Source organism: Clostridium sp. MF28, assembly GCF_002969175.1.
In the GTDB taxonomy this organism is placed as follows: Bacteria; Bacillota; Clostridia; order Clostridiales; family Clostridiaceae; genus Clostridium; species Clostridium beijerinckii.
This window is the reverse complement of record NZ_CP014331.1, coordinates 5,436,484-5,494,154: the sequence shown is the minus strand read 5'-3', so window position 1 is coordinate 5,494,154 and position 57,671 is coordinate 5,436,484. Positions and strand designations below refer to the sequence as shown.

General features: G+C 29.7%; 44 protein-coding genes and 1 pseudogene (2 of these 45 only partly in view). 4 read left to right on the top strand and 41 right to left on the bottom strand.

Translation table 11 applies throughout. The annotated features are described in order from the left end of the window. Nucleotides 1-558, bottom strand: partial view of a DUF6483 family protein gene (locus AXY43_RS24300; RefSeq protein WP_023975068.1) — the 5' portion only. It extends 102 nt beyond the left edge of the window; 558 of the gene's 660 nt are visible here — the first part of the coding sequence; its start codon is at nt 556-558; its stop codon lies beyond the left edge, outside the window. Between the two features lie 225 nt (nt 559-783). Here AXY43_RS24300 and AXY43_RS24295 point away from each other — a divergent pair, with 225 nt between their 5' ends. Then, nucleotides 784-1,326 (top strand): DUF4489 domain-containing protein, encoded by a 543-nt coding sequence (locus AXY43_RS24295; protein ID WP_017209639.1) that lies wholly within the window; start codon nt 784-786, stop codon nt 1,324-1,326. Between the two features lie 56 nt (nt 1,327-1,382). On the opposite strand, the gene gshAB is transcribed toward AXY43_RS24295, so the two are convergent. The 15 genes from gshAB to sufC all read right to left on the bottom strand — a co-directional run bounded on the left by gshAB (nt 1,383) and on the right by sufC (nt 22,660). After that, nucleotides 1,383-3,731, bottom strand: a complete 2,349-nt coding sequence (gene gshAB / locus AXY43_RS24290; protein WP_105412303.1) for a bifunctional glutamate--cysteine ligase GshA/glutathione synthetase GshB — start codon at nt 3,729-3,731, stop codon at nt 1,383-1,385. A gap of 45 nt (nt 3,732-3,776) precedes the next feature. Then, entirely contained in the window at nt 3,777-5,090 is a 1,314-nt protein-coding gene (locus AXY43_RS24285) for an MATE family efflux transporter (RefSeq protein ID WP_023975070.1), read from the bottom strand. Nucleotides 5,091-5,186: 96 nt separating this feature from the next. Continuing rightward, entirely contained in the window at nt 5,187-5,510 is a 324-nt protein-coding gene (locus tag AXY43_RS24280) for an ArsR/SmtB family transcription factor (protein ID WP_011969183.1), read from the bottom strand. A gap of 476 nt (nt 5,511-5,986) precedes the next feature. Beyond that, on the bottom strand, nt 5,987-6,853 hold the full coding sequence (locus AXY43_RS24275) for an SDR family oxidoreductase (protein WP_011969182.1): 867 nt from the start codon (nt 6,851-6,853) through the stop codon (nt 5,987-5,989). 144 nt (nt 6,854-6,997) lie between these two features. Next, the gene (locus AXY43_RS24270) at nt 6,998-7,849 is read right to left on the bottom strand and encodes a DegV family protein (RefSeq protein WP_023975071.1); all 852 of its coding nucleotides are present in this window, start codon (nt 7,847-7,849) and stop codon (nt 6,998-7,000) included. A 171-nt stretch (nt 7,850-8,020) separates the two neighbouring features. Then, nucleotides 8,021-8,665, bottom strand: a complete 645-nt coding sequence (locus AXY43_RS24265) for a pentapeptide repeat-containing protein (RefSeq protein ID WP_011969180.1) — start codon at nt 8,663-8,665, stop codon at nt 8,021-8,023. 168 nt (nt 8,666-8,833) lie between these two features. Further along, nucleotides 8,834-9,454: a superoxide dismutase gene (locus AXY43_RS24260; RefSeq protein WP_017209643.1), complete on the bottom strand. Its 621-nt coding sequence runs from the start codon at nt 9,452-9,454 to the stop codon at nt 8,834-8,836. A 133-nt stretch (nt 9,455-9,587) separates the two neighbouring features. Beyond that, nucleotides 9,588-11,594: a DUF342 domain-containing protein gene (locus AXY43_RS24255; protein WP_105412302.1), complete on the bottom strand. Its 2,007-nt coding sequence runs from the start codon at nt 11,592-11,594 to the stop codon at nt 9,588-9,590. Nucleotides 11,595-11,813: 219 nt separating this feature from the next. After that, complete coding sequence (locus AXY43_RS24250) at nt 11,814-13,550, bottom strand: S8 family peptidase (protein WP_023975074.1); 1,737 nt, start codon at nt 13,548-13,550, stop codon at nt 11,814-11,816. 266 nt (nt 13,551-13,816) lie between these two features. Next, nucleotides 13,817-17,332, bottom strand: coding sequence for a pyruvate:ferredoxin (flavodoxin) oxidoreductase (nifJ, locus tag AXY43_RS24245; protein WP_039772425.1), 3,516 nt, complete (start codon nt 17,330-17,332; stop codon nt 13,817-13,819). 390 nt (nt 17,333-17,722) lie between these two features. Then, on the bottom strand, nt 17,723-18,148 hold the full coding sequence (gene sufU, locus AXY43_RS24240; RefSeq protein WP_039772424.1) for a Fe-S cluster assembly sulfur transfer protein SufU: 426 nt from the start codon (nt 18,146-18,148) through the stop codon (nt 17,723-17,725). Nucleotides 18,149-18,153: 5 nt separating this feature from the next. Beyond that, nucleotides 18,154-19,383: a cysteine desulfurase gene (locus tag AXY43_RS24235; protein ID WP_105412301.1), complete on the bottom strand. Its 1,230-nt coding sequence runs from the start codon at nt 19,381-19,383 to the stop codon at nt 18,154-18,156. Beyond that, a complete protein-coding gene (gene sufD, locus AXY43_RS24230) occupies nt 19,376-20,473 on the bottom strand; it encodes a Fe-S cluster assembly protein SufD (RefSeq protein WP_039772429.1) in 1,098 nt (365 codons plus the stop codon). The genes AXY43_RS24235 and sufD overlap by 8 nt, the downstream gene beginning before the upstream one ends. A gap of 9 nt (nt 20,474-20,482) precedes the next feature. Next, entirely contained in the window at nt 20,483-21,892 is a 1,410-nt protein-coding gene (gene sufB, locus AXY43_RS24225; protein WP_039772420.1) for a Fe-S cluster assembly protein SufB, read from the bottom strand. 15 nt (nt 21,893-21,907) lie between these two features. Continuing rightward, nucleotides 21,908-22,660: a Fe-S cluster assembly ATPase SufC gene (sufC, locus tag AXY43_RS24220; protein WP_011969171.1), complete on the bottom strand. Its 753-nt coding sequence runs from the start codon at nt 22,658-22,660 to the stop codon at nt 21,908-21,910. Between the two features lie 245 nt (nt 22,661-22,905). On the opposite strand from sufC, the gene AXY43_RS24215 reads away from it, so the two are divergent. Next, nucleotides 22,906-23,298, top strand: a complete 393-nt coding sequence (locus tag AXY43_RS24215) for an RrF2 family transcriptional regulator (RefSeq protein ID WP_017209651.1) — start codon at nt 22,906-22,908, stop codon at nt 23,296-23,298. Nucleotides 23,299-23,539: 241 nt separating this feature from the next. Here AXY43_RS24215 and AXY43_RS24210 read toward each other — a convergent pair whose 3' ends face one another. From AXY43_RS24210 to AXY43_RS24090, 25 genes are all read right to left on the bottom strand, one after another. Continuing rightward, a complete protein-coding gene (locus tag AXY43_RS24210) occupies nt 23,540-24,091 on the bottom strand; it encodes a hemerythrin domain-containing protein (protein ID WP_017209652.1) in 552 nt (183 codons plus the stop codon). Between the two features lie 117 nt (nt 24,092-24,208). Continuing rightward, entirely contained in the window at nt 24,209-24,847 is a 639-nt protein-coding gene (locus AXY43_RS24205) for a hypothetical protein (protein WP_105412300.1), read from the bottom strand. Between the two features lie 340 nt (nt 24,848-25,187). Continuing rightward, entirely contained in the window at nt 25,188-27,110 is a 1,923-nt protein-coding gene (locus AXY43_RS24200; RefSeq protein WP_105412299.1) for a PTS fructose transporter subunit IIABC, read from the bottom strand. A 124-nt stretch (nt 27,111-27,234) separates the two neighbouring features. Further along, complete coding sequence (pfkB, locus tag AXY43_RS24195) at nt 27,235-28,137, bottom strand: 1-phosphofructokinase (RefSeq protein ID WP_017209655.1); 903 nt, start codon at nt 28,135-28,137, stop codon at nt 27,235-27,237. Next, complete coding sequence (locus AXY43_RS24190; RefSeq protein WP_017209656.1) at nt 28,130-28,882, bottom strand: DeoR/GlpR family DNA-binding transcription regulator; 753 nt, start codon at nt 28,880-28,882, stop codon at nt 28,130-28,132. Before AXY43_RS24190 ends, pfkB begins: the two co-directional genes overlap by 8 nt. 118 nt (nt 28,883-29,000) lie before the next feature. After that, entirely contained in the window at nt 29,001-29,867 is an 867-nt protein-coding gene (locus tag AXY43_RS24185) for a pyridoxamine kinase (protein WP_105412298.1), read from the bottom strand. A 251-nt stretch (nt 29,868-30,118) separates the two neighbouring features. Continuing rightward, nucleotides 30,119-30,610, bottom strand: a complete 492-nt coding sequence (locus AXY43_RS24180) for a mannose/fructose/sorbose PTS transporter subunit IIB (RefSeq protein ID WP_023975085.1) — start codon at nt 30,608-30,610, stop codon at nt 30,119-30,121. A gap of 485 nt (nt 30,611-31,095) precedes the next feature. Further along, nucleotides 31,096-32,583, bottom strand: coding sequence for a UxaA family hydrolase (locus AXY43_RS24175; protein ID WP_105412297.1), 1,488 nt, complete (start codon nt 32,581-32,583; stop codon nt 31,096-31,098). Nucleotides 32,584-32,675: 92 nt separating this feature from the next. Continuing rightward, nucleotides 32,676-34,124 carry a tagaturonate reductase gene (locus AXY43_RS24170; protein ID WP_039772415.1) on the bottom strand — a complete coding sequence of 483 codons (1,449 nt, stop codon included), beginning with the start codon at nt 34,122-34,124 and terminating at the stop codon, nt 32,676-32,678. A 332-nt stretch (nt 34,125-34,456) separates the two neighbouring features. Next, on the bottom strand, nt 34,457-35,407 hold the full coding sequence (locus AXY43_RS24165; protein WP_023975088.1) for a sugar kinase: 951 nt from the start codon (nt 35,405-35,407) through the stop codon (nt 34,457-34,459). 1 nt (nt 35,408) lies between these two features. Then, complete coding sequence (locus AXY43_RS24160; protein ID WP_011969159.1) at nt 35,409-36,056, bottom strand: bifunctional 4-hydroxy-2-oxoglutarate aldolase/2-dehydro-3-deoxy-phosphogluconate aldolase; 648 nt, start codon at nt 36,054-36,056, stop codon at nt 35,409-35,411. Nucleotides 36,057-36,724: 668 nt separating this feature from the next. Continuing rightward, nucleotides 36,725-38,131 (bottom strand): glycoside-pentoside-hexuronide (GPH):cation symporter, encoded by a 1,407-nt coding sequence (locus tag AXY43_RS24155; RefSeq protein WP_023975089.1) that lies wholly within the window; start codon nt 38,129-38,131, stop codon nt 36,725-36,727. Between the two features lie 52 nt (nt 38,132-38,183). Beyond that, complete coding sequence (locus tag AXY43_RS24150) at nt 38,184-38,606, bottom strand: HIT family protein (protein WP_039772411.1); 423 nt, start codon at nt 38,604-38,606, stop codon at nt 38,184-38,186. Between the two features lie 79 nt (nt 38,607-38,685). Next, complete coding sequence (locus tag AXY43_RS24145) at nt 38,686-40,134, bottom strand: tagaturonate reductase (RefSeq protein WP_105412296.1); 1,449 nt, start codon at nt 40,132-40,134, stop codon at nt 38,686-38,688. Between the two features lie 87 nt (nt 40,135-40,221). Beyond that, nucleotides 40,222-41,622, bottom strand: coding sequence for a glucuronate isomerase (uxaC, locus tag AXY43_RS24140; protein ID WP_039772408.1), 1,401 nt, complete (start codon nt 41,620-41,622; stop codon nt 40,222-40,224). A 195-nt stretch (nt 41,623-41,817) separates the two neighbouring features. Beyond that, nucleotides 41,818-42,816, bottom strand: coding sequence for a LacI family DNA-binding transcriptional regulator (locus tag AXY43_RS24135; RefSeq protein WP_023975093.1), 999 nt, complete (start codon nt 42,814-42,816; stop codon nt 41,818-41,820). 176 nt (nt 42,817-42,992) lie between these two features. Further along, complete coding sequence (locus tag AXY43_RS24130) at nt 42,993-44,234, bottom strand: NAD(P)-dependent oxidoreductase (protein ID WP_011969153.1); 1,242 nt, start codon at nt 44,232-44,234, stop codon at nt 42,993-42,995. Nucleotides 44,235-44,424: 190 nt separating this feature from the next. After that, nucleotides 44,425-44,970 carry a histidine phosphatase family protein gene (locus AXY43_RS24125; protein ID WP_105412295.1) on the bottom strand — a complete coding sequence of 182 codons (546 nt, stop codon included), beginning with the start codon at nt 44,968-44,970 and terminating at the stop codon, nt 44,425-44,427. Between the two features lie 45 nt (nt 44,971-45,015). Next, complete coding sequence (locus AXY43_RS24120) at nt 45,016-46,797, bottom strand: bifunctional homocysteine S-methyltransferase/methylenetetrahydrofolate reductase (protein ID WP_077868401.1); 1,782 nt, start codon at nt 46,795-46,797, stop codon at nt 45,016-45,018. 190 nt (nt 46,798-46,987) lie between these two features. Further along, nucleotides 46,988-48,124, bottom strand: coding sequence for an anti-sigma-I factor RsgI family protein (locus tag AXY43_RS24115; protein ID WP_039772400.1), 1,137 nt, complete (start codon nt 48,122-48,124; stop codon nt 46,988-46,990). 9 nt (nt 48,125-48,133) lie between these two features. Continuing rightward, nucleotides 48,134-48,799 carry an RNA polymerase sigma factor SigI gene (gene sigI / locus AXY43_RS24110; protein ID WP_011969149.1) on the bottom strand — a complete coding sequence of 222 codons (666 nt, stop codon included), beginning with the start codon at nt 48,797-48,799 and terminating at the stop codon, nt 48,134-48,136. A gap of 590 nt (nt 48,800-49,389) precedes the next feature. Then, nucleotides 49,390-49,893, bottom strand: a complete 504-nt coding sequence (locus AXY43_RS24105; RefSeq protein ID WP_039772398.1) for a J domain-containing protein — start codon at nt 49,891-49,893, stop codon at nt 49,390-49,392. A 121-nt stretch (nt 49,894-50,014) separates the two neighbouring features. Then, nucleotides 50,015-52,465: a DNA helicase RecQ gene (recQ, locus tag AXY43_RS24100; RefSeq protein ID WP_105412294.1), complete on the bottom strand. Its 2,451-nt coding sequence runs from the start codon at nt 52,463-52,465 to the stop codon at nt 50,015-50,017. 83 nt (nt 52,466-52,548) lie between these two features. Then, complete coding sequence (locus AXY43_RS24095) at nt 52,549-53,418, bottom strand: methionyl aminopeptidase (protein WP_017210048.1); 870 nt, start codon at nt 53,416-53,418, stop codon at nt 52,549-52,551. A gap of 311 nt (nt 53,419-53,729) precedes the next feature. After that, on the bottom strand, nt 53,730-55,172 hold the full coding sequence (locus tag AXY43_RS24090; RefSeq protein WP_039772395.1) for a DEAD/DEAH box helicase: 1,443 nt from the start codon (nt 55,170-55,172) through the stop codon (nt 53,730-53,732). Nucleotides 55,173-55,488: 316 nt separating this feature from the next. Here AXY43_RS24090 and AXY43_RS24085 point away from each other — a divergent pair. Beyond that, nucleotides 55,489-56,696, top strand: a pseudogene (locus AXY43_RS24085) (DEAD/DEAH box helicase). Between the two features lie 464 nt (nt 56,697-57,160). Then, nucleotides 57,161-57,671, top strand: the 5' portion of a protein-coding gene (locus AXY43_RS24080; protein WP_023976833.1) for a hypothetical protein. 68 nt of this gene lie beyond the right edge of the window; 511 of the gene's 579 nt are visible here — the first part of the coding sequence; its start codon is at nt 57,161-57,163; its stop codon lies off the right edge, out of view.

The following is a 57,671-nucleotide window of genomic DNA, read 5'->3' as shown; positions in this document are numbered from 1 at the left end:
GTTGTAAAATTTAATTCCTTCTAAAATAATGCTACCATCATTATCAGTCTTTCTAAGAATATAAAATAAGGTATCCTCTGCTCTATCAAACTTATTAGTCAGTTCATATATTCTAAATATTTTCTTGTCTAAATCTAAGGAAAGTTCATAATTAATTAATTCATCTGCTACTTCTGTTGCTTCATAAAGATATTTCTCATTTATCTCATCATCTTCAATATAAGCCTTATAAAAACCTTCTAGTGACTTTTCATAATATTGAATTTTAGCGCTTTCATTATTTTCCTTATCGCTAATAAGTCCTTGAAGTTTCATAAGACTTCCAAATGCTATAAATTTTTCTGCATTATAATGCGTTTCTTTACCTATAAAACTTTCTATGCTGCTGAAAGAAAATATGTCTATAGTTCCTATATCGATTCCTACGAGAGCCTTAAGTTTTTTGTTTATTTTTTCTTTAGCTTCTCCTATATCACCCTTTACTATATCCTTTCTTACTTCTTCATTTGTTAATGTTAAAGTATTCTCTATCTCTTTCATATAATCATTCTTTATCATTGAGTCGCACCTCATCTTTTAAATTATTAGTTAAATTTGTATATTCCTAAAATATAAATACCTTTGCATTTAATTATTATACTCATAAAAATTTATAAAATATTAGATTTTCTAATACATCACATTTTTATACATTTCTCATACAATATAATATAAAAAGAATCTCTTACAACTAAATTATACGGAGAAAAACTTGATAAACTTATGATAGTATGGAGGTAATTTATGAATATTATTTGTGAAAATGAACATGATTATGATTGCTACGATACTCGTCCTAGCTGCACTTATTCTGACAATCGTCCTAGTTGCAGATGTTACAATCGTGCCCCAGAGCCTGGTAGAGCTTTACTAAATGTTGGTTCTGGTGGAGTTGGACCATTGCCTATAATTTCAACACCATTATCTAGACCTATACCTGTAGCTAGTGTTTCTCTAGATACTACTAACATGTGTAATCCTAAAGTGCTTTTAACATTTACTAGCATAATTTCTTTACCTGTAGATATTTTAGTAAATCTAAATTTCACATTAATAAAAACAGTTGGTGATGGAGCTCCTCAACCAATAGGTGGAACATTTACTTTCGCCGAAACAGTTAGTGTCTTAGAATCTGAATCATTTAGTTTTCAATTTTGTGATTGCAATCCAGCTTATGCTAATACGACTTATACAGTTCAACTTGAGCCAACTAGCTTAATTTCTGTAACAGCTGGATTAACTATAACTAATGCAGTATTATCAGCTTTAGCTGTTGAATCTCTATAATTATAGCTAATTATATTAAAGGGAGCTCTTTTGAGAGCTTCCTTTATTTTTATATTTTAAACGAAATTTAATACCCTTAATATTTCTACACCAATTTCTCTTTCCGTACCTTTATAAGGATAGCAATGAATATGAATTGCAGGATTAAAATTTAGTTCGATTATTGAGTAATTAGAATTTTCGTCGTTAAAATTTTCAAGCATCATGTCAACTCCACAAATTCTTGCGTTTACAGCATCCGCTGCATTTACAGCTATTATTTTAAACTTTTCAGGAATACTATCAGTATAATCTATACTATCTCCTCCAGTGCTTATGTTTGAATTCTCTCTTAGATAAACAATTTCGTCTTCCTCAGGGATATAATTAAAATCTTTATTTTGTTGCTTTAAAAATAATTCTGCACTTTCATCTAAAATTATCTTTTCAAGTGGTGTTACATAGTGATGACCTCTTAACGGATCCTGATTCTTTATTTCCACTAGTTCCTTAATAGAACTGACTCCATCCCCTTTAACATTAGCTGGAACTCTATGAAGTATTCCTGCAACTTTACCGTCTATAACTAAAAAACGATATTCTTTTCCCTTAACAAATTCTTCTATGAGAACTGTATTATCATATTTAAATGCGAGTTCCAAAGCCTTTTTAATACTCTCTTCATCAGCGCCTTCTTTAAATATACTTATACCTATCCCAAAATTTGTTGATTTTGGTTTAATAACAACTGGCTTTTTAGTAAATTCTTTTATTATATTAAAAGACTCATTTATTGAATTTACCTCAATTCCTTTTGGAACCTTAATACCACTATCAGAAAGAACTCTTTTAGTCACGCTCTTATTTTCCATAATTAAAGCAGTTATATAGCTATCTTTTGATGTTTTAGTTGCCTGCTTAATATATTCTACTTTATTATTCTTTCTAAGTGATATGAAATTTTCGAATTTATCCAAAACTTCAACTTCTACTCCTCTTTTAATGGCTTCTTTCATTAATATTTGAGTAGATAGCTCTAATTCTTCATATCCTTCCAATTTAAATCTGTTTTTATAAGAATTTTCTTTATATTTTTGTGCTATATCTAAATGGGCATTGATATATCCTTCTTCTTTTACTTTTTTTTCAATTTTATAAGCATATGTTAGTTGATTATTCTTAATTTTTTCGATCATCAAGTCAATAATTCTTTCTTTTCCAAGATTCAATTTATCATTAATATCTCTTATATTATTTAATATTTCTACTCCCCAATGCTCTTTGGAAATAAGCTCTCCATCTTTCTTTAATAAAACATCTTTTTGTCCTAGTTTTGAAATTATATTTTGGTTTTCTGTTCCCTCTTCCTGCCATCTATCATAGTCAGTTTCTTCATTAATTAGCAAAAACAAATTAAATACTTGAAGAAAATACAGATCATCTAAGCTTATTCCTCCTTTTTCAAAAGGATTAATATCAATACTTCTATATTCTAGATATTGGATTCCATCTTTACTAAGTGAATTAAAGAAATCACTTGGATCTTTTGGTTTAAGCCTTACACAGCTATATAATTCTTTATGGCTTCCTATAAGCTTATCGCTTACAAATCTCCTTAAACTTTCAATATGCTCATCAACAGAATTATAATTAGGATATAGATCTATTTTATTCTTATACCCACATTCACTATTTCTATAAGACAAAGCCCCTTCATTTGAAAAACTATCATGTGCAATTTCCTTAGATGAATTCATACAAGGTCCCATATAGCTTTTGTCAACAACTCCACTTGCTCCTAAAAGATAGATAATAATCCACCTATACCTCAAGTAATTTCTTGTAACCTTTAAGTATAAGTTATTTTTAAACTCCTTGTATCTCAATTTCTGATTTTCATTAAATATTCCACTAAAAAGCTTATGAGTGTTCTGTCTTTCATATAAACAGTATAACTTTCTCAAGAAATCATCATCAAAGGAAAAATTATAATGGATACCACATATAAGCTGTTTTTTACCTCCATATTTTTTTATTAAATTTTCTCTGTAACGTCTAGCTTCTCTACCTTTTTCATTGTCACCATATTCTGCAATTCTAATTTTATCATCGGTAGGTACTATTCCCGGCATAGACTGTGGCCATAAATATTCATCCTCAATTTCCATTGCAACAATATCATATAGCACTCTAGAAAAATTATATGTTTCCTCTATATTTTTAAATGGTGGTGTTATAACTTCTATTTGACTTTCAGCAAAATCCGTAGTTATATATTTGTTTTCCACTTTCTCACCAAACACTGCTGGATGTCTTTTAACTGATAACTCACCTTTATTATTTACTCTTAAACTTTCTCTTTCTATACCATAATTACCTTTTAATAACTCAAAAGGCGTAAATAATTCTTTAAGTTCATTTAACATTGACTGCCTCCCCATATAAATTTTATCTATATATTTTATTGATTTCTATTTATATTTTCTTTTCACCTCAATTATATATAATATATAAGCTACACTTCCTTTTAGAATACTCGATATAGAAATACTTATCCAAATACCATTTAAACCAAATGGTTTTATTAAAGCTAATGCCATTGGTATTCGTAGTGCTGTAAATATAATGCTTATAATTGAAGATATTTTAGGTTTTCCTATGCCTGTAAATAATCCATTAGATACAGTTTCTGTAGTACTAAATAATTGAGAAAATGCTACTACTTGTAAGTACATATTAGCTATTGCAATTGTTTGCTGATCTTTAACAAATAATTTAACAAATGGTGTACTAAAAAACATGAATATAAATGCCATAAGAAGAGAGTATATAATTCCTATCCTAAGTGCAGTGTTATACCCTTCTTTGATTCTTTTATATTTTTTAGCCCCAAAATTTTGACCTGTAAATGCAGCTATCGCACCATGAAGGCCACCAATAACCATATATGTAATAGATTCAATTTGAAGTCCTATTTTTTGAGCAGCTATTGCATCTGATCCAAATATAGCTATTATTTTTGCAAGGAATATGTTTATTACAGTAAATAGAATTCTTTGTATAGCCATAGGAAATCCTAAAATTATTATTTCCTTTATCTTATTATAATCAATTTTTACACTAAAATTATACTTAAGTGTTCCCGATGATCTAAATAAATATAACAAAAACATTATAATATTAGCAATCATTGTTGCAATTGCTGCTCCTTCAACGCCTAGTTTTACAGCATAAATAAAAATCGGGTCTAATATTATATTTGCAACTACTCCTACAACATTTATATTAAATGCTAATTTATTATTTCCAAAGCTCCCCAGTATCCTTGCATATAAAAGATTAAAAAATGCAAAAATTATTGTAGGTCCACTGAAAATTAAAAATTCATATGCATCTTTTTCAACTGCAATATTATTTATATTTAAAAAATTCACAAGTGCTCTTCCTAATATAATAAGTATAGACCCAAAAATAAACGACATTACTGCATTAATTAAAAGGCCCGCATTAATATACTCTTTTACCTCATTCTCTTCTTTTTTACCTATAGAATGTGCGACTTTTATTCCTGTTCCTATAACTACTAATGAGTTTATAGAATATCCAAGGCCTACGAAAAAACTCGCTGATCCAACACTCGCTACAGCATTACTTCCAAGTCCGCCAACCCACAGCATATCAACCAGATTATATGTAAATTGTAGCAATGAACTTCCCATTATTGGTACTGATAATGTTGTTAGAACATTCAATGTTTTTCCTTTAGTTAAATCAATCTGTCTCATTTCATCTCCGTTTTTATAAATTTTTATTATTTTTAATAAGTACATTATATTTAGTATATTATAAAGATTAACAAAATCGTACTTTCATATTAACTTTTAATTAGAATCTTCATTTTTCTTATCAATTTGTACGCAATCCTCATTTTCTGTAATTAGATTAAGTAAAAACAGCACTAATCTGTTACAATTACTTGTGTTTAACTTGTACAAGTTCCAAATTCCATCTTTTCTTGCTTTAACCAACCCACAATCTATTAATACCTTCATATGATGCGATAAAGTAGGTTGTGTAAATTCAAAGCTCTCTAATATCTCACACGCACATTTTTCTCCACAAGATAATAAGTCTATTATTTTTAGCCTATTAGGATCTGAAAGTGCCTTTAAAATTCTTCCATTCTTATCATATTTCTTACACACATTTAACTCCTTTTTCAATATTAGCCATTTTACTAATCTATGTATATAGTATAGATATTCATCTATGTGTAGTCAAGATTTTTTATTTTAATTTGCCTTTTAAACCGCCATCACATATATACCTATCTATTTGATGCCATAACTCTAGCTACTGTCTTATGTTGATAAATAGTATATTTTAATCTAAGGTTTCCGCAAACATAAATGCTAGTATTATTCTTTTAGCATTTCTCATTAATATATTTTACTTTCTATAGAAATATCGCTTAAATCAAAAGAGCCAAGATTTTATTCCTGACTCTAGATTTTCTAATCAACATTTTATGATGTTACAAAGTATAATTTTAATCTATGTAAATCATATAATAAATTTTACTACTAGTTTCGCAGCTTTAAAAGTAAGCTTCCCATATAAATTTCTTAATATAATTTATGTAAAATTGTTCTTCAAAAACATTATACAAATATTTGTTTATCTACGCATTTACTATTTCTCCACCATTAACATGGATTACTTGCCCTGTGATATATGAAGCACATTGTGAAGCTAAAAATACGTATGCTCCAGCACACTCTACTGGCTGTCCTGCTCTTCCCAATGGTGTATCCGATCCAAATTTCTCAACCTTTTTTTCATCAAAGCTTGCTGGAATTAATGGTGTCCAGATTGGCCCAGGTGCAACAGCATTTACTCTTATATTAGTTTTTCCTTTTGCTAATGCAGTAGATAAAGATCTTGTTAATGTAACTATAGCACCTTTAGTCATTGAATAATCAATTAATGTTTCATTTCCCTTATATGCAGTTATTGAAGCAGTATTTATTATGCATCCACCTGCTTTCAAATGATTTAATGCTGCCCTTGTCATATAAAATGTTCCATATACGTTTGTCTTAAATGTCTTATCAAATTGCTCGTCACTTATTTGCTTGAAATCTGCACTTTCATATTGAACTGCTGCATTATTAACTAATATATCTATTTTTCCATATTCTTTAATAGTTTTTTCTAAAACATTATTACAAAAATTAGGATCACTTATATCACCTTTAATTAAGGTACATCTTCTGCCTATATTATCTATTATTTTTTTTGTTTCTTCTGCATCTTTATTTTCATTATAATAAGCAATCACTATGTCAGCGCCTTGATTTGCATATGCTATAGCAACAGCCTTTCCGATTCCACTATCGCCTCCAGTAATTACTGCAATCTTGTCCTTTAATATATCTCCTTTTTTATTATAACTTGGATCATCATATATTGGAGCTGGATTCATTTCATACTCCAGTCCTGGTTGTTCTTTTTGTTCTTGTTTTGGAAAAGATGTTGGAAAATTCATTTTAATTCCTCCTGTTTTTCTTTATTTTTATAAAAATTAGTTTTTCCTATATACTAAAAAATATTTATGTGCAAAAAATTAAACTTCTAGTAAGTTAGAAATTTAATTTCACTTAACTTACTAGAAGTTTATTTATAATACCTCTTATTCATCTATTCTCTCAATTGCGAGTCCTACAAGTCCTGGTCCTGTATTTACCCCAAGCGCTGGACCAATTGTTCCAGCTATTGTACACTCAACTACATTGGGTAAATCTTTTATCAAGCAGTATAGGTTTTGTACCTTATCAAAACCATTTCCATCTAAAATCCAGGCTTTATATTTACCTTTTTCTAAATACATTTTAAATATACTGGTTAATTTAGATACAGCTTGCTTTGAACCTCTAACTTTAGCTGCAGTTCTATATGTTCCATCTTCTGCTACAGTTATTATTGGCTTAAGATTCAAAAACTCTCCTATTGTTCCTGCCACTTTGCCAATCCTTCCTCCTTTTTGAAGATATTCTAAAGTATCTATTGTAAAAAATAAATCTATCTTCTCTCTGTATGTAGGTAGAATTTCAATTATTTCATTAAATGTTTTACCTTCTCTAATTAACCTTGAAGTTTCCAAAACAATTGCACCTTCTGCCATTGTTAATGTTCTAGAATCAAAAACAAAAGTTTTCAGCTCCTTGAACTCCTCACAAATTAGTCTTACTGCATTATATGTTCCTGAAAATGCAGATGAAATAGTTATTATTATTGCATGCGTAAATCCCTCACTAACAACATCTTTCAGAACGCTTGTTATTTTTTCAATACTCGGTAACGATGTTTTAGGAATTTCTGTTTTTAATCTTTCATACATAAATTGGGGAGTTATATCAATTCTATCCTCGTATTCCTTATCCGAATATATAATTTTAAATGGCAAAAGCCTTATTTGGTTTGCTTCTAATAACTCTATGCTTATATCCGATGCACTATCAGTAATTAATGCTATCTTTTCCACTTATTGTTCCTCCTAAATTAATTTTACATTACAATCATTATATCACTCTCTATACGTTTATCAATATTTCCAAAACATTTCGAAACTAATACCCTAACTTTTAAAAAATCTAATCTTTAAAATCGAAAAATAAATCACCTATAGACAATTTTACTTTAACGGGAATAATGCTTATTTAACTATTACACCAAGAAATCTTGCTAGCTCAACTGCCTGCATAGGAGATACAATAGCATCTTTTAGCTCTTTTCCAGTTAACGATATGTCCGAAATGTTATTTTCTCTAAAATCTACTTTTTTAAGAGGAGTATTAGTAAACTCAGAGTTAGCTAAATCACATCCATTAAATGCAACATACGTAAAGCTACATTCCAAAAACATACTACTTTGCATATCACATTCCTGAAATTTTACATTCTTGACCTTTGAATATCCAAAGTTTGAGTATCTGCTAACTGTATCTTTAAAAAGAACCTCTTGTATACTACTATCACTAAAATCAGATCCTAAAAGCTTGCAATTATTAAATTCTACTCTATGTATACTTCCATTTGAAAAATCAATATTTGATAAATCACAATTTTCAAATATTATATCTACTAAGTCTACATTTCTTAAACAACACTCCCTAAACACAACATTTTCAAACTTGCATGCACTAATCTCCACCCTTTCTTCATTCATATATTCTAGACAACTATTCCTAACTAAAGTATTTGTTAAATATTTTTCATTTATGAGTTTCTCTTTAATGTTTATATTTTCTTCTAATATACTCTTTAATCTTGGTCCTGATATTTTTTTTAATTCCGCCATATGCATTCTCCTTACCCCAAAATTAATTTTAAATTTTCCTTTATTATAATTCTTATTTTATGAATTGTGTATAATAATTTACTATACGCAATCTTGATTTTATTTTAGTACATATATAAAAGAGAACTTTAACTAAAGTAAAGCTCTCTTTATTGACGGAAATTAAAATCAAACCAAATTATCATTCTTATACAATTCCTCAACTCGCGCCCAGTCAATTAAATTCCATATGTTTTTAACGTAATCTCCACGTAAATTTTTATATTTCAGATAATACGAGTGCTCCCAAACATCTATTGTTAGTATTGGAGTAAATCCAAAACTTAGAGGTGTATCCTGATTTGAACTATTTGCAACTTTCAGCTTACCACGTTTATCTTTAACTAGCCAGCCATAGCCTGATCCAAATTTATTTATTGCAGTTTCGCTAACAAGCTTCTTTAACATTTCTAGTGAACCAAAAGTACTAACTATTTCGTTAAGTAGTTTCCCTTCAGGTTCCTTTTTAGGATAAGGGAAAAGAATTGAAAAATATAAATTGTGATTTAATACACCTCCACCTTGATTTATAACATCGCGATAAATTTTTTTAGGTATTTTATTTGGATTTGAAAGTATTTGCTCTAAGGTTTTTCCCTCTGTAAATTTCTCATATCCCTTAAGCACATTATTTAGTTTATCAACATATCCTTGAAGATGTTTAGTATAGTGTATTTTTACAGTTTCTTCATCAATGTATGGTTCTAGTGAATTATACGAATACGTTAATTCAATTTTTTCATATCTCATATTTTTCCTCCAAACTTTAGAGAACAAAATTCATTTTATATTATAGTATGTTTTAATTGAATAAATGTTCACCTAAATAATCAAAGTAAAAATTTGAAATCCTATCAACACACATGAGAAAATCTATAATTCTTTACAGTACAAACTTCTCAATTATTATTTCTCCTTCTTTATTGACATATGCCTTAATATCTTTACTTGAGACATCTAATGTTTTTAATCTTTCTCCAAAGCAAAAAACTGTATTGCTATATGCAATTTTTGCAGTTATAATTCCTCCTTGCAACACTTCCAATTTGGTTGTTACCCCCGAAGGACTCCCAACTATTCCAAGTTTAATATTTCCTCTTGCTGATATAACGCCCCCTCTGGCTACTGAATCATCACGTAAAAAAATAATATCATTTAGTGCTGTTAAATTAGAAACATATTGTCCTTTATCTTTTATAATAATATTTCCTGTAGATTTTATTAAAGAATCCTGACAATAGCCTATATATATGTCTGCTGGAATTATCATATTATCTTCTAACAGTTCTATTTCATTGGTTATTAACTCTTCAAGATTTCTTAAATCCTCTATTGATTCTATTTTTGATAAGTTTAATCCCATCATTTTACTTCTTATAAAACTTACTAAATCATTATTATCACTATCTTCACAAATACTATGAGTTATTATATTTAAAGACAATTTAGGTATAGATTTATACCTGTTTTCTATAAGAATTTTAACCAATTCAGAAATTTTTTTAGAGTTATTGCTAGACTCATTTAACTTTTCAACCGCACTTATAAGTTTTGATATGATATCTTTATATTCATTTAACTTTTCCAAATACATTTTCTTTTCCATATCTACTTGTCCAGTAAGAACAGTTGATTTAATCACGCTTCCTTTAATATTAATTTCTCCTCCTGCCACTATGGTAGATATGTCAACATTTTTTTCGATAGTTAAAGAATTTCCCGATTTAACTTTCATTCCCTCTTTAACATTACCTTTAATATAAACGTCTCCAACAAAAAATATATTCCCGGATTTTATATCTACATCTTGAATATTATATAAACTATTTACACTCAAAATTCCATTTTTAGATGATGGCCTGCCAGTTTTAGTGGCAATTATACTATTTCCTTCAACTTTACATCCATCGCCTATTTTTATAGGTCTACTTTTCACAGTCTTTTTCTTTAATACTTCACCACATATATTTTTACCATCTTGCCCATTTTTACCTGGAATTATTTCTGCCAAAACTTGTCCTTCAGTTATACTAGATATAGAATATACATTCCTATAATCTATCTTTTCATTTGAGTTTTCATTCACTATCCTCTTTTCTCCAATATCAAATAACACTTTAATTTCATTTGGCGTGTCATCAATAGCACTAATACCTTCAGCTATTAACTTCTCTTCTCCATTTCCTAATGCGCATGCTTCTATAAGATTTTTATATATTATTCCATCAGTTATCTTGTTTTGCCTTAATATTTCCTTTATTTCTGTTAATGTATATTTTTTAGGATAATCTTCCGCTACCTTCATCGCCTTAAGAATCAAATCTTTAGCCATTGGCTTATCCCTAAGTTTATATACGTATGCTGGTTTATATTCTACCTTTATATATCCTTCCATTTTATCCACTGAAATATTCACTGATATTTTCTTTACTTGTTCTATTTTCTCACCTATATAATCTATCTTATCAGATTGATTTATTTCATATGGTCCTTTTTCACTACATAGTTCTCCATTAATAAAAAGTTTGATTTTCTCACAAGGCCTAATTGTTGTCTGTTCTTTATATACTTTGCTTAAACCTTCTATTACTACTACATCACCATTTTCTACTTTAACTCCATTTTCATCATTATTAATTACATTATCCTCATTAATTACAACTCTTTTCTTAGCAACATCTTTCGTGAAATCTTCCGTATAATTTAGATGATTATTAGAACTTGAGGAATATAAATCAACATCCATAACTTCTATTTCAACTTTTTTATTGATAAATGAATGATTGTCCTTAATTATTTTATAGTTTAGGTCTTCCTCTGCAACATTTAATTCTTTTGAAGCATTATTTAAACATTCATCTAAATATTTTCCAACATAAGTCCTATTCATATTCCTCATCTCCTTAACTTGACATTATTCCTTAACTAATTATAACATTAATCGATTACATTTAATACTTATTTATACATATTGTTAGCTTTTCTTATATAAATTGCCACTAATCTACTAAAGAATAACAATATTTTTCTTTAATAAAATAAAAGACTTACTCAATTAAGAATAAGTCTATAAAAAGATAATTAAAATATTGCTTTAATTACTCTTTCTCTATGTCATATTTTCAAAAATCCTTGGTACATTCAATATGCCATAACCCCAATATGGATTTGGAGTAACATCTCCACTTCTCGCCATTGCTCCTTTTGCAAGATATGCTTTAATAGTTTGTGCATACATATTAGGTTCATTTCCATTTACAATCCCCCATTGAAATAGCATAGCACAAACTCCAGATACGACAGCCGCTGATACACTAGTTCCGCTTACTACTGCCGTTGTGTTATTCGGGGCAACCGTTAGTGCATTTATTCCACCTGCTGCAACATCTATTCTATCAGTGTAGGATTCCAAAAAGGCCATACCAGAAAAATCAACAATATTGTTATTATTTTGATTATATGCCGCTACAGTTATAGCGTATATTGAGTTTCCTGGATTTGTTATAGTTCCAAATGGATCTGAAAAACTAAATCTTGTATCTCCAACTGTTAGCCCCTTTTGTGGTATCCAAGCATTAAATCTTCCATTAGAAATATAATTCGCCAGTATTCTGATTCTCCATATACCAGGCTGCAAATTATAAAATCTTATCCTTATCAACTCATCTCCAGTTACTTCTTCTGGAAAATAAAAATTAACTCTAATTGAGGTCTTCTCAAAAATAAAAGTATGATTTATGGTGTAATTAATTATTAAACTCAATATCCCAGAACTTTCCCCTGATGGTGAAACTATTTCAACCGTCATTATGTTAGGCAAATCAGCCCATATTTGCACCCATATATTTTTTTGTTCAGGTGACGCTTCTAACTCCGCAACCCCAGCACCAGGTGATTGCGCTCCAACAATCTGAGTTACTGAACCAGATGTGTGGCCGCCAGCATTCCTCTGATTTCCAGTACCAGTAACTACCGCTATTCCTCCATTGCTTGATATTGCATCTATAAAGTCTTCCAGTATACCTTCTCCCTTATGATTTCCCAAACTACTTCCAAGAGGAAAATATATAACCATTGGTTTGTTGGTCGTTAAAGCATATTCATACACATATTGCAATGCTGCAAAAATAGCAGTTATATTAAACACAGGAACTATTACGTCTGGAAACTGGACCTCATATGAAAAATCTCTTATAAGTTTTACTACTACAAAATTACAGTCTGGTGCAACACCCCTTAAATTCGGATTCTTTCCACTAGCTCCAATTATTCCAGCCATATTCGTCCCATGTCCAATTTCATCTCTGCTTGGAACTATATCATCTGGAGATCCTCCCTCCCTACTTGCTCTTATAGCATCATTTATTTTATTTCTATCAAATAATACCCCAAACGGTACAGATTCCGAACCGTTTTCGGCATTACTTATCAATGTTTGATCCCAAATATTTTCAATTCTTGTTTCCCCATTAGCATCCATAAACTCTTCGCTAAGATAATCAATACCCGAATCGATAATTGCTACATTTACACCTTTTCCTGTTAAGTTCAATTGAGATCCGGTTTGTAAAAAGCTAGCTTGAGACGCATCTACTGGTGAAATATCTTGTAAAGTATAAAATTCTGCAGGAATAACATATACAATTGATGAAATATATGGTTCATTTCCCATATTGATTTCAACATCTTTTTTAACAGATACAACGGCATATCTATCATTGATTACTGTAACATAGTAATCTGGTATTTTAGAAATCTCAGCTTCAATATCTCCTTGATACTGTACAACATAATTATCATAATTAATATCATGAAAAATTCTTTCCATCAATATATTTTTTTTCATTTAAACTCCTCCATGTATCTCTTCGGAATCCTTATGAACGACTTCTATATATAATATTTTAATGTGTACAATATTCAGTTCTTTTAATTTATACACACTTAACTCCTTTATACTATTTATATTTAATAATATTTATATATATAATAAATTATTCGTAAAGAATATTTATAAAAAAAATAACATATCAACTTCTGATTAAGAAGTTAGTATGTTATTTTCTATTAAATTTAAATTACAACCTTTTGTATTTATTACTTTTTATAAAATTATTGTTGATTTGCTAATGTTTTATAAATTTCTAACCTTTCCTTCGCTTCAGATTCTGTTTTCTCGAATAATTTCTCTGACTCCTCTGGAAATGCTTTAGCAAGGGATGCATATCTTACTTCACCCATTAAGAAGTCTTTAAAATCTTCTTTTGGATCTTTAGAATCTAATATAAATGGATTCTTTTCTCCCTTTAATGCTGGATTATATCTATAAAGATGCCAATATCCACAATCAACTGCTTTCTTTTCTTCCTCTTGAGTATTTGACATTCCTACTTTTATTCCATGATTAATGCATGTAGAATATGCTATTATCAATGATGGACCATCATATGCTTCTGCTTCTGTTATAGCTTTAATAGTTTGATTCTTATCTGCTCCCATACAAACTTGAGCTACATAAACATATCCATATGTCATTGCCATTCTTCCTAAATCTTTCTTCTTCGTCCTCTTCCCAGATGCAGCAAATTTTGCAATTGCTGCTGTTGGAGTTGATTTTGATGACTGACCACCAGTATTTGAGTAAATTTCTGTATCGAATACTAATATATTTACATTTTCATTCATTGCTATCACTTGATCTAGACCTCCATAGCCTATATCATAAGCCCAACCATCTCCTCCAAATATCCACTGTGACCTTTTTACGAAATATTCTTTATCCTTTAATATCTCTTTAGCAATTTCACTATTTTCTTTTTCAAGAACTTCAACTAACCTTTCTGCCCTTTCTCTTGTTCCATCCCCAATATCCTTATTATCTAACCATTCTTTAAGAACAGTCTCAGTTCCCTCTGACATATTACTTTCAATGGCGATAGCAACATTATTCGCTATTCTTTCTCTTATTGTTTTAACACCTAAATACATTCCATATCCGAACTCAGCATTATCTTCAAACAATGAATTTGCCCATGCTGGTCCATGACCATGTTCATTAACTGTATATGCCATTTCATATGACCCTGCTGCCCAAATTGATGAGCACCCTGTAGCATTTGCAATCATCATTCTATCACCAAATAATTGTGTCACAAGCCTTGCATATGGAGTTTCACCGCAACCTGCACATGCTCCATTAAACTCAAGTAATGGTCTTTCAAATTGGCTTCCTTTAAGAGTGTATTTATTTAGCGGATTTTTAGGTTTAACTCTTTCCATATAGTAATTCCAAGCTTCAATTTGCTCATGTTGACTATCTTGTGATTTCATTACTAATGCTTTACCTGGTGCTGGACATACTTGTGCGCAATTACCACATCCAGTACAATCAAGCGGAGTAATACCAATTGAGAAATATAACTTTTCATCACCTTTTATTCCTTTTGCATCTAATACTTTTAGACCTTCAGGAGCCTTTTCTTTTTCATCTTCATTTAGTAAGAATGCTCTAATTGTAGCGTGTGGACATATATATGAACATTGTGCACATTGAATGCAGTTTTCTGGTATCCACTCAGGCACATTTACAGCTATTCCTCTCTTTTCATAAGACGTTGTTCCAGACATAAAGGTACCATCTTGTATTCCCGCTTTCACGAAATGGGACACTGGCATTGAATCGCCCTCTAACCTATTCATTGGCCTAGTAATTTCTTTAATAAATTCCGGAAAATTCTCATCAAGCTCAATTTTATCGTCTAAATCAGTATTCCAACTATAAGGAACCTTAATTTTAGTTATTCCCTCTAACCCTGCATCTATTGCTGCGTGATTCATATTAACAATTTTTTCGCCTTTATTGCCATATGATTTAACAACTGCTTCTTTTAGAAATTTTATAGCATCCTCAACTGGAATTATATTTGCTATTTTAAAGAATGCAGCTTGCATTATCATATTTATTCTTCCTCCAAGGCCAACACATTGAGCAATTCTAACTGCATTAATTATATAGAATTCTATATGATTTTGAGCAATATACCTTTTTATAGATGCTGGTAATCTCTCATCCAATTCTTCAGGCGTCCAAATTGTATTTAATATAAATTTACCATTCTTTTTTAGACCTCTAATCACATGATATTTATACACATAGGATTGATTATGACACGCAACAAAATCCGGTCTATCAATTGGATATCTAGATTTAATTGGCTTATCACCAAATCTTAAATGCGAAACTGTAAGTCCTCCTGATTTTCTAGAATCGTAATCAAAGTATCCTTGAGCATACATATCTGTATTATCTCCGATAATCTTAATTGCACTTTTATTCGCACCAACTGTACCATCTGATCCTAAGCCCCAGAATTTGCACGATGTAATTCCATCAGGAGTAGCATCTATATGTTCGAATGTTCTTAAAGATGTATTTGTAACATCATCAATTATTCCAATTGTAAAGTTATTTTTTGGTACATCTAAAAATAAGTTATCATAGACAGCAGCAATATGAGCTGGTGTTGGATCTTTTGATCCAAGTCCAAATCTTCCACCAACAACAATCGGAGCATTATCCATTCCAAAAAATGCTCTTGATACATCTAGGTAAAGTGGTTCTCCAACTGACCCTGGTTCTTTCGTTCTATCTAAAACTGCAATTTTTCTTACAGTCTTTGGAATAGCCTTCAATAGTTTATCCAGTGAAAATGGCCTATATAACCTTACTTTTACAAGCCCTACTCTTTGTTTATTATTATTTAGAAAATCTACAGTTTCCTCTATAACATCATTTACTGCCCCCATAGAAATTATAATTCTATCAGCATCATGTGCTCCATAATAATCAAAACAATGATATGATCTACCTGTAAGCCTAGTAACCTCGGTCATATATTGTTCAACAATTTCTGGAACATCATCATAATACTTATTTACAGCCTCGCGCATTTGAAAGTAAATATCTTGATTCTGAGCAGTTCCTCTTATAACAGGATGATTTGGATTTAAAGCTCTTTTTCTAAATTCATCAAGTGCCTTATAATCTAATACCTTAACAAGTTCTTCTGGTTCAATTACCTCTATTTTTTGAATTTCATGAGATGTCCTGAATCCATCAAAAAAATTCATAAAAGGTATCCGTGATTTTATAGTTGCTAAATGTGCCACTCCACTTAAATCCATTACTTCTTGAACAGACCCTTCTGCAAGCATTGCAAAACCGGTTTGCCTTGCCGCCATAACATCTTGATGATCTCCAAATATACTTAGTGCTGATGTTGCAATTGCTCTAGCAGCTACATGTATGACACATGGCAGCAATTCTCCTGCTATTTTGTACATATTAGGAATCATTAATAGTAATCCTTGGGATGCTGTATATGTTGTTGTTAATGCACCTGCTTGAAGCGAACCATGCAGTGCACCAGCTGCTCCCGCTTCTGACTGCATTTCAACAACTTTTAACGGTTGCCCAAAAATATTTTTTTTCCCTTGTGCAACCCATTCATCCACATGTTCTGCCATTGGTGATGATGGAGTTATCGGAAAAATCACTGCTGCTTCCGAAAATCCATATGACATATATGCAGCAGCTGTGTTCCCATCCATAGTTTTCATTTTTCTCATTGTATTTACCTCATTTTCTCTTTGTTTCTATATTGTTAATTATTAATTCTATCTTCATTTATAGTATTACTAAAAAATTTTGATAGTATGTATTTTTCAATGAAGTAATTCCATGTTCTTCAAATGATAGTATAATTTTAGATCAAATAAACAAAAGTTATAATACTCTCACTCATTCGTATGTTTCCAACGGAAATACATGAGAGTATTATAACTTTTAAAATGTTCAAATTTATATTTTTCACATACCACAGCTTTCATATTTTAAAAAATGGGTACTAGCTTTTTCTATATTTATATAAGAATTTAAAGTTTTTACTTGACTAAAATAACATTTTACATTTCGTTTGATTTTAAATAAGGTCTAGGTTCTATGCTATCTAATAATAATTATTTTTCCAAAGCTTCCTTCAAAGTATGCCATGCTAAAACTGCACATTTAACTCTTGCTGGCATATTAGAGATATTTTTAAAAGCCATAGCATCTTCTAATGCATATAATTCTTCATCATCTTTAATTTCTCTTTTAATCATTCCAATAAAAGTTTCTGTAAGCTTTAATGCTTCTTCGATATTTTTACCTTTTATCAAATCTATCATTATTGATGTAGATGCTTGAGATATTGCACACCCTTGCCCTGTAAAGGCTAAATCTTCAATAACACCATTGTTTAATTTAAGTTCTAACGTAATTTCATCTCCACAGCTAGGATTATGACCTTTTTCTTTTATATCTGGGCTATCTAAGTTTCTCTTATTATGCTTAGAAGTGCTGTGTTCCATTATAAGTTCTGTATAAATAGCATTTAAATCCATCTAAATTACCTCCATTTCAAAAACATTTCATATGTTTTCTTTGTTGCTTCAATTAATTTATCTACATCTTCTTTTGTATTATAAAAATAAAAACTAGCTCTGCAGGTTGCATTAATACCCATATATCTCATTAATGGCTGAGCACAATGATTGCCTGATCTTATTGCAACGCCATGAGAATCAAAAACTGAAGCAACATCATGAGGATGAACTCCCTCTATATCAAATGAAATTATTCCACCTCTATGGCTTAAATCCTTAGGCCCATATAGCTTTATATAAGGCAGTTCTTGAAATTTTTCAATTGCATAACTTGTAAGTTCTCTTTCTATTTCATCTATTCTTTTCATTCCTATATTTTCTAGATAATCAATGGCAGCTGCAAGCCCTACAGCACCTTCAACATTTTGAGTACCACCTTCAAACTTAGATGGCAATTCTGCAAAGGTTGCTTCCTGCTCATAAACATATTCAATCATATCTCCACCAACTATATATGGTGGCATGCTTTCCAAAAGCTCCTTCTTGCCGTAAACTACGCCAATTCCCATTGGGCCTAAAAGTTTGTGTCCTGAAAACACTAAAAAATCTGCATCTAAGTCTCTTACACTTACTTTCATATGTGGTACGCTTTGTGATCCATCTACAATTACTTTAGCACCTTTTGAATGAACATACTCTATAATCTCTTTTACTGGATTTATAGTTCCAAGTGCATTAGAAACATGAGTTATGCTAACTAGTTTAGTCCTTTCAGTAATCTTATCTTTAATTTCTTCTTCTGGAATTTCTCCGTTTTCATTTACGTACATATATTTTAAAGTTGCTTTTTTAGCTCTAGCTACAATCTGCCATGGAATAAGGTTTGAATGATGCTCTGCAATTGAAATAACAATTTCATCACCTTCATTAATGTTGTTCATTCCATAAGAAGATGCTATAAGATTAAAGCCTTCTGTTGCATTTTTAATAAAAATTACTTCTTTTGAAAATTCTGCATCAATGAATCTTCTAATCTTTTCTCTAGCGTCATCATAGGCCTTTGTTGCATCAATACTTAACTTATAAGCACCTCTATGAGGATTTGCATTACTTACTTTATAGTAGTTTTCAATAGCTTCTATAACTTGAACAGGCTTTTGCGTTGTAGCACCGCTATCTAAATAAACTAATCTTTCCCCATTTTCATTGGCCCTCAAAACAGGGAAATCTTTCAAAAAATCTACATTATTCATTTTTAAGTCCCCTGTCTACTTCTTGTAATATTTCTTCTATAACGTCATTATCACCAATTGAATCTATTATTGGATTAAATGCAGCTCTAACAATTACAATCTTAGCTTCATCATAACTTAATCCTCTAGACATCAAATAAAATAATTTGTTTTCATCAATTCTTCCTGAAGATGCTGCATGTTCTCCTGAAACATCATCTTCTGCACATAATAGCACTGGCATTGCTTTAGCTCTAGCTTCTTTTGAAAGGAGCATACAATATTCATCTTCTGCACCAACACTTTTAGATGCACCAGTTTTAAAATCCAAGGTTCCTTTGAAAGCCTTTCTAGCTTTTCCTTGAAGTGCCCCTTTAACATTTATATTGGAATTACTTCTTTTACCTTTGTGAGTAATAATGTAATTAATGTCTATAAGTTTATCTTTATTTCCTAAATAAATAGAATTTATATTGGCAGCTGATTTATCACCTATTAAATCTCCATGATAATTGTAAATACTATATTGTCCTCCAAGGTCTACTGATATAAAATCAACCTTTCCATCTTCTTCAATATCTGAAACATTAGAATCGAAATGAACGGTATTTTCATTTAAAAAATTCACTTTAGTTAGTTTAATTTCACTATTCTTCTTTGAATATATAGTACAAATTCCATTATGATAACCAATTGAATCGTCCAAAGATTTATACTTTACTATAATAGAAGCTTTCGAATTTTCTTCTCCAACAATTATTAAATTATCTACTAAATAGCTGTTATCTTTATCCATATTAAATTCTATAATTATTGGTTCTTCAGTTTTTATATTTCTACCTATTGTTATTACATAACCTTGGTTGAAACCTTCTTTACCTTGGTTTATTAAATCTTCACTGATTCCATATTGAAACTCTCTATATAAAGGTAATATTTTGTCATTTTCTAACTTTTGAATATCAACGCCTTCTAAGCCCTTGATTTCTACGTTATCAAACTTTTTAATTTCTCCAATATTTAATTCTCCAAGGCTTATATCATTAATATTAACCCAGCTTTTAGTTCTTATTGGAGTTTTATTTAAATTATTAAATTGTATAGCCTTCATTTCTCTCACCTACCCTATGCTTCCTTCTAATTCTATGTTGATTAAATTGTTCATTTCTACTGCATATTCTAATGGTAATTCTTTTGATATAGGTTCCACAAACCCTCTTACTATCATAGATTTAGCTTCATCTTCACTTATTCCTCTAGTCATAAGGTAGAAAATAGAAGCATCACTTATCTTACCTATTTTTGCTTCATGACCAATTTCAACATCATCATTTAATAAATCAATTACTGGAATAGTGTCTGATTTTGATTTATTATCTAACATTAGAGATTCACAGGATACCATAGATTTTGAATTATAGGCATTTGAATTTACCTTTAATACTCCTCTATAAGTAGCTTTTCCACCGTTTCTTGAAATTGATTTTGAGTTTATAGTAGAAGAAGTGTTTGGTGCGGCATGTATAACCTTTGCTCCAGTATCTAAGTTTTGTCCCTTACCTGCAAAAGATACACCTGTAAATTCTGCTCTTGCTCCTTCGCCCTTTAATATACTCATAGGATATAGCATCGATATTTGTGAACCAAAAGAACCTGATACCCATTCTATTGTTCCATTCTTTTCAACAATTGCTCTCTTAGTGTTTAAGTTAAGCATGTTCTTTGACCAGTTTTCTATTGTACTATATCTTAGTGTTGCGCCTTCTTTTACATAGAGCTCAACACAGCCTGCATGTAAATTTGTAACGCTATACTTTGGAGCTGAGCAACCTTCAATAAAATGAAGCTTTGCTCCTTCATCTACAATAATTAGTGTATGTTCAAATTGTCCTGCTCCAGGTGAATTTAATCTGAAATAAGATTGTAGCGGTATGTCTACATTAACCCCTTTAGGAACATACACAAAAGATCCTCCTGACCAAACAGCTCCATGAAGTGCAACAAATTTATGATCATTAGGTGTAACACACTTCATAAAATATTCTTTAACTAAATCCTCATGTTCTCTTAATGCTGTTTCCATATCAGTATAAATTACGCCTTGTTTTACTAAATCTTCTTTTATACTGTGGTAAACTACTTCTGAGTCATACTGTGCTCCAACTCCAGCTAGTGATTTCTTTTCAGCTTCTGGAATTCCTAGTAAATCAAAAGTTTTCTTTATATCCTCAGGCACTTCATCCCAAGAACCAACTAAGCTGCTCTTTGGCCTTACATAGGTTACAATGTTATCCATATCTAACTCATCCAAGGATGGTCCCCATGTTGGTAATTTCAATTTATTATATATTTCTAAAGATCTTAATCTAAAATCTCTCATCCATTTGGCTTCATTTTTTTCTTCTGAAATAGTTTCAATTATATCTTTTGTTAAGCCTTTTTCAGATTTAAAACTAAAGCTGTCTTCATTTTTAACATCATAGATTCCTCTATCCATTTCATCTATATAAGTCTTCTTTTTGTTTTCCATCTTATTTCACCACCTTTATATAGCTACATTTTCTTTAAAAGATTCATAACCCTTTTCTTCAATTTCATTAGCTAAGCTTCCATCTCCGGTTTTAACTATTCTTCCATCTACTAATACATGAACATAATCAGGTTTTAAATTTTCTAATATTTTTGTATTATGAGTAATAATTAAAACTCCATTGTTTTCATTTGAGAACATTTTAATACCTTTAGAAACAATTCTTATAGCGTCAACATCGAGTCCAGAATCTGATTCATCTAAAATTGCTAACTTTGGATTTAAAGTTAACATTTGTAGTATTTCATTTTTCTTCTTTTCTCCACCTGAAAATCCTACATTTAAATATCTGCTTGCATAGCTTTCATCTATTTTTAATTCTTTCATATTGTTCTTTAAATCTAAGTCAAACTTAAAATGTTTTAGCACATTTCCATCTGTAGTTCTCTTAGCATACTTTAAGAAATTCTCTACAGTAATTCCTGGAATTTCTTCTGGGTATTGAAATGATAAAAATAAACCTTTTTTAGCTCTTTCATCAGTCTTTAATTCATTTATGTTTTCACCTTCGAATTCTATATCTCCACTCAATCTTTTATATTTAGGATTATTTAAAAGAGCATTGGCTAGAGTAGATTTACCAGCTCCATTTGGTCCCATTATTACGTGAACTTCACCTTTATTTATTTCAAGATTTAATCCTTTTAAAATCTCTTTATCATCTGCTTCAATTCTTAAATCACACACTTTTAACAAACTCTTATCCATAACAATTCTCCTATCTAACTAATATTTAATTAACTATGTTTTTCACAAAACACCTGTCTAAACTCCATAAATGTAAGTCTTATATATAATTTCTTTATATGTATAAATTTTAAAGTGCATTCTAAATACACCTTAATATTAGCACAGGTTTTTTTAATGCGCAATACAAATGCACATTTTATTTTTAACCAATTTACTTTTTTTTATTATAAGGTATAATGAAACTAAAGAAGGGATGTGAAAATTTGAACTTATCTAAGTTTTCAGATTATGCTTTTAGAATTTTAATATATTTAGCTAAGAATCAAGATAAAATATGCACTGTGGAAGAGTTGGCATCTAACCTTGAAATATCTGAACATCATTTAAAGAAAATCGTTCATAGGCTAGGTAAAACTGAATATGTAATATCAACTAAAGGAAGAAATGGCGGCTTAAAACTTGGGATGGAGCCTAAAGACATAAACCTTGGGAAAATATTAATAATTACAGAGGAAAGTATAACTGTATCTGAATGTTTTTCAAGTGCAAAGCATACTTGTTCCACTTCAAAATGCAAATTAAAAGCAATATTATCGTCATCTATTAATTCTTTTGTTGATGAATTTAGCAAATATACCTTAGAGGATATTTTATAGCAAGATAAAGTTTTTATACTTTATCTTGCTATAATTTTTTATTCAAATTCTATCATTAGAAAAATATTTTTTTGTCTAAAGCCTTGTCACAAAAACCATATACTATAAAAAATCAAGAAAGTAATTAGGCTGTACTGATTTCTAAATTACATAAATCAGTATTTTTTATGCCCCCATTAAATGTATACTTATATATAAAAATAAAGGTGTTACAGTCGCTTCCCACTATAACACCATTTACTTACGAATTGTATTTTTTCTCCAATTCTTCTAATATTAAAATATTATCTTTTTTTATGTGATTATTTATTTCTTCAAAGTCAATACATTCCTTATTTATACCTGTTAATGTGCCTGCGTTTAATTCTCTTTTGGCAAATGTATATACAACTTTATCTTCTTTATCAATATGTCTCTCTAATAAATGCGTATAGGAGATAGCATTAGAAATTACGTCTAAAATAGCTTCTTCATCCCCATCTTTTAGATTTTTAAGTGCAGCTTGAAGTTCACTTATGTGTAGTCTTCCAAGATCATGCTCCACAAGCATACCATGCTTAACTATTTTTTCAGCAGTTGGGCCTATTTCTTCAACCATTCTATTAAAAAGCATTACTTCTTCTTTCTTATGATGATGAGAATCAGCAAAATTTCTAATAAAACCTATCATGGAATTAAAATCATCATAACTTATTTTTTCACCTTTGTATAATCTAAAACATGCTTTTCTTACAACAACCAACATTCTTTTTATATACTTATGTTCTTCCATCATTAAATCTATAGCATCCATATCTTTTCCTCCTATTACATATTCTCATTACAAATAACAGTGATAAATTTAATCATCGTATAGCCAAAAATATAGCTAGGTACTCTATTATTCTTAAATTATTATCCCATAAAGATCTTATTTCCTTCTTATCACCATTGTATTGTTGCCATCTTCAACATACTCGAAATCTGAATTAACTGCATTTACAAATTCTTTAACCCATAAACTTCTTAGCTTGTAGAAATAATTAACGTCACCTTCTTCTTTATTCCAAATATCACTATGAACGCATACTCTTCTCTTCCATTCAACCATATCTTCTTCTGCTTTAATTACTTCATTGACTCTATCACATGGCATTCCATCTAAAATATAATCATTGATACTGTCAAAAATTTCACCTGCATTTGTAAGTTCCATTCCTTTTTCTTTAACTTCGCTGGCAGCTTTAATCCCTTGGCTAGAATAAATCTCTTCTAATTTTGTAGTGACACCTTTATTATTATTTACAAGTTTTGTTGTCCACGCAGCCATTCTTCCCTCTGCTGAATGAATTTTTCCTTGTAACCATCCATGGATATTACTTGTGTCTATCATTTCTTCTAGTGGAAGATTCGGAGTTGGCTCACCATACTTTTCATTAATTTCTTTACGTAACTCTTCTACATTCAAACCATCTTTTTTTGCAAGGTTTATTATCTCACCTTCTAATTTTTCAAACCATAAAATCTTATTAAATAACCAATAATGTATCTTTCCTAAAAATAAACTCATATTTTTTCTCCTCCTATAGCAAAAGTATTTAACTAGAAAATAAAACCTTTATTATTTTTAAACTTAAAACAATTTAAAAATCCATACTTATTTACTTCAAATACTTATTTATATTATGTTTTATTTGTAAATTTATAATACCATATTATTTTATATTTTTACGTAACATATGATACAAATCCATAAAAAAGATATATAAGAAAATCCTATATTTTATCCTTTTTTATAGAAATATTTTTCATTTTATTTTAGAAGTCAACAAAAGAAGCAGTGGCTGTTTTTAACTTCCACTGCTTCCTATACCCTTATATTAACTTACCCTCTTATTTTCCCATAAATCTTATTTTTGTACTGGTTTCTTTATTATTCCTAATATTATTGCCCCAACTACTGCACCAATGAGTATTGCTGCTAAGTATTGAAGTGGATTAGTTACTATTGCAATAACAAATATTCCACCGTGAGGTGCTCTTAATGCACATCCAAATGCCATTGAAAGAGCTCCAGCAACTGCTGAACCAATTATACAAGATGGTAGTACTCTTATTGGATCTGCTGCTGCAAAAGGAATCGCACCTTCTGAAATAAATGATAATCCCATTATATAGTTTACAAGACCTGCCTGCCTGTCTTTTTCAGTAAATTTATTTCTAAATACTGTAGTACATATTGCAATTGCAAGTGGTGGAACCATACCACCAGCCATAACAGCTGCCATTATATCAAAGTTTCCACTAGCAAGTGATGCTGTACCAAAAAGATAAGCTGCTTTGTTAACTGGACCACCCATATCAACTGACATCATACCACCTAAAACAATACCTAAAAGAATCTTACTTGTACCACCCATTGAGTTAAGTGCACCAGTGATACCTGTATTTATTGATCCCATTATTGGGTTTATGAATAACATTATAACACCGATTAAAAGTGTTCCTAGTAAAGGATATAAAAATACTGGCTTTATACCTTCTAAACTGTTTGGTAAACCTGCAAATAACTTCTTAAGACCAACAACTAAATATCCAGCAATGAAACCTGCAAGTAATGCCCCTAAGAAACCACCAGAAACTGCTGGAACTTTTGGATCAAAAGCACTTGCAAAAGTAATACCGGCACTAGCTAAAGCACCACCAACAAAACCTACTGAAAGAGCTGGTCTATCTCCAATACTCATTGCAATAAATCCAGCAAGAACTGGTAACATGAATCCAAATGCAGTACCACCAATCTTCATCAATACGGCTGCAATAGGTGTACCTGAACCAAAACCACTTGGATTAGCAGGATTGAATGTATCAAATAAGAATGCTAAAGCTATTAATATACCACCACCGATTACAAACGGTAACATATGTGATACACCATTCATAAGATGCTTGTAAATTTGGCGTCCAACAGATTCGTTTGAAACATCTTCGCTGCTATCTGCTCCTCCAGCATGATGATATATTGGAGCATTTCCACTTATAGCTTCCTCAATTAATTGAGCCGACTTGTGTATTCCATCTGCAACCTTAGTTTTAATTACTCTCTTACCATCAAATCTAGCCATTTCTACATTTTTATCAGCTGCTATAATTATACATTCTGCATTTGCTATTTCTTCTTTTGTTAAAACGTTTTTAGCACCACCAGAACCATTTGTCTCAACTTTTATTGAGACTCCCATATCTTTCCCCTTACTTTCAAGACTTTCAGCTGCCATGTAAGTATGTGCAATCCCTGTTGGACATGCAGTTACTGCTAATACTCTATAACCACTTTTATTCATCTCTAATTCCCCCTTTACCTCTTCAGGAAACTTTTCCATTTCCTTCTTATCTATTAACCTTAAAAACTCCTCTTTATCAGAACAGTCGATTAAGCTTGTTCTAAATGCTTCATCCATTAATATAGTAGATAATCTTGCCAATACTTCTAAGTGTAAATTATCATTATTATCTGGTACAGCAATCATGAAGAAAAGATGTGCTGGTTGAGCATCTAATGCATCATAATCAACACCCTTTTTACAAATTGCAGCTGCAAGAGATGCTTTCTTTACTGCACTCGTTTTTCCATGTGGAATTGCTATTCCATCCCCTATCCCAGTTGTACTTAATTCTTCCCTGGCTAATATTGCTTTTTTATATTCTTCCTTATTATTTAAATTTCCCGTTTTATCCATTAAATCAACTAATTCATTTATACATTGTTCTTTTGTATTTGGATTAAAATTTAAGTTTATGCCTTGTTTGTGTAATAAATCTACAATCCTCATTGTTAGCCTCCTAAAATTTAAATATATTTTTATTCTTTTGTAAAAATCATAATACTAGTTAAACTACTCTTGTCAAAATTTAAAAATATAATAAGATTCAACTCATACTAGAATAAATTCACTATTAAATTTGCTTTAATAATTCATATACTTGTTCTTTAGTTGCCAATTCTTCTGAGAAAGCACTTGCACTTCCTGTAGCAATTCCCATTTTGAACGCTTCTTCTATATTTTTATTTTTCAAATATCCACATAAGAAACCAGCCACCATTGAATCTCCAGCCCCAACTGAATTTTTAAGTATTCCTTTTGGAACAGCTCTTTTTATCGGATCTCCATTTTCAGGTAGTAGAATTGCTCCATCACCTGCCATTGAAATAAGAACATTTTTTGCTCCCATTTCTTGAAGTTTTCTACCATATTTAATTATGTCTTCATCATCTTTTAATTCTACATTAAACATTTCTGCAAGTTCATGATGATTTGGTTTTATCAAAAACGGTTTATATTTTAATACCTTTAATAGCAAATCTTTTGTTGCATCAACTATGAACTCTACCCCCTTATCCAATAAGCTGTTCATAATGCTTTCATATATATTATCTGGCACACTATTTGGTATACTCCCTGATAATATTAAATAATCGCCTTTTGTTAGATGTGAAAGTTTTTCATGTAAGAGATTTAACTCTTCATCAGTTATTGCTGGTCCCGATCCATTAATTTCTGTTTCTCCATCACTTTTAAGTTTCACGTTTATTCTAGAAAATCCACTTTTTAATTTTATAAAATCACAGTTTACGCCATGACTTTGTATTTGTCTTAGAATTTCATCTCCAGTAAATCCAGCAACATATCCAAGAGCTGTATTAGCTACCCCTAGATTTTTAAGAACTATGGATACGTTAATTCCTTTACCACCTGCATAAATATTTTCCTCTTCAGTTCTATTTAATGAATCGACCTTAAATGAATCAACTTTAACAATATAATCTAAAGAAGGATTAAGAGTTATTGTATTAATCATTTTTTACCACCTCTATTACATTAGTATCATAACTAATATTATTATCAATTTTTGTTGTTATTAATGTTGAATCTGCTATTGCTCCGAAAGTTATAAAACTAACTTTTTCTAATTTAGATTGATCTGCTAATACATATGATTCTCTGCACATTTTCATTGCTTGAGCTTTAACCATTGCTTCATTCATATCTGGAGTTGTATAACCACTCTCGTTGCTTACGCCATTTACTCCAAAGAAACCTTTTGAGAAATTATATTTTTTCAAATCTTCTACAACAGTACTTCCTACTATTGCTTCAGTTATAGCTTTAACTTCGCCTCCAACAATAAAAGTCTTAAAACCTCTTTCCAAAAGCTTTTTTGCATGAACTATTCCATTAGTTACAACTATTATTTCGTTGGCTTCAATAAAATCTATTAAGATCTCAGTTGTTGTTCCAGCATCCAAGTAGAGTATATCCCCATCTTCAATTAATGCAGCAGCATGCTTTGCTATTTCAGATTTTTCATCTACATTCAAAGATTGTCTAACATTAACTTTATAATCGTGCTTGGATGTACTCTCACCTATTGCAATTGCACCTCCATGAATTTTCTTCAAAAGCCCCTCACTATCAAGTGTATTTAGATCTCTTCTAACTGTAGATTCCGAAGCATCCAGTAATTTTACTAAATCAGTAACAGATACTATTCCTTTTACCTTCAACTCCTGAAGAATGATATTAAACCTTTCTTCTGTAAACATTATCATCACTCCTCTGATATAATAATAACTTATATCCCAATAAAAATCAACCATTTTATTTCAAAAAAAATCACTTTTTTCACGTTTATTGATTTTTATTGATTGTTTTTATTCATATTTAAATATTTTGTTCTTTTGTTGACTGTTTCAAGTCATTTAACTTATACAATATTGGTTCTAAAAGTAATCCTTCTCTTGCTGGGTAATCATAAGAACTGCTTTCTTTAATACAATCTTCAACGAATTTGCATGATTCTTCAACGCTCTTTTCTAATGAGTTACCATCCATAATTAATCCAATCAAAACTGATGTAAAAACATCTCCAGTTCCTGGATAAGATCTTTCTATCCTATCCCTAATTATTAATTTGAAAGAATCGTTTTCTCCATTATATACAGCTATCCCAATCTTCTTTTTATTTGCGACAGGTGCACTTGTGATTATTACATTATCACATCCAAAACTATATAATTTTCTAGAAAGCGCTAATAGTTTCTCTTCATTCACTTCCTCTACAATCTTTTCATCACATAAAATACATGCTTCCGTAAAGTTAGGTGTAATGATATGCGAATATCTTATTATCCTTTTTAAACTATCTGAATATTCCTTACTAAAATTACTATAATAAGAACCGTTATCAGCAAAAATAGGATCGAGCACTACTAATGATTTATTCTTGTTTACAGATTCTAATAAAAGTAAAGTTTCTTCGATATTATTAGTACTTCCTAAATATCCAACAAATATGTTTTCAAAATTTATGTTCAATTCAATATAGTGTTGAACCGCCTTACTTATATATCCATCCAATCTTTCTATGTTTGGACTAAACCCTCCAGTATGACTGGTTAATATCATAGTAGGTATCGGACAAACCTCTACCCCCAAAGTTGATAGAATAGGAATTACATTGGTTAAAGCAGCTTTTCCTATTCCGCATAAATCATGTAAAACAGCTGCTCTTTTTATAGGCTTTATCATAGATTTCTCCTCTCTAAAACATTTTTACATTTAGTTTTTTAATTCTTCATCATATTCAATAGAAATACAACTTCTTTGTAAAAAATTATAGTATTAATACCTGAATCAGGCAAATTAATTACCATATGATTGTATTACATTAGAACTTTTACTGTTGTTTTTTATCATGGTTGTGTAATAATTTTAACTTTTAGCAAAAAAATGCTATCCACCTATCTATAAAAGGTTATATAGCACTTCACTGTTATTCTCTATAAGAATTTCAATTCTTTTAACCTGTCAATTAAATTAATCTTATTATCTTTCGCTACCTGCCTTATCTCTAACTCAATTCCTTTCTCGTAAAGTTTCTTGAAACATTCTATATCTTTATTATTTACGGATATAGCACCAGTAATTTGTTTTTTTCCATCCTTATAGCACATTCCTCCAACATTTACAGATTTAATATCAACTCCACCTTCAATCATTCGAAGCACGTCTGCCGGATTAGTAAATAAAAATAAAGTCTTAAAATTTTTATATTTAGGATTCTTATAAGCTTTGATAGCGGTTTCTATTGGTATTACATAAGCTTTAATTCCTTTTAATGCTACTTGAAGTAACAACTGTTTTCTCAAATCATCTTTAGCAACTTCATCACTACACGCCATAATTCTGTTACATCCACTTGCTTTTGACCATATGGTTGCAATCTGTCCATGTATCAATCTGTCATCAATTCTTACAAAGCTAATTTCCATGATTTCAAACCCCCTTCAAATTTTATATTAATTCTATATTTATCATGTACATTTAAACGCAGCTATCCCCAACGCTACATTTCATTTTTAAAATTTGTAATTATAATATCACAAAATGTATTCATTTTCAATCACAACAATTCACTTTCCTTCAAACAAAATCGTGATAATCCCACTTAAAGCTCAAAATAAGATTTTCTTTATATTATTATTTATTAAAAAATTAAGCTATAATCATTTACTCTTATTTATGTTATGTTGAAATTTAGTTTCTGCCTCCTAGCCTTAATTAATCATTTAACTTGCTAGAATTTTAAATAAAGATTTATTTTTGAAGTATTTATACTTCAAATACTCAATTAAATTCATTATATCTAGTAAAATACAAATTATAATTTTTATAACAAAAAATAGCATATTAAAGTAATTTTAATATGCTAAATTGTTTATATTTTTTACTCAAGTATACTTTCTTATGCTGAATTTTATAAAGTAACACCTTGTTTTAAAATAGCTAACTCTTTAAATTTATTAATTTCATTATTTACATATTTTCCATTAGCCACTTCAACCACATATTTTATAAATTCTTCTGTTACTTCACTCAAAGTCTTATCTTCAACTAAAGTTCCTGCATTAAAGTCCATCCAATGTGGCTTTAAATTATATAATGGAGTATTTGTTGATATCTTCATTGTTGGGACAAATGTACCGAATGGTGTTCCTCTACCTGTTGTAAATAAAACCATATGACAACCAGCTGCCGCTAAAGCTGAGGCTGCAACCAAATCATTTCCTGGTCCACTTAAAAGATTTAATCCATTAGTTTTTAAAGTTTCACCATATTTTAATACACCTACAACTGTTGAATCTCCTGATTTTTGTGTACACCCTAAAGATTTATCCTCTAATGTTGTAATTCCACCAGCTTTATTTCCTGGAGAAGGATTTTCGTATATAGGCTGATTATACGCCATGAAATATTCTTTGAAATCATTTATTAAATGTACAGTTTTATCAAAAGTTTCATTATCTTTAGCTCTATTCATAAGAATTGTTTCAGCACCAAACATCTCAGGAACTTCTGTAAGTATTGTTGTTCCACCTTGTGCAACTAAGAAATCTGAAAAACTACCTACAAGAGGATTTGCAGTTATTCCTGAGAAGCCATCTGAACCACCGCACTTTAATCCAACTTTTAAATTTGATAGAGATAATGATTCTCTCTTATCATTTTTCATATTTTCATAAAGCTCACGTAATATTTTGGCACCCTCTTCTATTTCGTTAGAAACTTCCTGTGATACTAGAAATTTAATTCTAGTTGTATCATATTCTCCCAATGACTCAATAAATTCAGCCATTGTATTATTTTCGCAACCAAGTCCAAGTACTAACACGCCTCCAGCATTAGGATGCTTTACTAAATTTCCAAGCATAGTTCTTGTATTTGCATGATCATCTCCCAATTGAGAACATCCATAATTATGTTTGAAAATTTCAACTCCATCGATCCCAACAGGTTTTACATCTTCTTTGAATTTTTCGATTATTCTTTCACCAATTCCATTAACGCACCCAACGGTTGGCACTATCCAAAGTTCATTTCTTATACCAACATTACCGTTTGCTCTTCTATATCCATCAAAAGTAAGATTTTTGTTTTCTATAGAAACTTGTTTTAGCTGCTGATTAAAATTATATTCCATAATTCCATCTAAATTTGTTTTAATATTATGCGTGTGAATCCATTCTCCTATTGATATATCCTTAACAGCATGTCCTATTGGATATCCATACTTTATTACATTGTCGTTAACTTTAAAGTCTGATATAGCTACTTTGTGTCCTCTTTTTATGTCTTCTTTTATCTCTATTTTTTTATTTTCAACTTCTATAATTTCACTTTTAGACAAATCTCTAAGTGCTACTACAACATTGTCTTTTTCATTTATTTTTATAATTTCTTTCATCACTCTCTACCTACTTCCATTAAATTATTGTTCACAACTTTAAATTTAACAGCTATATGAATATTCTATAATAATAATTTATAATCTTATTCCTAAATAACTTCTTTTATAGCTTCCTTCATTCCTACTTTTTCAATTATTTCTAAATATCTTGAAACTTCATCAGCTAGATTAGGAATTTCATTCAAATTGCTTCCCCAATTCTTTTCATATGCAAGAACAGAAGTTACAATTTTGTTTAGGCCTTCTTTTGTTCCATCATATTTTTCCCATAATTCCTTGAATAATTCTAATATATCCTCATCATCAGCTAGTTCAATATCTTCGTCTCCTCTTTTTCCTTTGTAGAATTCTATTAAAGATGCAAGGGAGAATACTAATTTCTTAGGAAGTGTACCCTTTCTCTTTAGATATTCAGTCAAACTTGGTAAATCTCTTGTTTTGTATTTAGATAATGAATTTAATGCTATGCTCATTAGATAGTGCTTTACATATGGATTTTGGAATCTTTCTATAATCGCATCTGCAAATTCCACTAATTCTTCGTGAGGCAAATCTAAAGTTTCTATGATTTCATCATATATTACATCATGGACGTATCTTCCTATAACCTCATGATCAACAGCTTCTCCTACAGTTTCTAAACCATAAAGGTATGCTACTGGAACCATTGCTGTATGAGGCCCATTTAAAATTCTAACTTTTCTTGTTCTATATGGTGTCATATCATCTACAACTTTTACATTAAGTCCAGCTTTTTCTATTGGTAATTCATCTTTTATAGACTGAGGCCCTTCAATTACCCATAGGTGGAATATTTCCCCTACATCTACTAAATTATCATCATATCCAAGTTCTTCTCTAACTTCATCAATTGTATCTCTTGGATATCCTGGAACTATTCTATCAACTAAACTACAGCAAAAAGTATTAGCATCATTTATCCAATTCACAAAATCTTGTCCTAAATTCCACATTTCTGCATATCTTAATACTATTTCTTTAAGTTTTTCACCATTTCTATCAATAAGCTCACATGGAATTATAATAAAACCTTTACTATTGTCACCATTAAACACCATAAATCTACGGAACAAAAATGCGGTTAACTTACCCGGAAAACTTTTTTGACATCCTTCATTTAACTTATCATTCTCATCAAAAGCGATTCCTGCCTCTGTTGTATTTGACACTATGAACCTTAATTCTGGATTTTCTGCAACTTTTAAATATTCATTATAATCTGTATATGGATTAATTCCTCTACTTATACTATTGATTATTTTATGTGTTTTTATAGCTCTTTTTCCTTGAACTCCTTGAAGATAAAGTGTAAACAAGCCATCTTGTTCATTTAGCATATTAACTAGTCCACCTTCTTGAGGCTGAACGACTACGACACTTCCATTGAAACCTGCTTCTTCATTCATTTTGTCAATTTGCCAATCAACAAATGCTCTTAGGAAATTTCCTTCCCCAAATTGTAGCACTTTTTCAGGGTAAGTCTTAAATTCTTTATATATTTTCTTATTTAATTTCATTAGTTATTCCTCCTAAGTTTTTTCATTAAAAATATCTTAAACTAATTTCAATGGACAATTAACAATGCAAATGCTATCATTTTAATATTTCATATCTCTTCAATTACCAATATCAACTTTGATATATACATTGTTAAAGATAAGTAAAAGTTTATTTTAAATATTATTTGAAGTTTATAATTTAGAGATAGAATACACTTAAAATTTAATTATCAAAATAATCCTCTTTACTTATCCTTAAATGTAATTAAAATTTTATATGAAGAAAGTACTTTTAATAGCGCTAACATTTTCAATTGTTAGAAATATAGTAATATCTATTTCAGAAAATTCTATCTTTCAACGCCTTGTCTCTTTCCTATGAATTCCATCAGTTGATCATAATATGGATAACCTTCCATATCTCCCTGTACCAATGTTGCCATAGCTCCAACACCGTTAGCATATTGCCCAATTTCGTTTAGTGATAATTTTTCTAAATATCCAGCTAAAAATCCAGCTGCAAAACCATCGCCCGCCCCAGCTGTATCTTGAATTAAATCTGATACATTATACCCTGCGACCTTGACTCCTTCTTTTTTATCTTTTATATAGCAGCCTTCTGACCCTAATTTTACTGCGACTATTTTCGCTTCCTTATTTAAGAAAAAATCTGCCACATCATCTTTATTAGTTAATCCTAATAAAAGTTCCGCTTCATCTAATCCAGGCATTACAATATCTGCCTTACTAGCAATATCCACCAAGATCTTTCTAGCTTCATCAACCGTCCACAATTTAAGCCTGATATTAGGATCGAATGATACTAATATCTTGTTTTCTTTAGCTATTTCTATTGCTCTGTATACTGCTCTTCTACAACTTTCCGATAAAGCTGGCGTTATACCTGTAATATGAAGAATTTTAGCTTGCTTAATATATTCTTCATCAATATCCTCTGGCGATAAGCTACTAGCAGCAGAATTCTTTCTATAATAATATACATTCGGATTGCTTCGTTGATAACGTTCCTTAAAAAGCAATCCTGTAGGCCTTTCTTTATCAATTATTACTCTTGATGTATCTACTCCCTCTGCTTTTATAGAACTTATAACAAATCTTCCGAATTCATCATCCGAAACTTTTGAGAACCAGCCCGCACTATGATTTAATTTTGCCAAGGCAGTAGCGACATTTGATTCGGCACCACCGAGTGACTTGGAAAAACTATGAACATGTCTCAAAGGGCCATTAATATTAGGACTAAATACGACCATTGATTCTCCAAAAGTTAAAACATCCATTTTAGATTCTCTCCTTCGCTTTTCTGTATGCATCCATAAATTCTTTAGCAGTCCTTTGAACTAGATCATAATCGCCTGTTTTTGCACCTTTAGTTAAATCTCCTCCTGTTCCTACTACGAAGGCTCCTGCTTCTATCCACTCATGTAAGTTAGCTATACTAACACCACCTGTTGGCATAAAGTCTCCTTGAGGGAGCGGCCCCTTAAATGATTTAATTACTGATGGCCCATATAGATTGGCTGGGAATATTTTAACCACATCAACTCCATACTCAAAAGCTGTAATAGCATCCTTAACGGTCATTACTCCTGGCATAACCAGAATCTTATACCTATTACAAAGCTTTAAAGTATCAATATCCAAACTTGGGCTTACAATAAATTGTGCCCCTGCTAAAATACAAGCTCTTGCCGTTTCACTGTCCAATACAGTTCCCGCCCCAACAATTACATCGGTATCCTTATATTTTTCAGCAACTTCTTTAATAACTTCAACTGGATTTGGAACAGTCATTGTAAGTTCCATCACTTTTATTCCGCCTTTTGAAACAGCATCTACAATTTTAAGAGCTTCTTCTTTTGAGTCTCCCCTCACAACTGCAACAACACCTGCTTCTTTTATATTTTTTAAAACTTCTTCTCTTCTCATATTACACCTCAAATTCTTTCTTAATTAATATCTTCATACTGAATATATATACAGGTTTTAGATAATAAAATTATTCTTTAGAATATCCATTAGTTTAAAATTCATAGTCTTTCAAACTAATTTTTCAGAATATATATTATAATTTCAAACATTCATTTTTTAACAAATCTATTTTGTGCTATCACTATTAATTAAATACACAGTTCTTAAAATGGTTAACTTAAAATATGATTAATAAATTATAGTATGAAAATTATAGGTTTGAAGAATTCTATATTATTTATTTTTGTATTTTTAAGAACTGTGTTATATATTAAATAAGTTTATAGCTTATTTATATATCAAAGCATTTTTTTCTTTGATTATTAAATTAAAATATTTATAAATATTTTAATTTAATAAATATTTTTCGTTCACGTTAACAATTAGAGGTCGAACAATTGTTAACGTGAACAATTTTAGTTAAAAATTATTTAAGTTATATTTACATTATAGTATCAAATAAAAAAATATGCAATACTTTTTTGTGAACGTTAACAGTTTTTTACAAGTATATCTTTTTTTATTTACTCAATATATAAAGATAAAACACTATCAACTCTCAAAATACAAAGCTGATAGTGCCTTATTCTTCTTAGCTAAACAATAATGATTTATTTATAACATTATTATTCTAAAATTCCTTTTTCCCATTTTCCTTCTTGTAAGTCTTGAGCAACTTTTCTGTACTTGTCATCTGGTAGATTATGTAATATACCTACTACAAGAGCAGCTAAAGCTAAAGCTACTGCTGGATACAATGTCATTGCTCCCTTAATTCCTAGTAATGTTTCTGCACTTTGTTGTGCGTTTGCAACATACCCAGTCATACCTAATACTGCTGCACTAACAAGGGCTGCCATAGATTGTGCAATTTTTCTTGAAAAGTTAAATGCAGCATAAGTTACACCTTCTTTTCTTATTCCAGTATGCCAATGTCCATAGTCAATTGCATCCGTTACGAATGCCCAAGTAACTCCATTTGGAATAGCTAAAGCTACATATCCTATTGTAACAAGAACTGTGAAAGTAGTAGCATTTGTTGGTATTATAAAGTTTAATCCATTAGCAACAATTCCAATCAATAGTCCTGCAATCGCAGTTTTCTTTTTACCAAAATGTTTTACTAAGAATGGAATAGCGAATATACCTATTACAGAACATCCAATCATTATACCATTAACCTTAGGTTGAAGTTTAATATCCCCTAAGTTATATTGGCAGAAGAAAATCATCATTTGGTTGTTAGTATTCATAGCTGATATTGTAAATAATTGCATAAGAATTAAGCATAACAATGGTCTATTTGTAAATACAACCTTAAAATAATCTTTAGCAGATGCCTTTTCTGATTTACCTTCTCTATTAATTACAACATGTTCTTTTGTGTTAGCAAAACAGATAAAGAATGAAACAACTCCTATAACAGCCATAACTGCGGCCGCAACTGGATAACCAACTTTTTTGTCACTAAACATCATAAGAATAGGTACAAAAGCTACTCCAGTTATTAATTGTGCTCCTAATGAACCAGCTTGTCTAAATGTAGCTAATTGGCTTCTATCCTCTACATCTCTTGTCATAACCGATGCTAATGATCCATAAGGAACATTAGTGAATGAATATACAAGACCCCAAATCATATATGTTGCATAACCATATATAATCTTAGATGAAAGCGGCATCTCAGGCATAGTAAAAGTAATAATTGTAAGTAAAGCAAGAATTATACTTGAAATCATCATTACAGGCCTAAACTTTCCTGATTTACCTGCTTTTCTACTATCTATCAGCGATCCTGCTAATGGATCCATGAATGCATCGAATATCTTTGTAAATGCAAATATACCACCAACTGCTCCAGCACTAATTCCACATGTATCTATAAAAAACTTTGTAAGATATGATTGACCTAAGTCAAACATGAATCCATTACCAAAATCTCCAAAACCATAAGAAATTTTTTCTCTTAAACTTAATTTAACGTTTCCATTATTAGCATTAGTTGATGCGTTTTTGTCAACAGAATTTAACATTCTTTTTCCTCCGTATCTTTAATTTAGTTAATTTTTATTCATTAATCCAATATTATAAATTATCTTTTATTTTACAAATTAGGTTTTGGTATTCATCATCGCTTAAATATATTTTTTGTGGATTCATCTCAAAAGTTTTTCCCCAAGATGGGCCGCCTTCATATTTAGGTACAATATGAAGATGAAGATGTTTCATAGTATCAGCAAATGCTCCATAATTTACTTTATCTGGATTGAACGCTTTATGGATTGCTTTAGCTACCTTTCTAGCGTCATTTATGAAAGCTGCTGCTTCATCTTCATTTAAATCCGCTATTTCACTTTTATGTTCCTTATAAACAACATTACATCTTCCACTATAAGTTTGTTCCTTAAACAAATATACTGTTGATACATCTAAATCACAAATCTTAATCATTAAAGAATCTAAATCTTGATTCTTCGAACAATAAAAACAATTTTCATCAAAACTCATTTATTTACCTCCTTTATTATTGATATATATTTACTTATCATGCAATTAAGAAAATTTAATTGCATGATAATAAATTTCATTATAAAACTACTTTAACTGCTTCCTTCATTCCTACTTTTTCAATTATTTCTAAATATCTTGAAATCTCATCAGCAAGATTAGGAATTTCATTTAAATTGCTTCCCCAATTCTTTTCATATGCAAGAACAGAAGTTACAATTTTGTTTAGTCCTTCTTTTGTTCCATCATATTTTTCCCATAATTTCTTAAATAATTCTAATATCTCCTCATCATCAGCTAATTGAATATCTTCGTCTCCTCTTTTTCCTTTGTAGAATTCTATTAAAGATGCAAGGGAGAATACTAATTTCTTAGGAAGCGTACCTTTTCTCTTTAGATATTCAGTCAAACTTGGTAAATCTCTTGTTTTGTATTTAGACAATGAATTTAATGCTATACTCATTAAATAGTGCTTTACATATGGATTTTGAAATCTTTCTATAATCGCATCTGCAAATTCTACTAGCTCTTCGTGAGGCAAATCTAAAGTTTCTATGATTTCATCATATATTACATCGTGGACATATCTTCCTATAACTTCATGATCAACCGCTTCCCCTACAGTTTCTAAACCGTAAAGGTACGCTACTGGAACCATTGCTGTATGAGGTCCATTTAAAATTCTAACTTTTCTTGTTCTATATGGTGTCATATCATCTACAACTTTTACATTAAGTCCAGCTTTTTCTATTGGTAATTCATCTTTTATAGACTGAGGGCCTTCTATTACCCATAAGTGAAATATTTCACCTACATCTACTAAATTATCATCATATCCAAGCTCTTCTCTAACTTCATCAATTGTATCTCTTGGATATCCTGGAACTATTCTATCAACTAAACTACAACAAAAAGTATTAGCATTGTTTATCCAATCAATAAAGTCTTGTCCTAAGTTCCATACTTCTGCATACTTTAATACTATTTCTTTAAGTTTTTCACCATTTCTATCAATAAGCTCGCATGGAATTATAATAAATCCCTTACTGTCATCTCCATTAAATGCATTAAATCTGTGATATAAAAATGCTGTTAGCTTACCTGGATAACTTTTTTGACATCCTCCATTTAAAGTATCGTTTTCATCAAATGCAATTCCTGCCTCTGTTGTATTTGACACTATAAATCTTAAATCTGGATTTTCTGCAACTTTTAAATATTCATTATAGTCTCTGTAAGGATTAATTCCCCTACTTATACTATTGATTACTTTATGAGTTTTTGATGCTTGCCCATTTTGGACCCCTTGTAAATATAAAGTGTATAAACAATCTTGATCATTAAGCATGTCCACAAGACCATTTTCTAATGGCTGAACAACTACAACGCTTCCATTGAAATCTGCTTCATCATTCATTTTATCTATTTGCCAATCAACAAAAGCTCTCAAAAAGTTACCTTCTCCAAATTGCAATACTTTTTCTGGATATGTTTTAAATTCTTTATATGATTCCTTATTTAATTTCACAGCTATTCCTCCTAAATCTTCACTTCATCTGTATCTTTGCATTATTGTATGAAAATAAGCATCTCACTTATTTTCATACATAAAAGATTACATATTAAAGTATTTGTCTGCGTTATTATAACTAATGTCAGCTACAATTTGTCCTAAATGTTCAATGTCGTTAGGTAACTCGCCATTTTCTACCCATTCTCCAATTACGTTGCAAAGTATTCTTCTAAAATATTCATGTCTTGTGTAAGATAAAAAGCTTCTAGAGTCTGTTAACATTCCAACAAATGTGCTTAGCATACCTAAATTAGCTAAAGTTCTAATTTGATCTTGCATACCAATCTTGTGATCATTAAACCACCAAGCTGATCCAAATTGTATTTTGCCCTTAATTCCGTCTCCTTGGAAGCATCCAAGTAATGTTCCTATTGTAGAATTATCATTTGGATTTAAACTATATATAATAGTCTTAGGTAAAGCTTTTTCACTATTTAACGAATCTAATAACCTTGACAGTGGAATTGCAACTTCTGTATCATTAAGTGAATCAAATCCTGTATCAGGTCCTAATTTTTCGAACATTACTTTGTTATTATCTCTAACGCAATTCATGTGAAATTGCATTACCCATCCTAGATCGTGATATAATTTTCCAAAGAACTTTAATATATATACTCTTAATTTATTTTCATCTTCAAAAGATACTTGTCCATTTTTAAGTACGTTTGCAAAAATTTCTCTAACTTCTTCTAAAGAAGCATTGCCTACTGGAACAAAATCCAATGCATTATCTGACACTCTACATCCAGTTTCATGAAAATATTCCACTCTCTTTTTTAATGCTTCTAAATATTCATCAAAGTTTGAAATTTTAGAACCAACTACTTCTTCTAGTTTGTTAAACCAATCTTTAAATGTTTCTTTATTAACTCCTAGAGCTTTATCAGGTCTAAAAGCTGGTAATACTTTCACATCAAAGCTTTTATCTTCTTTTATTGCCAAATGATATTCTAATGAATCTATAGGATCATCTGTTGTACATATCACTTTTACATTTGATTTCTTTATAAGATTTCTTACTGTAAAATCATCGCTATTTAACAGCTTATTAACTTTTTCCCAAATAGCAGGTGCACTTTTTTCATTTAAAACTTCATCTATTCCAAAGAATCTCTTAAGTTCTAAGTGTGTCCAATGATAAAGTGGATTTCCGATAGCAAATGATATAGTCTTTGCCCAAGCTAAGAACTTTTCATAATCACTTCCATCTCCTGTAATATATTTTTCATCTATGCCCAAAGTTCTCATCTGTCTCCATTTATAATGATCACCATAAAGCCATACTTGAGTTATATTTTCAAACTTTTTGTCTTCTAATATTTCCTTCGGATTAATGTGGCAATGATAATCAATAATTGGCATTTTTTCTGAATAATTATGATATAATTTTTCAGACGCTTCGTTGCTTAATAAAAAATTTTCATCCATAAACTTTTTCATATCAAAATCCTCTTTTCTTTTTTGTTCACGTGAACAAAAATACGTGCAAATCCCTGTTCACGTGAACATTTTCTTGTATCTACTTGATAACTTTATTATAATATCATATTTCAAATAACGCAACACTTTTTTGTGAACGTTAACAACTTTTTTTAATAATTAGTGTTTAAATTCACTAATTATTAAAATCCATTATTAAAGTTTTTTTACTGATTTTCTTACCACAAGCTGAGATTGTATATAAACTTTTTCTTTATCTACTTCTTTATTCTTTATAAGATTTAATAAGTTTCTTCCGCCATATTCGCTCATCGCCAGAGAATCCTTCCTTACACTTGTCAACGGAGGAGTTACATAGTTACAAAAGTTGCTATCATCAAACCCTATAATTGAGATATCTTCTGGAACTTTTAACCCAGCTTCAAATATTGCTTTCATAGCACCCACCCCAATATCATCATTAGCGCAAAATACTGCTGTTGGAACATTCTCTAATTTAAGTAACTTTTTCATATTTTCATATCCACTTTTCAGATCATATCTACCACTTAAAATATATTCCTCATTAATTGGAATATTATTATCCTCCAACGCTCTTATATATCCTCTTTTTCTATATACTGTTGATTCAAATTCCTTATTTCCTTGCAATAATGCTATTTTTCTATGATCGTTCTCTATAAAATAAGTAACTGCATCGTAAACTCCTTTTGTATCATCTGACATTATGTTTACTAATCCTTCATTTTCAATGTATCTATTTATAACTACAGTTGGTATATTTTTTTCTAGAATAGTCTGTATGAATTCATCATCATTTTTACTTTGACTTACAACAATTATTCCATCAAAATTTCTGTTATCAATTAAATGGGAGTATTGATAATCATCTATACCTCTTACAACTAAATTATATTCTTTATCTATGACATTATTGACTCCTCTTATAATTTCGTGAAAGAATGTATCTGATGTTCCTTCGCTAATCGATGAAAAAAATACACCTATAACGTATGATTTTAATAAAACAAGACTCTTAGCACTATAATTTGGTACATAATTCAATTCTTTTGCTAAAGCTATAATTTTAACCTTGGTTTCTTCATTAATATACGGACTATTATTAAGTGCTCTAGACACTGTTGTATGAGAAACATTAGCTAATTTTGCAATATCCTTTATAGTGACACTCATATTTTCTTTACACTCCTTATTAAGTAAACTTTTTTCACCATATACGATAATCACAGTATATAAAAAAGCTTAATCTACTTCTAATAATATTTTAATAATTAAAATTCATTTTTGCAACCTATACGATTTTAATTGTTTTTCCTTAATTTATCAATGTTATATTTAATTTTTATTATTTAGTTGTTTTCACAGTAATCTTCAATGGTTTGAGCAACTATTTTGGCTTGCACTACTGCTTCTACTACAGTTTTAGCACCAGTAACAACATCACCTGACGCGAATGTACCTTTTTTAGTTGTATTTCCTTTATCATCTGTTATTAACAATCCCCATTTATTGGTATCTAATTTTGTTGTATTTGAAACTATATTAGTTCTAGGGGTTTGACTTACAGCTACAATTATTGAATCACATTTGAAAAATTCTTCTTTTTCTTCAATAAGTTTGTTTTGAACTTTTCCATCTGACTCTACTACATTCTCAGTATTAACTAACTTTACTCCCTCTTCTGTTATTTCTAATGGCGATTTAAATAATTCAAAATTAATTTTATCTTCCTTAGCTTCTTTTATCTCCTGCTTTGTTGCAGACATTTGATCAAAACCTTTTCTATATATTATTGTAACATCTTCAACTCCATTTCTTTTTGCACTTCTTGCGGCATCCATGGCTACATTACCAGCTCCGATAACAGCTACTTTATTACCTAGCTTATAGTTCTCTGGTGATTTTAAATAATCAATAGCAAAATGTACATTTCCTAAAGTTTCACCTTTAATATTTAATGTTTTTGGATTCCATACTCCGGTACCAATAAACACTGCTTTATAACCATCTTCAAATAGTCTATCTAATGTTATTACAGGACCGATAAGAGTATTAGGCCTAACTTTTACACCAAGTTCTATTAATCTTTCTTCAATGGAATCTACTAATTTTTTTGGAAGTCTATATTCTGGTATTCCATACCTTAGTACTCCACCTATCTTCTCGTGCGCATCAAAAATAGTAATATTATATCCTTTCCTAGCTAGTATAAATGCAATAGTAATTCCTGCTGGACCACCACCAATTATAGCAATTCTGTCTTTCTTTTTAGAAACAGCTTTAAACCTAGTTTCTTCTATGTATCTTTGAGATATTTCCTGTTCTATATCATGAAATCGTATTGGTTCCCCTTTAATCCCTCTTATACAATTTCCTTTGCATTGGTCTTCATGAATACATACTAATGAACATACTGCTGAAAGCGGATTATTTTCAAATAATATTTCTCCTGCTTCTTCAATTTTTCCTTCCTTATACATATTTATAATATCAGGTATAGGTGTTTCTACTGGGCAATTAGACTTACAAGCTGGTTTCTTACATAGCAAGCATCTATTTGCTTCACCAATCAAATTATTATTATTTATCATATTTGTCTTCCTCCTTATCATCATTTGTATATAAAGTATACTAACTTAATTTAGTATTTATTTCAATAATATATATCAAAAAATATGCTATACTTTTTATCATAAAATATAGCATATTTTATTGACTCTGTCCTTATATTTCTTTATATTACATAAAGTTTTGTTCAAACATAAATTTATAGTTATTCTATTATTTTTTATATAAATATAGGATTCCATTTTTAGGGCTGTATATTAACTTGCCTGTAAAGCTCCTCTTCTTCAATTCTTTCTGAAGACTATACATAAAAAAACCATGCGTGACAATTAAAATGTTTTCTGTACCTTCTTTTCTCGCTTCATTTAATAATAAATCAACAAACTTCTCAGCTTTCTCTCTTGTAATAATCTTATTTTCTTGTTGAGATTTATGGTTGAAATACCACGCTATTCTTCCACTAATCGCCCAAAACCAATACGGAAGCTTTAAATTACTTTTAAATATTGGATCAATGATAGTTTCTCTAATTAGATCATTTTGAATTATATCATCCTTATATACATGTTGTGCTGTCGTTATTGCTCTTATAAGCGTACTAGAATAACATTTATCCCAATTTATCCCAATAAGCTCTACATCTTTTCTAATCACACCACTTATATTGTAATTTTCTTCCCAATTTTTAAATTCTTTTGATGTCATAAAAAAACTTTTACGGTAATCAACTTTAAAATGTCTGATAAGACCAACATTCATAAAAATCCCTCTTGTCTTTTATTATTCATATAAGAACTATAATGATTAGGCATTAATCTGCTTAATAATTTCAATTAACATATTAACCCTATTAAAAGGAGTAATGAAATATAATCCATCTGCAATACCTTTTAGTTTCTTTCCTATTTCCACAGTAATTTTTACACCGATTTCTTGTGCCTCTTCTTTGCTCATATTTTCTGAAAACATTTGTACATATTTATCTGGTATAGTTACTCCAGGAAGCTCATTATTTAAAAACATTGCGTTTCTATAACTTACAACGGGAAGTAATCCCGCTAAAATCTTTACATTAGTCCTCTCTTTAATCATTTTCAAGAACTCTATAGCATTGTCATCATAGATAGGTTGCGTTAAAAAAAACTTTGCACCTTTTTCTATCTTCTTCATCATTCTATTATATTCTACTTCTTTATTTAAAACATTCAAATTCAAAGCACCACCTACATAAATACTATCTTCTTTGAATATTTCTTCATTCATGCTTTCTATTAATTCTATTAGCCTAAATGAATTTAAATTAAATACGCTTTTTGTTTCAACTTTACTAGCATCAGATATAGGGTCACCAGTAATTGCAAGGATATTTCTTATATTTTCAATATGAGATCCTATCAGACTTGACCTTATTGCATTAGTATTTTTATCTCTACAGCAAACATGAGGCATAGCTTCAATTCCTATTTCTCTCTTGATTTTAGACGATATAATAGTTGAATCTGCTCTAACCTTCGACATTGGTGAATCCGGAACTGTTACTAAATCAATATTGTTTTCTTTACATATCTTAGCTCCATCTATGATTCTTGATATATCGGTATCAATTGGTGCCGATAATTCTATAGCTACAACAAACTCACCATTTTCGAGCTTATCTTTAAAAGTATTCTTAGCCTTTTTCTCAAAACTTTTAACTTTTGGCTCAGCCTTAGTATTAGCATTGATTACTTTAGAATTCTCATTAATTATTTTGGTTAATTGTTTAATATAGCTTGGATTTGTTCCACAGCATCCCCCTATAATTGAAACCCCAAAAGACCTTATTTCACTAACTTTTTTCGCAAAATATACGGGATTGTTTGGATAAACTGTTCTTTCGTGAATTATCTCTGGATAACCTGCATTAGGCAGTACCGAAACAATTTCATTTTCTATATTAATTTTTTTAACCATTTCCAATATATGTGCTGGTCCAGAACCACAGTTAAACCCAAATGCATCTATATATTCTGTATTTCGTACTTCTTTAATCAATTTAGCCGCACTTATCCCATCTCTTGTAAATCCATCTGGCTTAACAGCAAACTGAGTAAGTATGAAACTATCTATATTCTTGTACTTAATATACTCGCTTATTTTTTTCAGGTAATTATAGTTGCTAAAAGTTTCGAATATAAAAATATCTATACCATTTTTTAAAAAGCAATCTACTATGTATTTATATTCTTCTAAAACTTCATTGCTAAATTCATCTAAATTATCTGTTTTAATAGGTCCAATACTTGCACCTATTAAAACAGAAGTATTTCTTGTTACTTCTTTAGCTAAGTTTATTCCTGACTTAATTATGTCCATTAATGTTTCTAACGATACTCCAAGATCATATGTATTAGCAGAAAAAGTATTTGTTCTAATTAGTTTAGCCCCTGCTTCAATATACTCTTTATGTATTCTTTTTATAGTTTCTTTATCATTTAAGTTACCAAATTCACAATAGGATACATCATTACCTGTTACTTCTGAATAATATGTTCCCATTGCTCCATCACATATTAGTATATCATTTTTTAATATCTCTTTTATCATTTTTAATCTCCCCAAATCCTTGTTAATAATGCTTACTAGTAAGTATACTATAATTTTTTATTCTAGTCCTCTTTTTTAATACGATTTTCCTATTGATAAATTTATTTTTTAGCCAAATTGCATGTAAAAATAAAAAGTAGATCTATCTTTGATACTATGCATCTAGATAAATCTACTCTTAAATAACTCATTAATTTTTAACAGTCTTATTAGCTGTATTCTCGTCAGTTTTTGGTACTTGTATAGTCTTATTAGGATCTTCCTGAATTTTTCCTGACGTAGGATTATTTACAATAGTTCCGTTATCTGGACCTATATTAATAGTATTGTCATCCTTTGCAGGACTTGTCACTGGTGTATTTCCCTTGTTATCATTCTCATTTTGTGCAGGAACCTCTGGTTGTAAATTTAACACACCATCATCCTTTTGTTCTTTTTTAGGGTTATCTGTAGCTTTCCCCGAATCCACATTAGGTAATGAATTGTCAGCTGCTCCATTTATTACAGGCTTATCTACAGTTGTTTTTTCAGGTTTTGCATCTGAATTTGAATTAGTAGCTGGAGTAACGACATCACTATTTTTTTCATCTTTTGCATCCCACTGAGTTACATTTTCTTTATCTTTTATACTTGCAGTAATTTCTTTTACTGGTGCTACATCTATTTTATTCTTTGTACTCTCATCTACCACTAGAGATGCTTCATATCTTCCTAAGCTTATTCCTTTTGTCTTAGCTTCATCAACATCTTCCTTATCACCTTTAACATAAGTAACTTTTTCTGTATTAAAGGTAGATTGAATAACATCCTTTATATCTTTCTCATAAGCACTGTTATCTTCATTTTTTATAAATGCAAATCCAACCAATACTTCCCTATTAGTATCTAAATATTTTTTTTCTATAAGTTTTTCCTTTATTTTTTGTATTCCTTCATCAAGAGATATACCTTTAACATCTGTAAAATCTATATTCTTTCCATCATTGTTTACACCTTCAACTCTAATAATCTTCAATTTATTATCAGCTTCTATTTGTATACTAGGATTAATATCTAAACTAACAACTGCATATGCTGTATCAGATTTCATAGTATGAAAGAAGGTGAATACTATTAAAAACAACGCTGCAATTGCTCCAATTGACTTAATAAAGTTATTATACCTATAAGTCCCACTATTACTAGCCTTAATGAGATCATCTTCAAAATAAAATATTTTTTGCCCTATTTTCATATCTTTCTTAGGTTCAATCTTTTCCATTATGCCATTATCATTTAAAGCTATAGCATAACTTTTTTTAATTTCCATTATTATTCCCCTATTCATTCTTTTCACCTACTTTCTGATCCAATTTTTTAAAGCACTGAGATTTTTATCAATTATTATTACAACAGAAATTATAAATTTTTTGCTTCTTTTTATTACCTTTTCTGTAACTGAAAACTTTAAAACAATCCTTTTGATTGGTAATCTTTTCTTTAAATACATAAAAGATAAAAATTCTTCATCCTTTGATATTTCTTCTGATAAATTAATTGCATTCTTTCTCGTTGCTTGTTGTTTGGGAGCTTCATTCACCAAATCTTCCAAAGTAAAACCAAACGAACTTATTTCATTCTTTAAGGCAGTTATTTCTTCCAGCAACATGCTATTATCTTCCTTAGGCTCAAAATATTCATCTCTAAAATCCAAACCTTTGTCCACTAATTCGTCCAAAGATGAATGATTATGCTTATTTTCACCTTTTAAGTAATTCTTTATTCTACTTCCAATTACTAATTTTGCAAAAGATAAAAAATGTCCCTTCTCATTATCATATCTTTCAATTGCCTCATGAAAACCAAGTAATCCAACGCTAAGTTCTTCATCATTTTCGCAAGATACATAGCGACCTGTCACATCTGAAATACTTTTTATTATAAAAGGCATATGATTTTCAATAAGTTCATTTATACTTGTGTTCTTATCAACATTTAAATCTATTAAAACACATTCGAGCATGACATACGCTCCCTTCTCCGGTCATTATTATATACAAAAAAAAATATAGGTTTTGGTACTTTTTATTAAACAAATGTAAAACTTTAATTTCTAGGCTTAATTTAACATTTAATTGAAAATACTTTCGTAAAATCTAAAGTGATATTTACTATTATATCATGTATTAAATATATTTTTAACTTTGTTGGTTGAAAAATATATTTATAGAACTTTTTTTCTCTTATTAATGTAATTTCTGACACTTTTTTTATTAATTTAACAAAAGATATCATTCACATATTTATATTATTAAAACATAAATTTACTTTCTAATTTAATTACAGCATATTTTACTAAAACAAAAGGAGCTTAGAGACCGGCGAAGGACACTCTAAGCTCCACATTAGCACTTTACGTACCAACTGCTTATTTAGAATAACATAAATATTTCAAAATTTCAACACAAATTATAAACTTTATCTATATATGTTAAATTTAAAATCATAATATAGATATATATATGTTTTAATAAATAAATTTACATTTAAAACTCTAGTAAGCAAAACGCTAAATTAAGAGTAGAATCTTGAAATTTGATTACAACATATATACTAACACATTCCCCCGTTACCACTACTATTATTATCTCCACCGCAAGCATTCATACTATTAGAATTAGGTTTAACATTTTTATTTGCATATTTTTTCATATAATCAATAACTCTTGCCTGCAATTTGTTTAAGCTGTCCAAATATTCATGGTTATTAGGATCTAATTCTACAGCTTTTTTCAAGTAATTAAGCCCACTGTCAAACCATCCCTTTTGAACAGATATAAAACCTTGAAGATAATTCCATTCTGCTGAATTCGCATTATTTATTAAGTTCAATTTTGCTTCAGCCTCAGAAAAGTTTTTATTATCGACTAAATTACGAATTTCTTTATATAGATTACCATTAATAATGAGCTCATATGCCGCACTAAGAGCCAAAACTTTTTGTTTAGTGGTCTCATTTTGATTTTGTGTATATTCTTCTAAAATATCTTTGAATTTATTTTTTATTTCTTCTTCAGAAGCTGTTTTTTCAACGCCTAAAACCTCGTATGGATCCAATTTAATTACACCTCTTTACTCTATCTTCTATTCTACTATTAAATATATTTAATAAAAATTAGTAATATTCTTACATGTAATTAATTTGGTCCAAAATAACCTAATAGATTTTATTAATTGACTACAAATAGTACTTTTTTAAAATTACAGCTCTTATGCTTTCATATTTTATATGTGAAGGTAGTTCTTTTTTTAGTACATTTATCTTATCATATCCATGCTTTTGGCATGCATCTATTATTAGCTTTTCATCTTCTTTATTATAAAATTCTTCCAAATTTATATGAAATGCATTTTCTCCAAACTCTTTTATATAATCTGTTACATATCCTAGGATAGTTGAAATTGAGATCTCTAATTTTTGAGATACTTCATGTATAGTTATGTTCTGCTTAAGCATATCTATTGAGATTTGATCATTCTCCCTAGTCTCTCCATCAATTATAACCTTTCTTCTTTTTCTTTCAATCCATTCTACTTTTCTATCATTTTCTGACAAATATTCGTTTACTATATTTATTATCTTTTCTCCATACAAACTTATTTTCTTAGGTCCCATGCCTGTTATATCTTTTAATTCATCTAAAGAACTCGGGCATCTTCCACTTATTTCCTTCAGAGTATTCATTGTCAGTATTGCTTGGGGTAATGCTCTTTCTTCTTTAGCGAATTCTTTTCTTGCATTGTCTAGTCTCTCGTATAATTCTAAGTCTGTTTTAACTTCTATTCTAGATTCTTCATCTTTATTTATACTCTTTTGTTCGTCTAGCAAGCCTTCATCATGATCAGATATAGCAATTTCATGTTCTTCTACAAAATTCCGTATTACATCTTCAAATACTTTTCCGTATTTATTATATTTAACTTCTCCAACTCCAGAAACTTTAAGCATTTCATATTTTGATATCGGATAATTTACAGTCATTTCTTTTAGTGTAACGTCACCGAATATTATATATGGTGGAACATTGTTTTCCTTTGCCAGTTCTTGTCTTAAATTTCTAAGAATCTCAAAAAGTTCATTTTCTTCACTAGCTTTCTTTTCTACTCTAAACTCTTTTAATTGAACTTTTTCTTGAGATGTTAATACTCTTCTTGATCTATCATTTAAACTCAACACTGGATATGTACCTTCAACCACATTAATATATCCATGAGAAATCAATGTATTAATAAAGTTTTTGAGATCTTCTGCTGAATATTCTTTCATTAATCCATAAGTAGAAAGCTCGTTAAAATGAAATTGAATAACTTTTTTATTTTTAGATCCTCTAAGCACATCTACAAGCATTCCAATTCCAAATTTAACTTTCATCCTGTATATACATGAAAGAACTTTTTGCGATTCTATTGTCTTATCAACAAACTCTCCTTCACTCAAACAATTACTGCAATTATCACATTGCCCATTATATGTTTCTCCAAAATACTCCAAAACGTATTTTCTATAGCAATAATTGCTATATACAAAATCCATCATTTGTTGAAGCTTTCTATATTGATTGTTCTTTCTCTCTACATCTTCTATTGAGTTTTCTATTAAATACTTTTGGACCTGAACATCTTGAGGCGAAAATAATAATACGCATTCGCTCTTTTCTCCATCTCTTCCTGCTCTTCCAATCTCTTGATAGTAACTTTCAATATTTCTTGGCATATTATAGTGTACAACATATCTTATATTAGGTTTGTCTATCCCCATTCCAAAAGCATTGGTTGCTATCATAATACCAGCTCTATCATATATAAAATTTTCTTGATTTTCTTTTCTAGTATGTTCAGATAATCCCGCATGATAGCAAGTCACATTATACCCTTTCGCTTGCAAAGATTCATATAAATTATTGACTTCTTTCCTAGTTGCAGCATATATAATGCCTGAAACTTCTTTATTATTTTCTATATATTTATATAAATATTCCTTTTTGTTACCACTTTTAATCACGCTGATAGATAAGTTTTCTCTATCAAAACCTGTTATAAAGACTTTTGGATTATTCAATTTAAGAAGATTTATTATATCTTCTCTCACTTCCTGTGATGCAGTTGCAGTAAATGCTGTTATTATAGGTCTCTTTTGAAGTAAACTTATAAAATTTGATATTTTTCTATAACTTCCCCTAAAATCATGTCCCCATTGAGAAATACAATGAGCTTCATCTATAGCTATTTGAGAAATATTACATTTAGAAATAACACTCAAAAACTCAAAAGATTCTAATCTTTCAGGAGCTATATAAAGAATCTTTATTTCACTATTTTCCAAATTGTTTATTACTTCTTTTTCTTCTATAGCACTCAATGTACTATTTATTAAAGCGCCTTTTATCCCCATATCTTTTAGCGTATCTACTTGATCTTTCATTAGGGATATTAAAGGAGAAATTACTATTGTTATTCCTTCTAGCATCAATGCTGGCATCTGATAACAAATTGACTTTCCTCCTCCAGTTGGCATTATGGCAAGTACATCTTCTCCATTTATTATTTTACTTATTATGTCTTCTTGCCCTTTTCTAAATGACTTATATCCATAATATTTCTCCAAATAATTTAAAGCTACATTATCCATTTAATAATACTCCTTAGATTAATACTTCCATTAAACAAGGTAGTCAAAATTGATTTAAAAACCACTTTTAACTACCTTATATATTACTTAGCTAAAATTTCTATTCCAGTCTCAGTTATCAACACTGTATGTTCCCACTGCGCTGATAATTTATCATCGGCTGTATAAATAGTCCATTCATTTTCTTCATCAACAAAAACATCATAAGTTCCTTGATTAACCATTGGTTCAACGGTAAGAATCATTCCGGGAACAAGCAACATTCCAGTTCCTTTCTCCCCTATATGAGGAACAAATGGATCTTCATGAAATTCATTACCTATTCCATGTCCACCTAATGCTCTTACTATTGTATATCCATTTTTATGAGCATGTTCCTGACACGCTGCACCTATATCTCCTAAGAATCCCCAAGGTTTTATAGCTTCAATTCCTTTTATCATACATTCCCTAGCTACTTCTACTAATCTTTTAGCTTCTTCACTAACATTGCCAATCATAAACATTCTAGATGCATCTGAATAATATCCATCTAAAATCGTAGAAACATCTACATTTATAATATCTCCATCTTTGATTATAATATTTTCATCTGGGATTCCATGGCACACTTCATTATTTATTGATGTACATACACTCTTTGGGAAACCTTCAAAATTCAATGGTGCTGGAATCGCCCCATGTTCTATAGTATAATCATATACTAATTTATCTATATCAGCAGTGCTCATCCCTGCTTTAATTTTACTTGCAACTAAGTCTAAAACCCCATCATTAATCTTAGCGCTTCTTTTGATTCCTTCTATATCTTTTTGGCTTTTTATAATATCTCTTGGTGGGACTATATGGCCTTTTCTTTTAAAACTTTCAATTTTTTCATCAAATTCTAAATGACATTTTTTATATTTCAACCCACTGCCACACCAACATTTTTCATTTCTATCTAAGATCATTGTTTTTATAACACCTCTTTATAATACATTATTATTTATTAATATTTTAGTTTTTTGTCATCAAATATTCAGCTATATATATAATACACCTAAATCAATTTAAATGCTCATCTATATTCTTTCTCTGCCAAAATTTTAACATCTTAAGCTAGCTTCCTTTAAGTAATATGGCATTTATAATTTTATAATGCAAAAGACTAGTAATCAATTTACTTTTATTTCCTATATTTAATAAGATTTCATATTCACTATCTATAATACCACTTAATATTATTTATGTTAACATTCTTTAAAATTTTATATTAACATACTTACTTTTTTGCTTTTTCAGCTTTAATAATTTTACCTTTTATAGTTATATTTTTTAACTCTTCTATAACTCTTTTTCCTTTTCCATTTAATATATCAACATAGGATACCGAATCTTGGACATCTATTATTCCAATATCTTCAGATCTAATGCCCTCTATTTTACAAATAGCCCCAACTATATCTCCGGCACGAATCTTCTTTTTTTTACCTCCATTTAAATAAATTTTTGTTATATTGTTATTTATGGCTTTTGATTTTTCTTCTTTTCTTTTCGGTTTACTTTTAAGTGTTTTAACCCCTTCATTTTTTTCCTTTTCAACCATTATTTTCTCAGGCAAATTATAGACAGGAATTTTGAATCCAATAAACTCTTCAATTTCACTTAAAAGCTTATTTTTTTCATTAACACAAAAGCTTATTGCCTTCCCTTTTTCCCCTGCTCTTCCTGTTCGGCCTATTCTATGTACATATGCTTCCTTCTCTACGGGAAGATCATAATTTATTACGTGAGTAATTCCTTTAACATCAATGCCTCTTGAAGCTAGATCTGTTGATACAAGTATTCTAAAATCGCCCAATCTAAATCCATCCATAATGCTTAATCTTTCTTTTTGAAGCATTCCTCCATGTATTCTATTAACAGAGTACCCCTTAGATTTTAACCATTGAAACACTGTATCTACATTCTCTTTAGTTTTTGCAAATATAACTACTGTTTCAGGTTTCTCAATTATTAAAATATCATTTAGTTTTTCTATCTTCTCTTCATAATTAGTATAATATAAATTATGATCTATATTTTCGTTAATAAGTTTTTGATTATTAATACTTATATCTACAGGCTTATTCATGTATTTATCACATAATACCTTTATTTCCTCTGGTATTGTTGCTGAAAATAACATAGTAACTTTCTTCTTTGGAAGTCTTCTAATAATTCCTTCAACTTGCCCTATAAATCCCATATTAAGCATTTCATCAGCCTCATCTATAACAAAATATTTAATTTGAGCTAAATTAAGACTTCCTCTATCTATATGATCTAGAATTCTCCCTGGAGTTCCAACCACTACATGCGTCTTCTGTTTCAATTTTCTCTCCTGCTCTGAGATAGGTTCTTTACCAAAAATCGAAACAGATTTTATTCTTTTAAACCTTCCTATATTAGTTATATCTTCACTTACTTGAACAGCGAGTTCTCTCGTAGGTGTTAATACTAAAATTTGTGGGATATTTTCATTCCAATCCACTTTCTCACATAAAGGAATCCCAAAAGCTGCCGTCTTTCCACTTCCCGTTTGTGATTTAACTATGATATCTTTATTCAAAAGTATCTCTGGGATAACTTTTTCTTGAACTTTTGATGGATTTTTATAACCAAGTCCCTCGATTGATTTTAGGATTTCATCACTTATTTTAAATTTAGTGAATTCATTATTCATATATTAAATTTTCACCTCAATTATTTTATTAAATTATATTAATCAGAAATTATATAAATCTTTCTTATTATACCATTCTTATCTATTTTTCAAACACTATTTGTTTGTTTATTTTTTCATTGTTTTAATGCAATTTATACTTTAAATCTAAATTTTGCTTTAGAGAGTAGTTTTTTTACATAAATATATAATCATTCTATATCAGATAATATATCTGTGGGATTATGTAACTTTAACTAGAAAAATGCACATAATAAGGATATAATTAATTAGCAATATATATAGAAAAATTATTCAACTATAAAAGGAGAAATTAATGATTAACTCATTTAGTGATTTAAATTTAAATTCAAGTATAATAGAAGGACTACAAAAACAAGGAATTAATATACCAACTTCAATTCAAGCCAACTCTATTTTACCTGCTCTTGAGGGCAAAGATATAATTGGTGAAGCCTTTACAGGAAGCGGTAAAACATTAGCTTATCTATTGCCTCTTTTTCATAAAATAGATACATCAAAGAGAGAAATGCAAGGATTAATATTGGCTCCAACACATGAACTTGCTAAACAAATAGAAGATCAAATTAAGCTTCTTGCTGAGAACTCATCATTCCCTATAACTTCACTATCTATTATTGGTGATGTTAATATAAATAACCAAATAAAGAAACTCAAAGAAATAAAACCTCACATAATTGTTGGGTCAACAGGTAGAATTCTAGATCTAATTCGAAAGAAAAAAATAACTGCTCATACTATAAAAACAATAGTAATTGATGAAGGAGATAATTTATTAGATCCGAAGAGATCTAACGTTACTAAAGACATTGTTAAATCAACAATGAGGGATAGACAGCTTATGCTATTTTCAGCATCTATAAAACCTGAAACATTGGAAACTGCGAAGTCTCTAATGAAGGAACCAATAATAATAAAAAGTGAAGATAAGCCTTTAATAAATCCTAATATTGAGCATATGTTTATCTATGTGAAAGACGTGATAAGTTTGAAACCTTAAGAAAAGTTCTTGTTGCTGCAAAACCAGAAAAAGCAATCATCTTTGTTAATAACAATGAGGATATTGAATTAACAACAGCCAAACTTAATTATCATAGCAAAGATTGTTTTGCTATGACCGGAAAGATTTCTAAGGAAGATAGAAAACTTGCAATTGAAAGCTTTAGGACAGGTAAAATAAAAATACTAGTCTCATCAGATGTTACAGCTCGTGGTCTTGATGTTGCTGATATAACTCACGTTTTCCATTTGGATTTGCCATTAAAATTAAATGAATATCTCCATAGATCTGGAAGAACTGCTAGAGGAAACGCTCATGGTACTTCTATATGTATTTTAACTGTTCAACAGCTTAATATAATAAAAAAATATGAGAGAGAATTTAATATACAATTTAAAGAAAAGAAAGTTTTTGGCGGAGTTTTAGAAGATGCTAATTATAACTCTAGTTCAAAGCAATATGAGCAAAAAAATAAATCTTATAGTAGCAAATTTAACAAATAAAATTTTATTATAGTACTTAATAAAACTTAAGCAAATTAGTATTAGGGATACTTATTTTTTCACCCAAATGATTAAAATGAGTATCCTTTCATTTTTATAATAAACTTAAATCTCTGCACACTCTTTTATATCTAATCTAATTATTCTCTATATAACAATTAGTTAATTATTTAATTATTGATGTGCCTTCACTTTAATTTATGATTTTCTTCCATTAATTTTATTAACGATAATAGTTAATAATAACTTATTATTTTATTAAAGTTTTCTTAAGTAAACAATTACCCAACTTAATCGGTGCTATAATCGGTAGTGATGTAACGGTATATATGTTCTAAGAAGTTCAATTCATAAATGTTTATCATAAACTTATCAGGTATTTATAGAACAATGAACTATATTATTTAGGACTTATATCCAAAAAACTCACTAAAATATACACATAATGTTGGAGGAAAATTTTTATGAAAAAGAAAATCATTAGTCTATTGTTAATTGCAGCAGTTAGTTCAACTGCATTAATATCTTGTGGAAAAACTAAAGATTCTGCAAATTTGAATAATGAAAATACAACGGAGCAGTCTTCCACAACATCTACAACTGAACAATCACCTCAAAGTAATTCTAAGATAGTTGGCGAAAATAACAAACCCACTGTAGAAGTTAAACAAATTGCTTCTTTGACTGATTTTAAAGATAAAGACAAAAGTGAAATTGAAAAACTTTTAGGAAAAGCTATTAGCGAGGAAGATGATAAGGCTACCTATGAAAAAGATGATTATAGTTTTGAAATAAAATATAAAGATTCAAAATGTAATGAAATTAAGATAATTCCTAAGTCAGAAATGAAATTCCCAGCTGATGGAACTAACATCTTAAAATTAGTAGGAATAAACGCAGATGATTCGGATTCTACAATATCTCCAGCTGGACTTGAATGGAATAATAAATTTGATACATTTAAGATCAATGTAG

Bases quoted from the DNA above. Each gene is read 5' to 3' on its own strand.
- AXY43_RS24295 (WP_017209639.1), top strand. From the start codon at position 784: ATGAATATTATTTGTGAAAATGAACATGATTATGATTGCTACGATACT.
- gshAB (WP_105412303.1), bottom strand. From the start codon at position 3,731: ATGTTAAATGAACTTAAAGAATTATTTACGCCTTTTGAGTTATTAAAA.
- AXY43_RS24285 (WP_023975070.1), bottom strand. From the start codon at position 5,090: ATGAGACAGATTGATTTAACTAAAGGAAAAACATTGAATGTTCTAACA.
- AXY43_RS24275 (WP_011969182.1), bottom strand. From the start codon at position 6,853: ATGAATTTTCCAACATCTTTTCCAAAACAAGAACAAAAAGAACAACCA.
- AXY43_RS24265 (WP_011969180.1), bottom strand. From the start codon at position 8,665: ATGGCGGAATTAAAAAAAATATCAGGACCAAGATTAAAGAGTATATTA.
- AXY43_RS24260 (WP_017209643.1), bottom strand. From the start codon at position 9,454: ATGAGATATGAAAAAATTGAATTAACGTATTCGTATAATTCACTAGAA.
- AXY43_RS24255 (WP_105412302.1), bottom strand. From the start codon at position 11,594: ATGAATAGGACTTATGTTGGAAAATATTTAGATGAATGTTTAAATAAT.
- AXY43_RS24250 (WP_023975074.1), bottom strand. From the start codon at position 13,550: ATGAAAAAAAATATATTGATGGAAAGAATTTTTCATGATATTAATTAT.
- nifJ (WP_039772425.1), bottom strand. From the start codon at position 17,332: ATGAGAAAAATGAAAACTATGGATGGGAACACAGCTGCTGCATATATG.
- sufU (WP_039772424.1), bottom strand. From the start codon at position 18,148: ATGGATTTAAATGCTATTTATACAGAACTTATAATGGAACACAGCACT.
- AXY43_RS24235 (WP_105412301.1), bottom strand. From the start codon at position 19,383: ATGAATAATGTAGATTTTTTGAAAGATTTCCCTGTTTTGAGGGCCAAT.
- sufD (WP_039772429.1), bottom strand. From the start codon at position 20,473: ATGAAGGCTATACAATTTAATAATTTAAATAAAACTCCAATAAGAACT.
- sufB (WP_039772420.1), bottom strand. From the start codon at position 21,892: ATGGAAAACAAAAAGAAGACTTATATAGATGAAATGGATAGAGGAATC.
- sufC (WP_011969171.1), bottom strand. From the start codon at position 22,660: ATGGATAAGAGTTTGTTAAAAGTGTGTGATTTAAGAATTGAAGCAGAT.
- AXY43_RS24210 (WP_017209652.1), bottom strand. From the start codon at position 24,091: ATGGATGCTATAGATTTAATGATGGAAGAACATAAGTATATAAAAAGA.
- AXY43_RS24205 (WP_105412300.1), bottom strand. From the start codon at position 24,847: ATGAGTTTATTTTTAGGAAAGATACATTATTGGTTATTTAATAAGATT.
- AXY43_RS24200 (WP_105412299.1), bottom strand. From the start codon at position 27,110: ATGAGGATTGTAGATTTATTACACAAACAAGGCATAAACTTAAATTTT.
- pfkB (WP_017209655.1), bottom strand. From the start codon at position 28,137: ATGATTAATACAATAACTCTTAATCCTTCTTTAGATTATATTGTTAAA.
- AXY43_RS24190 (WP_017209656.1), bottom strand. From the start codon at position 28,882: ATGTTTACAGAAGAAAGGTTTAATATCATTCTTCAGGAGTTGAAGGTA.
- AXY43_RS24185 (WP_105412298.1), bottom strand. From the start codon at position 29,867: ATGATAAAGCCTATAAAAAGAGCAGCTGTTTTACATGATTTATGCGGA.
- AXY43_RS24180 (WP_023975085.1), bottom strand. From the start codon at position 30,610: ATGGAAATTAGCTTTGTAAGAATTGATGACAGATTGATACATGGACAG.
- AXY43_RS24175 (WP_105412297.1), bottom strand. From the start codon at position 32,583: ATGAAAGAAATTATAAAAATAAATGAAAAAGACAATGTTGTAGTAGCA.
- AXY43_RS24170 (WP_039772415.1), bottom strand. From the start codon at position 34,124: ATGAAATTAAATAAGAAAATATATAAAGAATTTAAGACTTACCCTGAA.
- AXY43_RS24165 (WP_023975088.1), bottom strand. From the start codon at position 35,407: ATGGATGTTTTAACTTTTGGAGAATCAATGGTCGTATTTAGTCCTAAT.
- AXY43_RS24160 (WP_011969159.1), bottom strand. From the start codon at position 36,056: ATGAGAAGAGAAGAAGTTTTAAAAAATATAAAAGAAGCAGGTGTTGTT.
- AXY43_RS24155 (WP_023975089.1), bottom strand. From the start codon at position 38,131: ATGTTAAATTCTGTTGACAAAAACGCATCAACTAATGCTAATAATGGA.
- AXY43_RS24150 (WP_039772411.1), bottom strand. From the start codon at position 38,606: ATGAGTTTTGATGAAAATTGTTTTTATTGTTCGAAGAATCAAGATTTA.
- uxaC (WP_039772408.1), bottom strand. From the start codon at position 41,622: ATGAAAAAGTTTATGGATGAAAATTTTTTATTAAGCAACGAAGCGTCT.
- AXY43_RS24135 (WP_023975093.1), bottom strand. From the start codon at position 42,816: ATGAGTGTCACTATAAAGGATATTGCAAAATTAGCTAATGTTTCTCAT.
- AXY43_RS24130 (WP_011969153.1), bottom strand. From the start codon at position 44,234: ATGATAAATAATAATAATTTGATTGGTGAAGCAAATAGATGCTTGCTA.
- AXY43_RS24125 (WP_105412295.1), bottom strand. From the start codon at position 44,970: ATGAATGTTGGTCTTATCAGACATTTTAAAGTTGATTACCGTAAAAGT.
- AXY43_RS24120 (WP_077868401.1), bottom strand. From the start codon at position 46,797: ATGATAAAAGAGATATTAAAAAATGATATACTAATATGTGATGGAGCA.
- AXY43_RS24115 (WP_039772400.1), bottom strand. From the start codon at position 48,124: ATGAATAGGGGAATAATAATGGAAATTAAAAAAAGTTATGCTATAGCT.
- sigI (WP_011969149.1), bottom strand. From the start codon at position 48,799: ATGCTCGAATGTGTTTTAATAGATTTAAATGTTGATAAGAACACAAGT.
- recQ (WP_105412294.1), bottom strand. From the start codon at position 52,465: ATGGATAATGTAGCTTTAAATTATTTGGAGAAATATTATGGATATAAG.
- AXY43_RS24095 (WP_017210048.1), bottom strand. From the start codon at position 53,418: ATGATCTTAGATAGAAATGAAAAATGTTGGTGTGGCAGTGGGTTGAAA.
- AXY43_RS24090 (WP_039772395.1), bottom strand. From the start codon at position 55,172: ATGAATAATGAATTCACTAAATTTAAAATAAGTGATGAAATCCTAAAA.